This window comes from Tessaracoccus sp. SD287, from assembly GCF_017355265.1.
GTDB lineage: Bacteria > Actinomycetota > Actinomycetes > Propionibacteriales > Propionibacteriaceae > Aestuariimicrobium.
Window position 1 is genome coordinate 57,121 of record NZ_JADIJQ010000009.1, and the last position, 51,476, is coordinate 108,596.

44 protein-coding genes (1 of these 44 running past the window's edge) are annotated in these 51,476 nt (G+C 70.0%); 6 read left to right on the top strand and 38 right to left on the bottom strand.

Going from position 1 to position 51,476, the window contains the following annotated elements:
- Window positions 1–228, top strand: the 3' end of a protein-coding gene (locus tag IPV09_RS05495; RefSeq protein ID WP_207474224.1) for a MerR family transcriptional regulator. The gene continues 624 nt to the left of window position 1, outside the view; the window shows 228 of its 852 coding nt (coding positions 625–852); the start codon falls outside the window, past its left edge; the stop codon is at window positions 226–228.
- A gap of 10 nt (window positions 229–238) precedes the next feature.
- Here the strand turns inward: IPV09_RS05495 and IPV09_RS05500 are convergent, their stop codons facing one another.
- From IPV09_RS05500 to IPV09_RS05515, 4 genes are all read right to left on the bottom strand, one after another.
- Window positions 239–1,420 carry a TIGR04053 family radical SAM/SPASM domain-containing protein gene (locus IPV09_RS05500; protein WP_207474225.1) on the bottom strand — a complete coding sequence of 394 codons (1,182 nt, stop codon included), beginning with the start codon at window positions 1,418–1,420 and terminating at the stop codon, window positions 239–241.
- Window positions 1,417–2,769: a protoporphyrinogen oxidase gene (hemG, locus tag IPV09_RS05505; RefSeq protein WP_207474226.1), complete on the bottom strand. Its 1,353-nt coding sequence runs from the start codon at window positions 2,767–2,769 to the stop codon at window positions 1,417–1,419. Before hemG ends, IPV09_RS05500 begins: the two co-directional genes overlap by 4 nt.
- Window positions 2,770–2,880: 111 nt before the next feature.
- A complete protein-coding gene (locus IPV09_RS05510; RefSeq protein WP_207474227.1) occupies window positions 2,881–3,621 on the bottom strand; it encodes an alpha/beta fold hydrolase in 741 nt (246 codons plus the stop codon).
- The gene (locus tag IPV09_RS05515; protein WP_207474228.1) at window positions 3,621–4,976 is read right to left on the bottom strand and encodes a M20/M25/M40 family metallo-hydrolase; all 1,356 of its coding nucleotides are present in this window, start codon (window positions 4,974–4,976) and stop codon (window positions 3,621–3,623) included. The genes IPV09_RS05510 and IPV09_RS05515 overlap by 1 nt, the downstream gene beginning before the upstream one ends.
- 406 nt (window positions 4,977–5,382) lie before the next feature.
- Here IPV09_RS05515 and IPV09_RS05520 point away from each other — a divergent pair, with 406 nt between their 5' ends.
- Window positions 5,383–6,879 carry a S8 family serine peptidase gene (locus tag IPV09_RS05520; RefSeq protein WP_207474229.1) on the top strand — a complete coding sequence of 499 codons (1,497 nt, stop codon included), beginning with the start codon at window positions 5,383–5,385 and terminating at the stop codon, window positions 6,877–6,879.
- Between the two features lie 195 nt (window positions 6,880–7,074).
- Here IPV09_RS05520 and purL read toward each other — a convergent pair whose 3' ends face one another.
- From purL to IPV09_RS05535, 3 genes are all read right to left on the bottom strand, one after another.
- Window positions 7,075–9,336, bottom strand: coding sequence for a phosphoribosylformylglycinamidine synthase subunit PurL (gene purL, locus IPV09_RS05525; protein ID WP_207474230.1), 2,262 nt, complete (start codon window positions 9,334–9,336; stop codon window positions 7,075–7,077).
- Window positions 9,337–9,483: 147 nt separating this feature from the next.
- Window positions 9,484–11,433 (bottom strand): cation-translocating P-type ATPase, encoded by a 1,950-nt coding sequence (locus IPV09_RS05530; RefSeq protein ID WP_207474231.1) that lies wholly within the window; start codon window positions 11,431–11,433, stop codon window positions 9,484–9,486.
- A gap of 47 nt (window positions 11,434–11,480) precedes the next feature.
- Window positions 11,481–11,711 carry a heavy-metal-associated domain-containing protein gene (locus IPV09_RS05535; protein WP_207474232.1) on the bottom strand — a complete coding sequence of 77 codons (231 nt, stop codon included), beginning with the start codon at window positions 11,709–11,711 and terminating at the stop codon, window positions 11,481–11,483.
- 189 nt (window positions 11,712–11,900) lie between these two features.
- Here IPV09_RS05535 and IPV09_RS05540 point away from each other — a divergent pair, with 189 nt between their 5' ends.
- Window positions 11,901–12,578 (top strand): Crp/Fnr family transcriptional regulator, encoded by a 678-nt coding sequence (locus IPV09_RS05540; protein WP_207474233.1) that lies wholly within the window; start codon window positions 11,901–11,903, stop codon window positions 12,576–12,578.
- Between the two features lie 37 nt (window positions 12,579–12,615).
- Here the strand turns inward: IPV09_RS05540 and IPV09_RS05545 are convergent, their stop codons facing one another.
- The 7 genes from IPV09_RS05545 to IPV09_RS05575 all read right to left on the bottom strand — a co-directional run bounded on the left by IPV09_RS05545 (window position 12,616) and on the right by IPV09_RS05575 (window position 24,099).
- A complete protein-coding gene (locus tag IPV09_RS05545; RefSeq protein ID WP_207474234.1) occupies window positions 12,616–13,743 on the bottom strand; it encodes an ABC transporter ATP-binding protein in 1,128 nt (375 codons plus the stop codon).
- A gap of 42 nt (window positions 13,744–13,785) precedes the next feature.
- Window positions 13,786–15,075, bottom strand: a complete 1,290-nt coding sequence (locus IPV09_RS05550; RefSeq protein WP_207474235.1) for an ABC transporter substrate-binding protein — start codon at window positions 15,073–15,075, stop codon at window positions 13,786–13,788.
- Between the two features lie 71 nt (window positions 15,076–15,146).
- The gene (locus tag IPV09_RS05555; protein WP_207474236.1) at window positions 15,147–16,052 is read right to left on the bottom strand and encodes a carbohydrate ABC transporter permease; all 906 of its coding nucleotides are present in this window, start codon (window positions 16,050–16,052) and stop codon (window positions 15,147–15,149) included.
- Window positions 16,052–16,993: a carbohydrate ABC transporter permease gene (locus tag IPV09_RS05560; protein ID WP_207474237.1), complete on the bottom strand. Its 942-nt coding sequence runs from the start codon at window positions 16,991–16,993 to the stop codon at window positions 16,052–16,054. The genes IPV09_RS05555 and IPV09_RS05560 overlap by 1 nt, the downstream gene beginning before the upstream one ends.
- A gap of 142 nt (window positions 16,994–17,135) precedes the next feature.
- On the bottom strand, window positions 17,136–20,555 hold the full coding sequence (locus IPV09_RS05565) for a bifunctional proline dehydrogenase/L-glutamate gamma-semialdehyde dehydrogenase (protein ID WP_207474238.1): 3,420 nt from the start codon (window positions 20,553–20,555) through the stop codon (window positions 17,136–17,138).
- Between the two features lie 3 nt (window positions 20,556–20,558).
- Window positions 20,559–23,093, bottom strand: a complete 2,535-nt coding sequence (gene pepN / locus IPV09_RS05570; RefSeq protein ID WP_207474239.1) for an aminopeptidase N — start codon at window positions 23,091–23,093, stop codon at window positions 20,559–20,561.
- Between the two features lie 25 nt (window positions 23,094–23,118).
- A complete protein-coding gene (locus IPV09_RS05575) occupies window positions 23,119–24,099 on the bottom strand; it encodes a LacI family DNA-binding transcriptional regulator (RefSeq protein ID WP_207474240.1) in 981 nt (326 codons plus the stop codon).
- Between the two features lie 176 nt (window positions 24,100–24,275).
- On the opposite strand from IPV09_RS05575, the gene IPV09_RS05580 reads away from it, so the two are divergent.
- Together IPV09_RS05580 and IPV09_RS05585 are read left to right on the top strand one after the other, a co-directional pair.
- On the top strand, window positions 24,276–25,391 hold the full coding sequence (locus IPV09_RS05580) for a YihY/virulence factor BrkB family protein (protein ID WP_207474241.1): 1,116 nt from the start codon (window positions 24,276–24,278) through the stop codon (window positions 25,389–25,391).
- Window positions 25,391–26,452, top strand: a complete 1,062-nt coding sequence (locus tag IPV09_RS05585) for an alcohol dehydrogenase catalytic domain-containing protein (RefSeq protein WP_207474242.1) — start codon at window positions 25,391–25,393, stop codon at window positions 26,450–26,452. The genes IPV09_RS05580 and IPV09_RS05585 overlap by 1 nt, the downstream gene beginning before the upstream one ends.
- Here IPV09_RS05585 and dhaL read toward each other — a convergent pair.
- The 10 genes from dhaL to IPV09_RS05635 all read right to left on the bottom strand — a co-directional run bounded on the left by dhaL (window position 26,449) and on the right by IPV09_RS05635 (window position 36,883).
- Window positions 26,449–27,081, bottom strand: coding sequence for a dihydroxyacetone kinase subunit DhaL (gene dhaL, locus IPV09_RS05590; RefSeq protein WP_207474243.1), 633 nt, complete (start codon window positions 27,079–27,081; stop codon window positions 26,449–26,451). The genes IPV09_RS05585 and dhaL overlap by 4 nt on opposite strands.
- 3 nt (window positions 27,082–27,084) lie before the next feature.
- Window positions 27,085–28,059, bottom strand: coding sequence for a dihydroxyacetone kinase subunit DhaK (locus tag IPV09_RS05595; RefSeq protein WP_207474244.1), 975 nt, complete (start codon window positions 28,057–28,059; stop codon window positions 27,085–27,087).
- A gap of 129 nt (window positions 28,060–28,188) precedes the next feature.
- Window positions 28,189–29,442 carry an alkaline ceramidase gene (locus IPV09_RS05600; RefSeq protein WP_207474245.1) on the bottom strand — a complete coding sequence of 418 codons (1,254 nt, stop codon included), beginning with the start codon at window positions 29,440–29,442 and terminating at the stop codon, window positions 28,189–28,191.
- Complete coding sequence (locus IPV09_RS05605) at window positions 29,439–30,584, bottom strand: amidohydrolase family protein (RefSeq protein ID WP_207474246.1); 1,146 nt, start codon at window positions 30,582–30,584, stop codon at window positions 29,439–29,441. Before IPV09_RS05605 ends, IPV09_RS05600 begins: the two co-directional genes overlap by 4 nt.
- A complete protein-coding gene (locus tag IPV09_RS05610) occupies window positions 30,575–31,351 on the bottom strand; it encodes a sugar isomerase domain-containing protein (protein WP_207474247.1) in 777 nt (258 codons plus the stop codon). The genes IPV09_RS05605 and IPV09_RS05610 overlap by 10 nt, the downstream gene beginning before the upstream one ends.
- Window positions 31,344–32,099, bottom strand: coding sequence for a 6-phosphogluconolactonase (locus IPV09_RS05615; RefSeq protein WP_207474248.1), 756 nt, complete (start codon window positions 32,097–32,099; stop codon window positions 31,344–31,346). Before IPV09_RS05615 ends, IPV09_RS05610 begins: the two co-directional genes overlap by 8 nt.
- On the bottom strand, window positions 32,096–33,391 hold the full coding sequence (locus IPV09_RS05620; RefSeq protein ID WP_207474249.1) for an AGE family epimerase/isomerase: 1,296 nt from the start codon (window positions 33,389–33,391) through the stop codon (window positions 32,096–32,098). The genes IPV09_RS05615 and IPV09_RS05620 overlap by 4 nt, the downstream gene beginning before the upstream one ends.
- Window positions 33,375–34,901 (bottom strand): sodium:solute symporter family protein, encoded by a 1,527-nt coding sequence (locus tag IPV09_RS05625; RefSeq protein ID WP_207474250.1) that lies wholly within the window; start codon window positions 34,899–34,901, stop codon window positions 33,375–33,377. The genes IPV09_RS05620 and IPV09_RS05625 overlap by 17 nt, the downstream gene beginning before the upstream one ends.
- Before the next feature lie 135 nt (window positions 34,902–35,036).
- Window positions 35,037–35,708, bottom strand: coding sequence for a phosphoribosylformylglycinamidine synthase subunit PurQ (purQ, locus tag IPV09_RS05630; RefSeq protein WP_207474251.1), 672 nt, complete (start codon window positions 35,706–35,708; stop codon window positions 35,037–35,039).
- Window positions 35,705–36,883: a phosphoribosylaminoimidazolesuccinocarboxamide synthase gene (locus IPV09_RS05635; protein WP_207474252.1), complete on the bottom strand. Its 1,179-nt coding sequence runs from the start codon at window positions 36,881–36,883 to the stop codon at window positions 35,705–35,707. The genes purQ and IPV09_RS05635 overlap by 4 nt, the downstream gene beginning before the upstream one ends.
- A 67-nt stretch (window positions 36,884–36,950) precedes the next feature.
- Here IPV09_RS05635 and IPV09_RS05640 point away from each other — a divergent pair, with 67 nt between their 5' ends.
- Window positions 36,951–37,967 (top strand): aldo/keto reductase family protein, encoded by a 1,017-nt coding sequence (locus tag IPV09_RS05640; RefSeq protein ID WP_207474253.1) that lies wholly within the window; start codon window positions 36,951–36,953, stop codon window positions 37,965–37,967.
- A gap of 16 nt (window positions 37,968–37,983) precedes the next feature.
- Here the strand turns inward: IPV09_RS05640 and mnhG are convergent, their stop codons facing one another.
- From mnhG to eutM, 14 genes are all read right to left on the bottom strand, one after another.
- The gene (gene mnhG / locus IPV09_RS05645) at window positions 37,984–38,631 is read right to left on the bottom strand and encodes a monovalent cation/H(+) antiporter subunit G (RefSeq protein ID WP_207474254.1); all 648 of its coding nucleotides are present in this window, start codon (window positions 38,629–38,631) and stop codon (window positions 37,984–37,986) included.
- Complete coding sequence (locus IPV09_RS05650; RefSeq protein WP_207474255.1) at window positions 38,628–38,984, bottom strand: monovalent cation/H+ antiporter complex subunit F; 357 nt, start codon at window positions 38,982–38,984, stop codon at window positions 38,628–38,630. The genes mnhG and IPV09_RS05650 overlap by 4 nt, the downstream gene beginning before the upstream one ends.
- Complete coding sequence (locus IPV09_RS05655) at window positions 38,981–39,571, bottom strand: Na+/H+ antiporter subunit E (RefSeq protein ID WP_207474256.1); 591 nt, start codon at window positions 39,569–39,571, stop codon at window positions 38,981–38,983. The genes IPV09_RS05650 and IPV09_RS05655 overlap by 4 nt, the downstream gene beginning before the upstream one ends.
- Window positions 39,568–41,082, bottom strand: coding sequence for a Na+/H+ antiporter subunit D (locus tag IPV09_RS05660; RefSeq protein WP_207474257.1), 1,515 nt, complete (start codon window positions 41,080–41,082; stop codon window positions 39,568–39,570). Before IPV09_RS05660 ends, IPV09_RS05655 begins: the two co-directional genes overlap by 4 nt.
- On the bottom strand, window positions 41,079–41,507 hold the full coding sequence (locus IPV09_RS05665; protein WP_207474258.1) for a Na(+)/H(+) antiporter subunit C: 429 nt from the start codon (window positions 41,505–41,507) through the stop codon (window positions 41,079–41,081). Before IPV09_RS05665 ends, IPV09_RS05660 begins: the two co-directional genes overlap by 4 nt.
- Window positions 41,504–44,422 carry a Na+/H+ antiporter subunit A gene (locus tag IPV09_RS05670; protein WP_207474259.1) on the bottom strand — a complete coding sequence of 973 codons (2,919 nt, stop codon included), beginning with the start codon at window positions 44,420–44,422 and terminating at the stop codon, window positions 41,504–41,506. The genes IPV09_RS05665 and IPV09_RS05670 overlap by 4 nt, the downstream gene beginning before the upstream one ends.
- Window positions 44,423–44,538: 116 nt before the next feature.
- Window positions 44,539–45,684, bottom strand: coding sequence for a sorbosone dehydrogenase family protein (locus tag IPV09_RS05675; RefSeq protein ID WP_207474260.1), 1,146 nt, complete (start codon window positions 45,682–45,684; stop codon window positions 44,539–44,541).
- A 254-nt stretch (window positions 45,685–45,938) separates the two neighbouring features.
- Window positions 45,939–47,369 carry an adenylosuccinate lyase gene (gene purB / locus IPV09_RS05680; protein ID WP_207474261.1) on the bottom strand — a complete coding sequence of 477 codons (1,431 nt, stop codon included), beginning with the start codon at window positions 47,367–47,369 and terminating at the stop codon, window positions 45,939–45,941.
- Window positions 47,366–48,649 (bottom strand): phosphoribosylamine--glycine ligase, encoded by a 1,284-nt coding sequence (gene purD, locus IPV09_RS05685; RefSeq protein WP_370590232.1) that lies wholly within the window; start codon window positions 48,647–48,649, stop codon window positions 47,366–47,368. Before purD ends, purB begins: the two co-directional genes overlap by 4 nt.
- Before the next feature lie 53 nt (window positions 48,650–48,702).
- Window positions 48,703–48,978 (bottom strand): hypothetical protein, encoded by a 276-nt coding sequence (locus tag IPV09_RS05690; RefSeq protein WP_207474262.1) that lies wholly within the window; start codon window positions 48,976–48,978, stop codon window positions 48,703–48,705.
- A gap of 10 nt (window positions 48,979–48,988) precedes the next feature.
- A complete protein-coding gene (locus tag IPV09_RS05695; RefSeq protein WP_207474263.1) occupies window positions 48,989–49,612 on the bottom strand; it encodes a hypothetical protein in 624 nt (207 codons plus the stop codon).
- Window positions 49,609–50,454: an ethanolamine utilization protein EutJ gene (gene eutJ, locus IPV09_RS05700; RefSeq protein ID WP_207474264.1), complete on the bottom strand. Its 846-nt coding sequence runs from the start codon at window positions 50,452–50,454 to the stop codon at window positions 49,609–49,611. The genes IPV09_RS05695 and eutJ overlap by 4 nt, the downstream gene beginning before the upstream one ends.
- Complete coding sequence (locus IPV09_RS05705; RefSeq protein ID WP_207474265.1) at window positions 50,451–51,056, bottom strand: cupin domain-containing protein; 606 nt, start codon at window positions 51,054–51,056, stop codon at window positions 50,451–50,453. Before IPV09_RS05705 ends, eutJ begins: the two co-directional genes overlap by 4 nt.
- Before the next feature lie 31 nt (window positions 51,057–51,087).
- Entirely contained in the window at window positions 51,088–51,384 is a 297-nt protein-coding gene (gene eutM / locus IPV09_RS05710) for an ethanolamine utilization microcompartment protein EutM (RefSeq protein ID WP_207474266.1), read from the bottom strand.
- Between the last annotated feature and the right edge of the window lie 92 nt (window positions 51,385–51,476).

The window sequence follows — 51,476 nt, forward strand, 5'->3', positions numbered from 1 at the left end:
GTGGTGCTGCACCGGTTCCGTCCGCCGGCGGCCGTGGTGGGCGTGACAACCCGCGCCGACGTCGGCGCCGCCCAGGCCGCGGTGCGCTCCTGCGTCGGGGCCGGGACCCCGCACGTGTTCGTCGGCGGCCGCGCCGCCGGCGAGGTCAGCGGCGCGGTGGTGCTGCCCGGCACGCTGTCGGGGGCAGCCGCGGTGGTGGCCGCCGCCGTCGGCGCCGGCCGACGATGACCCCGCGTGCTCAGCCCTGGGACCACCCGGCCGGGACGTGCGGACAGGTGGGGTCGGAGGCCAACGGGTCACCGGTCAGCGCATAGGCGTGGGACCGGGACCCGCCGCACACGGTGTTGAACTCACACGACCCGCACTTCCCGCCGAACTGGTCGGGGCGCCGCAGCTTCTTCATGAGGTCGGCGTCGCGGTAGATCTGCCGGAAGGATTCGCGGGTCACGTTGCCGCACACGAAGGGCAGGAACCCGCTGGGATAGACGTCACCGATGTGGTCGATGAAGGCGAACCCATTGCCGGAGTTCACCGCCATGGGTGCCCGCGGCACCCTGGGCCGCTGCGCGGCGGCGCCGAGCAGCCCGGTGGTCTGCTCGGTCAGCCAGTGCCACAGCTCGCCGCGCTCGGGCAGCGGCTCACCGGCCTGCCGCAGGGCGTCACGCTGCAGGGCCACCCGGCGGTACTGGGGTGCCTCGGTGGTCTTGATGGCGATCCGGTCGGAGACGTCGTGCAACCAGTGCAGGACGTCCTCCTTGTCGTGGGGCGACAGCGACTGCAACTGGGCCCCGCGGCCGGTCGGGACCAGGAAGAACAGGTACCACATCTTGGCGCCCATGCCGATGACGTCTGCCAGCAGCAGTGGCAGTTCGCGCACGTTGCCGCGGGTGATGGTGGTGTTGACCTGCAGCCGGAACCCCTCGTCAGTGATCATCCGCGCCGCATTGACGGTGCTGGCGAAGGTGCCCTCGATGCCGCGGAAGGCGTCGTGGGTGGTGGCGACCGCGCCGTCAAGGGAGACCGACATGGCCTTGCCCCCGGCCTCGTGCAGGGCGGCGACCCGGTCACGGGTGAGTCGGGGGGTCACCGACGGCGACAGCGACATGGCCAGCCCCGCCCGGCTGCCGTGGCGGACCAGGTCGTCCAGGTCGGACCGTTCGAACGGGTCCCCTCCGGTGAGGACGACGATGGGCTGGGGCCGCCCGAAGGCGGCGATCTCGTCCAGCAGGGCCTTGCCCTGGGCCGTGGTCAGCTGGTCGGGGTGCGCACGGTGCTGGGCGTCGGCCCGGCAGTGCCGGCAGACCAGGGCGCAGGCGCGGGTGACCTCCCAGATCACGATGAACGGCCGGTCATGGGGGTCGTGGTGACCCATCCGGACGACAGGTCCGCGGTGGGCGGCGGTGGCATGGCTGGTAGTCATCTTTCCTCGTCCATGGTGTTGAGTTCGTGGGCTCGGGCCTCGGCGGAGGCAATGGTCGAGCCCACGCCGATTCCGTCGTAGGGGGCCCCGACCAGCACCACCGGGGGCAGCCCGGCCAGGCCGGCGCGCACCCGGCCGATGCGTTCGCCGTGGCCAACCTCCAGTTGCGGCATGGCCCCGGGCCAGCGCACCACGCGGCTGTCGGTCACCCCCGCGGGCAGTCCGGCCAGCTCGTGCAGTTCAGCGACCACCTGGCGCACGACCTCGGCGTCGGTGAGCCGGGCCAGCTCGTCGTGACCGGCGCGCCCCACCGACGCCCGGACGAGGTGGAGGTCGGGGTGACCCACCTGGGGCCACTTGCGTGACAGGTTGGTGAACGCCTTGGTCAGGTGGCCGGATCGGGAATGCAGCAGCAACCCGTTGTGTGACTGGAGCACTCCGCCGACCGGCTTCGGGTAGGCCAGCACGACGGTGGCGACGTCGGCGGTGCGTCCGGCAGCCAACTGCTCGCCGATCCCGGCACGCAGCGGCTCCAGCAGCGCCCCGGCAACCCCGGCCGGACAGGCCAGCGCCACCGCGTCGACCCTGTCAACGCCTGCCCGGGTGCGCACCAGCCAGCCGTCGGCCTCGGGGGCCAGTGCCAGCACCGGGGAGTCCAGGCGCAGGTCCAGACCGAGGACGAGCGCGGCAATGAACTCCTCGAGCCCACAGGGCAACGACCCAAACTGGGCGCCGGCGACCCGGTGGGGTCGTCTGGTCAGCGGGTTGGGCAGCAGTGAGCGTCCATCCCGGGCCCGGGGCACCAGTTGGCGGGCGGTCGAGCGCAGGGACAGGGAGTCGATGTCGCCCGAGTGCAGGTTGCCGAGCAGCGGGTCGACGAACTGGTCGGCCACCTCGTCGCCGAACCGGCTGCGGATGAAGGCACCCACGGAGATGTCCTGGTCCACCCGGCGGCGGGCGAGGATCGGCTCCAGACCGGCGCGGGCCAGCCCACGGACACTCAGGATTCCCGACGAGAGGACGGGGCCGATCCGGGTGGGCCCGACGGGCCCGACCCCCGCGGGCAGCGGCTGCAGTCCCCTGCGGGTGACCAGCAACGACGCCCCCGGCGAGGCGTGGACGAGGCGCCCGGTGAGTCCGAGGTCGTCCAGCAGGCGACTGACCGACGGTGTGCCCAGGTGCAGCGCCTCGGCGCCCACGTCGACGGGGCATCCCCACAGCGACAGGGTGCGGACCTGCCCGCCCGGCCGGGACGACGACTCCCACACGGTGGTCGCGTGTCCGTCGGCCTGCAGCCTTCGGGCCAGCACCAGACCGGCGATGCCGGCACCCACCACCCCCACGCGCACGACGCCCTCCACTGTTCACCGGCCACGGGCGTGCCGGCTAGGAGACGAGCGTAGGACTGCTGCTGGTCGATGATTTCGGGGGGCAGACCGCTCAGGTCTCGACGCGATGCGCTAGCAGGTGACGGCGACGGAGCGCTCGGCATCCTCGATGACCCGCAACAGATCGGCGGTGAACCGGGAGGGCTGGGTCAGGTTCACCAGATGGGTGCCGTAGGGCAGGGTCACGACCCGTCCGCGGGGGGCGGCACGGGCGAATGACCTGGTCTGCAGTCGCAACTGGTCGAAGCGCCCGTTCAGCAGGGTCACCGGCGCGGGAATCCGGGCCAGGTCGGCGCGCAGGTCGAGGCCGGCCACCGCCCGCATGGCGGGTTCGACGACTTGGACCCCGGCCCGCCCGCCCCCCAGGTAGGCCGCGGCACCTTCGGCACCCAGCAGGTGGTCGAACATCCGGCGGGTGCGGGTGGGGGTGGCACCGGGAAGGTGGTCGACCAGCACCATGGCCCGGCCGTAGAGCCGGGCGGTGGTGGCGGTGGGCTGCACCGACCCGCCGCAGACCACCAGGGAGGCCAGCAGATCGGGATGCTCGGCCGCGGCGCGGATCGACAGCATGGCGCCCAGCGACGAGCCGACCAGGTGCGCTCTGCCCTCACCCATCGCCGCGGCACGGGCCAAGGCGTCGGCGATCGTGCGCAGCGCCCCGGCCAGGGTGAACGGCTCGTCGCGTCGGGTGCCGTGCCCGGGCAGGTCGGGGGTGACCCAACCGCGCCCGGCCGCCTGCAGCAGCGGCAGTTGCTGGTTCCACTGGCTGTGCGAGGTGCGGGTGCCGTGCACCAGGACGAGCGGCACGGCCATCAGCGGGCCAGGTTCACCAGCAGCAGCGCCTCGGCGAGCGCGGCACGTCCCACTTCGGCCAGGTCGACCGACTCGTCGGTGCCATGCATGGCCGAGTCGGGATCGGTGACGGCGCTGACCAGCACGGTCGCCTCGGGGAAGGCCCGCTGGAAGTCGGCGACCATGGGAATGGACCCGCCAATGCCGACCAGCACCGGGGCGGTGCCCCATGCCTCGGTCCAGGCCCGGCGCGCGACCTCGGCGACGGGCCCCTCGAAGGCCACCACCCCCGGCTGACCAGTGGTCTCTGCCCCGAAACTCACCTGGGCACCGTAGGGGGCGTGGCTGCTCAGGTGGGCCTTGAGTGCCGCCAGCGCGGAGGCGGCGTCGTCCCCGGGAGCGACCCGCAGGCTGACCTTGGCCCGAGCCGTGGGCAGCAGCACGTTGGATGCCTGCGACACCGACGGGGCGTCGATGGCGAGCACGGTGACCGCGGGCTGGGTCCACATCCGGTCGACCAGCGGCCCGGTGCCGACGAAGTCCACCCCGTCGAGCATCCCCGCCTCGGCGCGCAGGCGGTCCTCGGGGTAGCTGAGGTCGCCGGCGCTGCCGCGGTGCAATCCCGTGACGGCGCAGCTTCCGTCCTGGTCGGTGAGCGAGTCGAGCATCCGGATGAGCGCCCCCAGCGCATCGGGCACGGTGCCGCCGAACTGGCCCGAGTGCAGCGGCTGCCGGGCGGTCGAGACCTCGACGACAACGTCGGCGATGCCACGCAGCGTGGTGCTGAAGGCGGGTTGGCCGACGGCCCAGTTCACCGAGTCGGCGATCACGTAGACGTCGGCCCGCAGCAGGTCGGCGTGGCGTTCCAGCATGGCGGCCAGGGTCGGCGAACCGATCTCCTCCTCACCCTCGATGAACAGGGTGACGCCCACCGGCGGGGCGCCGTCCAGGGCGCGCAGCGCAGCCAGGTGGGCAGCGAAACCGCCCTTGTCGTCGGCGCTGCCCCGGGCGTACATCCGGTGGTCGCGCACCTGCGGCTGGAAGGGGTCGCTGGCCCAGGCCTCGGCGTTGCCGGGGGGCTGCACGTCGTGGTGCGCGTACAGGCAGACCGTCGGCTGCCCGGGGGGCGCCGGGTAGCGGGCGATGACCGCCGGCGCGCCGCCCTCGGCGACGATCCGCACATCGGGACAGTGCGCCTCACGCAGCAGCTGGGCGACCGCCTCGGCGCTGGCAAGCACCTGGTCGGCATGGTCGGGCCAGGCGCTCACCGACGGGATCCTCACCAGCCGGGCCAGGTCCTCGACGGTCTGCGGACGCACGGCGTCCACCCGCTCACGCAGGTCAGCAACCGAGGGGATGTTCACGACGTTGTCCATGGCTCCCACCCTAGACGTGGAGCGGTAGCCTCACCGGAATGACCCCAGCGTCCCCTGCCGTCGCGATGTCACCGCGGCCTCGCCCAGCGGGCCCTGGATTCGCGACACAATTCGGGCGGCGCTCATCCCCGTGAGGAGTGGTCGGTTGGAGGCCCGGGCGGGTTAGGCTGACGCCGACGATCGGAGCACCGCCATGAACTTTCCCCTGATTCACAACTGGTTGGTGCTCCCGAGCGTCCTGGCGATCCTGGCGCCCGTCTGGGGTTCAGTCCCGATCGGTCTGCCGCCCTCGCCAGTGCCTCCGGTGGTGGCTGCAACACCGTCGGTGACCGCTGGTCCCACGCAGCCGGCGAGCCCACCTGTTCCAGCGAGGCCGAACCCGGCCACCAGCCCGGCCGCGTCGCCGGTGCCGCAGCCATCGTCGGCCGCGTCCACCGCTGGGACGCCCACGGCGTCCGCGCCGCGGGCCGCGGTGATCGTCCGCTTCACCTCGCACGACGCCGCCGTGCGTCTGCAGGTGCTGGGCGAGGCTGCTGCGGTCGCGGGGGTGACCGATCCGCGGGTGGTGCGGGAACTGGCCACCGGCGCGCTGCTGGTCCATGCCACGGGTGGAACCCAGGCGTACCTGGCCGCCCTGCGCGCCCAACCGGGCGTGGTGGCCGCCAGCCCGAACAGCACCGTGACCCGGGCCGCGACCGCCACGGACCCGTACTTCAGCAGCCAATGGGCCCTGCAGCCCAGCGGCGGCGGGGCCGGCTTCACCAGCGTCTGGGATCGCACCCGCGGGACCGGTGCCCGGGTCGCGGTGATCGACACCGGCAAGACCAATCATCCGGACCTGACCGGCCAATGGCTGGGTGGCTACGACTTCGTCAGTGATCCGACGGCTGGCGGTGACGGCAACGGCCGCGACGGGGATGCCAGCGACACCGGCGACTACTGCGACCCCGACCTCTCGTCGTGGCACGGCACCCACGTGGCCGGCATCATTGCCGCCAGGCGCAACAATGGCCGCGGCATCGCCGGCGCGGCACCGGACGCCAAGGTCGTGCCGGTGCGGGTGCTGGCCCGTTGCGGTGGCGAGATGGCCGACCTCATCGACGCCATCGTCTGGTCGGCCGGCGGCAAGGTGCCGGGCATGGCCGCCAATCCGTACCCGGTGCGGGTGATCAACATGTCGCTGAGCTCGAGGGAATCGTGTTCCCGCGAACTGCAGACCGCCCTGTCGATGGCCCGCCGCCTGGGTGCCGTCTCGGTGGTCGCCGCCGGAAATGACTACGGCCAGCCTGCTTCGGAGTATGCCCCCGGCAACTGCTCCGGGGTGGTGACCGTGGCCGCCAGCACGGCGGCGCGCACCCTGGCGTCCTACTCGAACTCCGGTGCCGGGGTGAACCTGGCGGCCCCCGGCGGGGACGGCACCGCGGGCACCGCCATCCTCAGCACCCTGCTGACCGACTCGGCGACCAACGCCGGCGGGTACTCCTACGGCTGGATGGCGGGCACGTCAATGGCGGCCCCGCACGTGGCTGCCACGGCCGCACTGCTGCTGTCGCTGAAGCCGACCCTGACCGTGCGCCAGGTCGAGCAAATCCTGACCAGCACCGCCGTCAGTTCCAGCGGCTGCGCCGGGTGCGGGGCCGGCATCCTGGATGCCGCCGCGGCGATCGCCCAAGTGCCTGTCCTGGATGCTGCCTCCGTCAGCGGACGCCAGCTCACGGTGACCGGTTCAGGCTTCAGCCGGGCCACCCGTGTGGGGGTGGGCACCCACACCCTGACCTTCACCCGCAGCGGCGACGGCACCATCACCGCGACGATCCCATCGGGCGTGGCGGTCGGCACCCACGCGGTCACGGTCTTCACCGATGACATCAGTTCAGCCAGCAGGCTCGTCACCGTGCGCTGATGGGGTCCCGCGGAGCATGCCCCGACCCTCCCCCGCCCTCCGCAGCTGCAGTAGTTAGCAGCTGATGCACGGCTTAAACCGCGGCAACAGCATCCAACTGCCGCAGCTGGCGAAGACTTCGGGCGCGTCGGGGCCCCACCACCTCAGATGGCGGACCCGTCGGCTGACGGCGCCACATCGGGGCGGGCGCGGTGATCAGCCCAGCACGTTCGGCAGGACGCCGGACCACACCTCGCGGACCCGGGCCAGCGGCAGGCTGAACATTGACTGGATCTCGATCTGGTCGTCGCCGGTGACCTCGCCGATGCGCTGCAGCGGCACCCCGTGCTCGGCGCACAGGGCCTCGAAGTCGGCCAGCGAACCGCCGGGCAGGGTGACCAGCGCCCGGGCCGCGGACTCACTGAACAGGGCCAGCGTCGGGTCGACGTCGTCCAGGTCGAGGGTGAGCGAGACGCCCATGTCGTGGCGCAGGCTGGCCTCCACCAGTCCCATCAGCAGGCCGCCGTCGGCCAGGTCGTGGGCTGAACTGACCAGTCCCCGCTTCGAGGCGGCGATCATCACCCGCGCCAGGGCCTGCTCGGCGGGCAGGTCGACCTGCGGCGGCATGCCACCCAGGTGACCGTCGTGGACGGCATCGGCCCACACCGAGCCGCCCAGGTCGGCACCGGTGGTTCCGAGCAGCACCAGCGCGTCCCCGGGGTGCTTGAAGCCCATCGGGATGCGCTGGGTGACGTCGTCGATCACGCCCAGCATGCCCACCGTCGGGGTCGGCAGGATCGGGGTCTCGCCGGTCTGGTTGTAGAAGCTGACATTGCCGCCGGTGACCGGGGTGCCGAGTTCGCGGCAGCCGTCGACCAGCCCCTTGATGGCCTCCAGGAACTGCCACATCACCTCCGGGTCCTCCGGGCTGCCGAAGTTGAGGCAGTCGGTGATGGCGACCGGTTCGGCGCCGGTGACCGCGACGTTCCGGTAGCTCTCGGCCAGCGCCAACTGGGCACCCAGGTAGGGGTTCAGGAAGGCGTAGCGGCCGTTGCCGTCCAGGCTCAGGGCAATGCCGAGCCCGGTCTGCTCGTCGATGCGCAGCATGCCCGAGTCCTCGGGCTGGGCGAGCACCGAGTTGCCGCGCACGTAGCGGTCGTACTGGTTGGTGACCCACGACTTGTCGGCCGACAGCGGCGAGCCGATCACCGTCCACGCCTGCTGCTCCAGGGCGGCGACCTCAGCGGAGCGCGGCAGGTCGTTGGCGGCGTCAGCGGTGACCCTGTCGATCCATTCCGGACGCGCGATCGGGCGCTCGTAGACGGGTCCCTCGTGGGCGACGGTCTTCGGGTCGACGTCGACGATGGTCTGGCCATGCCAGTCAATGATCAGCCGGTCGCCCTCGGTGACCTCACCGACGACGGTGGCCAGGACGTCCCACTTGGCGCAGATCTGCATGAACCGCTCGACCTTCGCCGGTTCGACCACGGCCATCATGCGTTCCTGCGACTCGCTCATCAGGATCTCTTCGGGTGCCAGGCTGGGGTCTCGCAGCGGGACGACGTCCAGGTCGACGTGCATGCCGCCGTCACCGGCGCTGGCCAGTTCGGAGGTGGCGCAGGAGATGCCGGCGGCACCGAAGTCCTGGATGCCGCTGATCAGGTTCTCGGCGAACAGTTCCAGGGTGCACTCGATCAGCAGCTTCTCCATGAACGGGTCGCCGACCTGCACGCTGGGCCGCTTGCTGGGCTTGGTGTCGTCGAAGGACTCCGAGGCCAGGATGGACGCGCCACCAATGCCGTCGCCGCCGGTGGCCGCGCCATACAGGATGACCTTGTTGCCGGTGCCCGAGGCGAACGCGCGGTGCAGGTCCTCGTGCCTCAGCAGCCCCACGCACAGGGCGTTGACCAGCGGGTTGCCGTAGTAGGAGTCGTGGAAACCGACCTCACCGCCAATGTTCGGCAGGCCCAGGCAGTTGCCGTAGCCGCCCACACCGGACACGATGCCCGGCAGCACCCGGGCGGTGTCGGGGGCGTCCAGCGGGCCGAAACGCAACGAGTCCATCACGCCGATCGGGCGGGCACCCATGGCCAGGATGTCGCGGACGATGCCACCGACGCCGGTGGCCGCGCCCTGGTAGGGCTCGACGTAGGACGGATGGTTGTGGGACTCGGCCTTGAAGGTCACCGCGTAGCCCTGGCCGATGTCGACGACCCCGGCGTTCTCACCGATTCCGGCCAGCAACGGCCCACGCGGGGTCGTCTGGTCGAGGGCGCCGAAGCGCTTCAGGTGCACCTTGGAGCTCTTGTAGGAGCAGTGCTCCGACCACATCACCGAGTACATCGCCAGTTCGGCGCCGGTGGGGCGCCGTCCGAGGATGTCGAGGATGCGCTGGTACTCGTCCTGCTTCAGGCCGAGCTCTGCCCAGGGCAGCTCGACGTCCGGCGTGTTGCGGGCATTGTCAACGGTATCGACCACGACACCAATCTAGCGGGAAGGGGCGGGGGTGGCTCCTCCCGGGACGCCGCCGCGGACGGGGACGCCGACGTGCGGTGGGGGACGTGCAGTCGACAGTGGCGAATCGTCCACCGCAGTCGGGTGGGCGATTCGCCACGGTCGCTCGGGTCAGCCGACGAATTGCACGCTCTCCCGTTCCACGGCGCTGGCCGCGACGTCAGGCAGCCGCGGCGTGGCGGCCACCTCATGGTGGGCGCGCAGGCGCAACAGCCGCATGGCGTTGCCAATGACCAGCAGCACCGAGGCCTCGTGCACCAGCATGCCAATGCTCATCGTCACTCCCCCGGCGAAGACGCCGGCCAGCAGCAGCGCGACGGTGACCAACGCCACGCCAATGTTCTGGCGCATCACCGACACGGTCGAGCGCGCCAGGACCACGGCGTGGGCGACGCGGTCGAGACGGTCGGTCATCAGGGCGATGTCGGCGGTCTCGACGGCCAGGCCGCTGCCGGCGGCGCCCATCGCGATGCCCGTGTCCGCGGTGGCCAGGGCCGGTGCGTCGTTGACGCCGTCACCGACCATGGCGACGGTGGCCCCACCCGACTGCAGGTCGGCGATCGCCTGCAGTTTGTCCTCGGGCAGCAGTCCCGCACGGACGTCGGTGATGCCGACCTGGGCGGCGACGGCCCGGGCGACCGCATCACGGTCACCGGTCAGCATGACGACCTGCGTGACACCGGCGGCCCTCAGCGCGGCGACGGCTTCTGCAGCGCCGGGACGCAGCGTGTCGGCGACCGCGACGAGTCCCAGCACGTGTCCGTCGGCGGCCACCACCATGGCGGTGCGTCCCTGCCGACCCAGGTCGTCGACGCCACGTCGGGCGTCCTCGACGTCGATGCCGGGGAAGGTCTGGGCGGCCAGTTCCGGCTTGCCGACCACGACCCGGCGCCCGGACACGGTGGCCACGATGCCGTGGCCGACGACCGGGGTGAACTCGTCGTCCGCCCCGTCCAGGTCCAGGCCGAGGGCGCGGGCGGCCTCCACGATGGGGCGGGCCAAGGGATGCTGGCTGCCGAGTTCTGCCCTGGCGGCCAGTCCCAGCAGCTCGTCGCGACCCAGGCCGGGGTCCAGGACCACCACGTCGGTCAGCACAGGACGTCCCTGGGTGAGGGTGCCGGTCTTGTCGAAGGCGACGGTGTCGATCCTGGCGGCACGCTCCAGGTGCTCGCCGCCCTTGATCAGCACCCCGTCGCGGGCGCCACGACCGATGCCGGCGACGATCGAGACCGGAATGGAGATGACCAGGGCACCGGGGCAGCCGATCACCAGCAGGGTCAGCGCGAGTTCGAGGTTCCCGCTGACCAGCCCCGAGACGATGGCCAGCACGATGATGGCCGGGGTGTACCACTTCGAGAACCGGTCCATGAAGGCCTGGGTGCGGGCCTTCGCGTCCTGGGCGTCCTCGACGCGGCGGATGATGCGGGCCAGGGTGGTTTCCGAGCCGATGGCCGAGGTGCGCACCCGCAGGTAGCCGTCGGTGGCGACGGTGCCGGCGTAGACCGCGTCACCGGGCCCCTTGGCGGCGGGAATCGACTCACCGGTAATGCTTGCCTCGTTGATGGCGGCCTCGCCGCGATCAACCTGGCCGTCGACGGGGACCACGGCGCCGGCCTTGACGACGACGATCTCACCGACGGTGACCTGGCTGGCGGCCACCTCGGTCTCGACGCCGTCGCGCAGGACGATCGCGACGTCGGGGGCGGTCTCGACCAGGTCGGACAGGGCGGCGCGGGTGCGGGCCAGGGTGACCTGCTCCAGGGCGTGGCCGATGGCGAACAGGGTGGTGACGGCGGCGGCCTCCCAGTAGTTGCCCAGGAAGATCGCGCCAATGGCAGCCACGCTGACGAGCAGGTCGATGCCAATGGTGCGCACCCTCAGCGCGCCGACGGCGCTGATCAGGATGCGGGCACCGGCGACGATGGCTGCTGCCAGCATGAAGGCATTGCCGATGCCCGACCCGCCGCGCCCCCCGGTCGCCCAGGAGGCGACGATCAGGGCGCCGGCAAGCAGCGGCACCGTCCACTTCGACGTACGGAGGCGACCGGGCAGGGTGGTCATGGTTCCACTTCTCTCGTGTCAGTTCTCGTGTGAGGGATGGGTGCGGGTCAGAAGGCCGACGGCGCGGAGGCGTACCCGGCCCTGGCAACGGCGGCGACCAGGTCGTCGACGCTGGAGACGGCTGCGTCGTGGTCGACCTCGACCCTGGAACTGGCGAACTTGACCTCGACCCGGGAGACGCCGGGCAGCGCGCCGACCTGCTTTTCGATCTTGGCCACGCAGGAGGGGCAGGAGAATCCCTGGGCGCGAAGGACGGTGTGGGTGGTGGTGGCAGTCATGGGAGTTGCCTCTCGTGTCGTGGTCCCAGCACGTGTTGCCGGGGCCGATGACACGAAGCTACGGGGACTGCCACCAGGGCGCCTTGACCCACGTCAAGGAATGAAAGGCCTAGTCATCGCCGGGTCAGGGAATTGACGCAGATCAAGCCGGTGGGGGTGTTCGGGGCGTTGCCGGGGCAGAATGGACCCATGTCGACCGTGCCTGACTCCTGCGTCACCCGGGTGCCCATCTTCGCGACCCTGGACGACGGGGCCCAACTCGAGGTGGCCCGTTTCGCCACCCCGCGGCGGCTGGCCAAGGGCGAGGTGTTGTACCGCCAGGGCGAGTCGGTGGCGCAGCTGTTCGTGATGCACACGGGCTCGGCGAAACTGATCCACCTGCGGGCCGACGGCCAGGAGCAGGTGGTGCGCACCGTGGGTCCGGGCGGGGTCGTCGGTGAGCATGCCTTCCTGACCGGGTCACGGCCCGACCACACCGTGGTGGCGCTGGAGGCGCTGGAGGCCTGCGTCTTCGACCATCGCGACCTGGCCCGGCTCACGGCGACCCACCCCGAGATCGCCGTCCAACTGCTGCGCCGGATGAGCCACCTGCTGGCCGAGACCGAGGAGCGGCTGCGGGCGGTCAGCGCCACCGACGTGACGGCGCGGCTGGCCGACTACCTGGTGAACCTTCCCACCACCGTGCCCGGCCAGTTCGTGGTGGTGCTGCCCATGGCCAAGCGCGACGTCGCGTCCTACCTGGGCACCACGCCGGAGTCCTTGAGCCGGGCGTTCGCCCGGTTGGAGGCCGACCACCTGGTCGAGGTCGACGGACGACGGATTCGGCTGCTGGACGTGTCGGCGCTGGATGAGGCCGCTGCCGGTTGAGCAGTCCCCCACCGTCCCCCACGTGCCCGGGCCGTCCTCAGACCAGGTACTCCAGGTTGACCTCGGAGGCCGGGTCGAAGAAGTACGACTCGCCGTGCCGGGGACGAGCCCGCAGCACCTCCCCGATCTCGACCTTGTGGCGCTTGTCGGCGCGCAGGACGACCCGGCCGCCGCGAATCGAGACCGTGCTCTCGGGGGTCAGCTGCGGCTCGCAGTACAGGTAGGCCTCCGAACCCAGGTGTTCGACCAGCATCACCTTGAGCGGCACGGTGTCCACGCGGTCCTCGGCGCTGACGATCTCCCAGGCCTCGGGACGGATGCCGGCGATCACCCGACCACCTTCGGCGCGGGCCGCCTGCTCGGGCAGGATGCCCAGGTCGACGGTATGACCCTCGCCCATCACGGCGCGGCCGTCCTCGATGGCGACGCCCTCCATCAGACTGATGGCCGGCGAGCCGATGAAGCCGGCCACGAAGGTGTTGGCAGGGTGCTCGTAGAGGTGGGTGGGGTCGTCCACCTGCTGCACGACGCCGTCCTTGAGGACGCAGACCCGGTCACCCATGGTCATGGCCTCGGTCTGGTCGTGGGTGACGTAGACGGTGGTGACGCCGAGTTCCCGCTGCAGCGCCGAGATCTGCGCCCGGGTCGCCACCCGCAGCTTGGCGTCCAGGTTGGACAGCGGCTCGTCCATGCAGAAGACCTTGGGGTCGCGCACGATGGCCCGACCCATGGCGACGCGTTGGCGCTGGCCACCCGACATGGAGCCCGGCTTGATGTCGAGCAGCGGCTCCAGTTCGAGCATCCGGGCGGCGCGGGCCACCTTCTGGGCGATCTCGGGCTTGGACATCTTGACGTTCTCGAGGGCGAAGGCCATGTTCTGGCGCGCCGTCATGTTCGGGTACAGGGCGTAGCTCTGGAACACCATGGCCGTGTCGCGGTGACGCGCAGGCACCTCGCTGACGTCGGCGCCGTCAATGAAGATCTGGCCCTCATCGACGGGTTCGAGGCCGGCCAGCATCCGCAGGGTGGTGGACTTGCCACACCCGGAGGGGCCGACCAGCACCAGGAACTCCCCATCCTCGATGGTGAGATTGATGCGGTTGACCGCCGGCGGACGGCTCGCGTCATAGATGCGCGATGCCTGGCGAAACTCGACACTGGCCATGGTGTTCCTTTCAGGGATTCAACAAAGAGTGGACGCGGCAGCTCAGAGCAGCGGCTTGATGTCGCGCTCGTAGACCTTGGTGGTCTCTTCGGCGAGCTCGCCGAACACCTTGGTCACGTCCTCCTTGCCGATGGTGATGCGGTCGAGCCCGGCACCGATGCGGTTGCCGCCACCGGGCACCAGGACGCGGGCGAAGTCCTGCGGCGCGGTGTTCTCGTTGAGCTGCTTGATCGCGGTCATCGCGTTGGGGTTCTTCTCCAGGAACGCCTTCTCGGCCGGGTCGTTGACGGCCTCCTTGCGCACGGGCATGTAGCCGGTGGCCTGGGTGAAGGTGATCGTGTTCTCCACGTTGGTCATGAAGTCGATGAACTTCACGGCGTTCGTCTTGCGCTCGTCGGAGATGCCGTTGGGAATGGCCAAGCCGGCACCGCCGGTGGCTGCGCCGGGGGCGGGCCCGGGCAGGTAGGTGGTGACGAACTTGAACTTGGCGCTCTTGGTCAGGCCGCCGAGCACACCGGTCGACTGCAGCAGGCCGGCGGCGTCGCCGATGCCGAAGGTGTTCGAGGCGTCCTTGGTGATGCCGATGTGGCCCAGGTTGAACTGTTCCTGCAGGAACTTGCCCGCCTCGATCGACTCGGCCTTGGTGAAGGTCGGTTCCCACTCCTCGGAGTAGGCGCCACCAAAGGTCCAGATCATGCCCTGGAAGTACCAGTCCAGGTAGTTGGTGCCGTCGGGGACGATCAGCGCCGGCTTGCCGCCCATGGCCGTCTTGAGCTTGGGAGCCATCTCGGCGAACTCAGCCCAGGTCTTGGGACCGGCGGCGGGGTCGAAGCCGGCCTTCTCGAGCACCTCGCTGTTGAAGTACATGAGCGTGGTCGAGCGGGCGTAGGGCATCCCGTAGTGCTTGCCCTCAAAGGCGTAGTCCTCGCGCAGGGTGTCGACGTAGGTGCCGGCGTCGATGCTGTTGGACGACCACAGGTCGTCCAGCGGGGTGGTGGCCTCGTTGAGGGCGAAGTTGAACCAGGTCACGTCGGAGGCGACGATGACGTCGGGCAGGTCGCCGCCGGCCAGGGCCGCGTTGAACTTCTGGCCGAGTTCCTCGTAGTTGGCGCCACCGTCGACCAGGTTGGCCGGGGTGTCAGGGTTGGCGGCATTCCACGCGTCGATGATCTTCTGCTCGACCTCCTTGGAGGTTCCGGGGTGGTTCGACCAGAACTGGATCGTGCCGCTGCCCTCCTGGCCGGAGTCACTGCCACAGCCGGCCAGGCCGCCGAGCGCCATGGCGGCGGCTCCTGCGCCAGCGGCGCCGAGCACCTTGCGACGATTGATCATTTCTTGCCTTTCTTCGTGGCCCGAGCCGGGCCGGTGTGTCGTCCGGGCATCCGGACACAGCGGGTGGGCGGTCAGCCCTTGACGGCCCCAGCGGTGAGGCCCTTGATCATCTGCTTCTGGAGGACGATGAAGACGATCAGGATCGGGATGGTGGTCAGGACGGTGCCTGCCATGACGGGACCCCAGTTGGTCAGGCCCTCGTTCTGCTGCAACTGGGTCAGGCCGATGGGCAGCGGCGCCACCGAGGCGTCACTGGCGATCAGGAAGGGCCACAGGTACTGGTTCCACTCGGTCACGATGGTGATCAGCGCGAAGGCCACGACCGTTGGCCACGACATCGGCAGCACCACCCGGAACAGGGTGCGAATGAAGCTGGTGCCGTCCAGTCGGGCGGCCTCCATGATCTCGCTGGGAAGCCCCATGAAGTGGTTGCGCATCAGGAACGTGCCGAAGGCGACACCGGCCAGCGGGATGATGATGCCCTGGAAGGTGTTGCGCCAGCCCAGACCGGCGACCAGGGCGTAGTTGCTGATGATGGTGATCTGGTTGGGCACCATCAGGGCCGCGATCACCAGGATGAACAGGGCGTTGCGTCCCGGGAAGCGGAGGAAGGCGAACGCGTAGGCGCTCAGCACCCCCAGCGTCACCTCGACCACGGTCAGGATGCTGGTGATGATCAGCGAGTTGCGCAGGTACTGGCCGAAGCTCATCGCGTCCATCACGTAGGCGTAGTTGCCCGGCTCCCACGGGTTGGGCCACCACGAGATGGGGTTGGAGTAGATGTCGCCGTGCTGCTTGAACGAGGTGATGGCGATGAAGTACAGCGGCACCGCGATCAGCGCCACTGTCAGCGCGATGGCGCCGTAGCCGACGACCTTCGCGCCAGTGCTGGACTCGCCGGGGTCGCGGCGGCGTCCGGTGGGGGCGTCAAGCTCGTCGCCGCCGAGGGTCACCTCGGCGGGTGGCAGTGCAGTCATCAGTGGGCTCCCTTGTCCTGGATCCGCACCTGGATCACGGTGATGATGAGCACGACGGTGAACATGATGGTGGCCACCGCGGCGCCGTAGCCGGCCCGGTTGTTGACGAAGGTCTCCTGGTAGATCTGGAAGATCATCGTGGTGGTGCCGTTGCCGAGCGGACCGCCACCGGTCATCACGTTGATGATGTCGAAGACCTGGAAGGAGCTCAACAGCACCGTGATCAGCAGGAAGAAGGTGGTCGAGCGCAGCTGGGGCAGGGTCACCCGCCACAGCCGACGCCAGGCAGACGTGCCGTCGATCTCGGCGGCCTCGTCCAGGTCCTTGCGGCGGCCCTGGAGTGCGGCCAGGTAGATGACGAAGACGTAGCCGAGGTTCTTCCAGACGTAGGTGGCGGTGATCATGAACAGCGCCCACCCGGGCACCTGGTAGAACTGCGGGCTGTCCACCCCCATGCGGCGCAACAGGTCCTGGACCAGACCGAAGCCCGGGTCGAAGACGAACTGGAAGGCCACCCCGATGGCGGCGCCGCTGATCACGTAGGGGGCGAAGACCAGCGAGCGGACGAACCCGCGGCCCCGCAGTTTCTGGTCGAGCAGCAGGGCCAGGGCCAGGCCGAGGACCATCGACCCGGCGACGGCGACGACGGTGAACACCACGGTGTTCCACACGATGGTGCCGGTGTCGCGGGCGGTGAACCACTCGACGTAGTTGTCGAAGCCGATGAAGCGTTTGCGGGGCGAGGAGATGTTCCAGTGGTAGAAGGACAACCGGATGTTGTCGACCAGGGGCCGGTAGGTGAAGATGCCCAGCAGGACCAGGTTCGGCAGGATCAGCGCAGCTGCCAGCCCTACCTCTTTCCATGAGGTCTTGCGTTTGTGCTTGGGTGGTTCGACCGACGGATCGGCCACCACGACGCCAGGGATTCCGGTGCTCGTCACCCGCTGCACGCTATAGACCCCCGGTTGACTAAGCACGCACAACGCGCAAACTTTGCACAGTTGTTGTCTGACCATTCGCTGACATCGTGGCGTCCGGGACCCGATTCGCCCCCGGGGATGCCTCGCTCCCCAGCTCAGTACCTCACGCGTGCTGCGCGGTTCCCACGGCGGTACCCATCTGGTTGGCGACGCCGAAGCGGTGGTTGGTCACGCTGACGGCCTGCTCTGCGACGAAGGCCAGGGGTTCGAGCCGACCCGACTCGGTCACCGGCTGGGCATGGAGGGCGACGTCGCGGCGTGCACCCAGTGCGCGGGCGAGGGCGTCGCGGCCGGTGCCCAGCAGGCGGATGCGCGGGGCCGTCAGCCGGTCCAGCCAGTCGCCGTCCCCGACGCGGACCACCAGGCCGAGGCCGGCCAGCGCGGTGACGACCCCGCTGCCCGGGTCGGTGGCGCAGGAGATCTCGGGTCGGGCCCCCACCGACAGGGCTGCACCCACGACCCGCAGCAGGTCGACGACCCGCGCGTCGGCCTCGACCCTGACCAAGGTTTGGACAGGGCGGTAGCGCAGCAGGTTCGTCTCGGCCAGCAGTCCGCTCGGGTCGTGCCACCCGGTGAACTCGGCCCGGGCGAGGGCGTCGCTGTGCAGGGATCGCTCCAAGAAGGACAGGTCGCCGACGCCCAGACCGGCCGTCCGGGCCGCCGCGAGCAGCGCCCCAGCCTCGGGTGACAGGTGTTCGTCGCTGCCGGCAGGCCCATCGGCGGCAGGCCCATCGGCGGCGGGGGCGCTGGTCCAGTCGCTGAGCGCGATCAGGTAGTTCGGTCCCCCGGCCTTGGCGCCGGCCCCCACCGCCGACCGCTTCCAGCCGCCAAAGGGTTGGCGCCCGACGATGGCCCCGGTGATGCCCCGGTTGACGTACAGGTTGCCGGCCTGGACCTGGTCGACCCACCGGCGGACCTCGTCACGGTCGAGGCTGTGCAGCCCGGCGGTCAGTCCGTACTGGGGCTGGTTCTGCCAGGCGATGGCCTGGTCCAGGTCATCGGCCACCATCACCCCGAGCACCGGGCCGAAGTACTCGACTAGGTGGAACTGGTCACCCGGACGCACCCCGCCGCGCACCCCGGGGCTCCACAGCCGTCCGGACCGATCGAGCCGACGGGGCTCGACCCACCACTGCTGTCCGGGTTCGAGGCGGGTCAGAGCGTCGAGGAGTTTGCCCTGGGCCGGGCCGATCAGGGGTCCCATCTGGGTGCCGGGGTCCTCGGGCCAGCCGACCCGCAGCGACTCGACGGCGTCGACGAGCTGGGAACGGAAGCGTCGGGAGCGTCCCACCGCGCCGACCAGGATGACCAGGGAGGCTGCCGAGCACTTCTGCCCGGCGTGCCCGAAGGCCGAGGCCACCACGTCCCGGACGGCCAGGTCAATGTCGGCGCTGGGCGTCACGATGATGGCGTTCTTGCCGCTGGTCTCGGCCAGCAATCCCACTTCCGGGCGCCAGCCGGCGAACATCTCGGCGGTCTCGTAGGCCCCGGTGAGGATCACCCGGTCGACGCGCGGGTCGGTGACCAGCGCCCGGCCCACCTCCCCCTCGTCGGTGAGGGCGACCTGCAGCACCTGCCGGGGAACACCTGCGGCCCACAGCGCCTCGGCCACTGCCAGCCCGCAGCGCTCGGCCTGGGGTGCAGGCTTCAGCACCACCGCGGCACCGGCGGCCAGCGCCGCCAGTGTTGACCCGGCCGGGATCGCCACCGGGAAGTTCCAGGGCGGGGTGACCACGACCAGGTGCGGCGGCCGCTGCACGGCGCCGTCGATGCGCTCGAGGTCCTCGGCACGGTCGGCGTAGTAGGCGGCGAAGTCGACGGCCTCGCTGACCTCGGGGTCGGCCTCGGCGATGGTCTTGCCGCATTCACCGGCCATCACCACGAGCAGGTCGGCCCGCCGGCGCTGCAGTTCGGTCGCGGCCGCACGCAGCACCCGGGCGCGACCGGCGGCCCCCCGCTGCTGCCATCCGGGCGCGGCCGCGGTGGCGGTGGCCAGCACCTGCTCCAGGGCGTCCGCATCGGAGACGCGCGGCCAGTCCAGCGGCGCCACCTCGCCGCCCGGGGCGACCCGGTCGAGCAGTTCGGCTGCCCAGGCCAGGTTGGCGGGCAGCGCCGGGTCGGTGTCGGCGGTGTTCACGAAGGCCCCGGGGACCGGCGGGGCCAGCGTCCCGGCATGCTCCACCCTCCGGTCCTGGGTTCTGCGGGGCCGCGGCACCGCCTCGTCCAGTGCCTCCAGCGACGCGTGGAAGCGGGCGGCCTCGCGGTCGAACATGGCCGGGTCGTCGGCCAGGTCGAACAGGGCCGACATGAAGTTCTGCGGCGCCGCACCCTCCTCCAGACGCCGGATCAGGTAGGCGATAGCCACGTCGAAGTGGGCCGGGTGCACGACCGGGGTGTACAGCACCAGCGAGCCGACGGTGCGGCGCACCGCCTCGGCCTGGGCCGGCGCCATGCCCAACAGCATCTCGACGTCGACCGCCTCAGCGACGCCCCGCTGTTCGGCCAGCTGCCAGGCCCAGGCAATGTCGAACAGGTTGTGCCCCGCCACCCCCAGGCGGATGGCGTCGGCACGTTCGGGTCTCAGCGCCCAGTCCAGGACACGTTTGTAGTTGGTGTCGGTCTGCTGCTTGGTCGGCCAGGTGGCCGGCGGCCAGCCGCGCAGTTCGGCCTCGACCGACTCCATTGGCAGGTTCGCGCCCTTGACCAGCCGCACCTTGACGGCAGCCCCTCCCCGCGCCCGCCGCGCGGCGGCCCACCGCTGCAGCGACTGCATGGCTGCCAGCGCATCGGGCAGGTAGGCCTGCAGCACGATGCCGGCGTCCATGGCGGCGAACTCGGGCGCGTCCAGCAGTCCCGTGAACACGGCCATGGTCAGTGCCAGGTCGCGGTACTCCTCCATGTCCAGGTTGAGGAACGTGCCGGTACTCTGCGCCGCCCGGTACAGCGGCACCAGCCGGCTGATGGTCTGCGCGACGGTCTGGTCGAAGGCCCACGGGGAATGCGGTCCGATCACCGCCGACACCTTGACCGAGACGTAGTCGACGTCGTCGCGGCCCACCAGGGCGATCAGGTCGGCCAGCCTCCGGTTGGCCTCGGCGCGGCCCAGCACCGCCTCACCCAGCAGGTTGATGTTGAGCCTGGTGCCGGGGCGACGGAGCCGGGCGAGGTTGCGGCCCAGTGCCCGGTCGCTGGCGTCGACGACCAGATGGCCGACCAGTGACCGCAGCGCCCGGCCGACGATGGGCGTCACCACCCCCGGGGCGATGCCGGACCCGAAGGCCGCCAGCCGCAGCCCCGCCCGCAGATGGGGCGGGATGGAGCGCGGGACGTCACCGGCGAGCGCCCGCAGGGTGGCGGCGGCGACGTGCGGATCCTCCGGCCGGACCACCCCGTCGACGAACCCGACGGCGAAGTCCAGCCCGGCCGGGTCCCGCAACAAGCGGGCCAGCTGCTGGGGGCCACCGCCGACCGGCACGCCGCGGGCATCGTCCAGCCACTCACGCACCAGGTCCGCGGCGTCCATCGCTCAGCCGTTCGCGGCCTGGGCGCGCAGCGCGCGTTCGGCACGGTCGGTCTGCTCGACGACCAGCCGGCGCAGCGCCGTCGGGGCGTCGGGGTGGCCCTCGAGCCAGGCCTGGGCGGCGGCCACCACGGACGCGCTGGGCTCGGGGTAGAGACCGGTGACCAGTCGCTGGGCCATCTCGATGGAGTGGTCGCGCCACAGGCCGGGCAGACGCTCGAAGTACCGGGCGTCCTGGTCGGCCAGCAGGTGGCGCGACAGGGGCAGGACCAGACCCACCAGGACGGCGTCGACCTGGGCGTTGGAGTAGCCGCCCGGGGTCAGCGCCTCGTCCAGCAGCTGTGGTTTCAGGGACGCGTCGGGCAGTGCGGCCCGGGCCGACAGCAGTTCCAGTCGCCCGTCCATGGTGTCGTCGGCGGCGAGCGCGGCCTGCAGGTCATCGGCGTCCAGCGCGCCGGTCGCGGCACCGGCACGCACCACCGACCAGCGCAGGTCGGGCCCGATCTCGAGTCCTGCGGGCGGGGTGTTCGTCAACCGGTCGACCAGGTCGTGGGAGTCGGGGACGACGGCCGCCTGCTGGGCCACGGCCCGGGCCAGGAGGAGTTGCGCGTCGGAGCCGGCGTCGGCTTCGGCGAGCAGGCGGTCCAGGGCAGCCAGCTGCCGCTGCCGGACGGCGGGACGAGCAGACTCGGGCAGGTAGGCCTCGATGGCGGCGTGCGCATTGCCCAGCAGGGTGGTCAGGGTGGCGGCGTCGGTCTCGGCGGGGGCGTGGCGTTGGACGGCTGCGACGTAGTCCTCGACCCGCAGCCGGGCGTCGCGGACCATCATCCACAGCTGGCTCCACAGCAGCGCCCGGGCCAGCGGGTCGGCCAGCCCGGACAGGTGCGCCAGGGTGGTGGCCAGCGAGCGGGGGTCCAGGACGACCTTGGCGTAGGTCCAGTCGGCGTCGTTGACCAGCAGCAGGTCGGGTGCGAGCTGCCCGGCCAGGTCGAGGTCGGCGCCGGCGCCGGTCAGGTCGCTGGTGATCTGCTGACGCAGCGTCAGCAGGTCACCAGTGAGGTCGTAGAGGCCCACCGCCAGGGTGTGCGGGCGCCCGACGGGCTCGCCGGTGAGGGCGTCGACCGAATGCTGCTCGACCGCGGCCCGGGTGATGGTGCCCTTCTCGTCGACCTCCAGCACACCGGTCAGGGTGTCGGGTCCCGAGGTCTCCAACCAGGCGTGGGTCCAGGCGGACAGGTCGCGTCCCGAGGCCGCCTCCAGTGCGCCGAGCAGGTCGGCGAACTGGGTCGACCCGAAGGCGTGGGTGCGGAAGTACTGTCGGGAGCCCTCGAAGAAGGCCTCGACGCCGACGTGGTGCACCAATTGCTTGAGCACCGAGGCGCCCTTGGCGTAGGTGATCCCGTCGAAGTTCTGCTTGGCGGCCTCGATGTCGGGGATGTCGGCGGCAATCGGATGGGTGGTGGGCAGTTCGTCCTGGGCGTAGGCCCACGCCTTGCGTCGCCCCGCGAACCCGACCCAGGCCTCGGGGAAGCCGGCCGCCTCGACATTGGCGTGGCTGCCCATGAACTCGGCGAAGGACTCCTTCAACCACAACTCGTCCCACCAGCGCGGGGTGACCAGGCCGCCGAACCACATGTGCGACATCTCGTGCTGGATGGTGTTGGAGCGACCGGCGTACTGGGCGCGGGTCGCCGCCGACCGGAACAGGTACTGCTCTGTGAAGGTCACGCAGCCCGGGTTCTCCATGGCGCCGAGGTTGTACTCGGGGACGAAGACCTGGTCGTACTTCCCCCACGGGTAGGGGTAGGCGAAGTTCTCGTCGAAGAAGTCCAGGCCTGCCTTGGTGACCCGGAACAGTTCGTCGGCGTCGAGGGTCTCGGCCCGCGAGGCGCGGCACCACACGCCGAGCGGGATGCTCCGCGACCCGTCGGCGCTGGTCCAGGTGTCGGTGACCCCGTGGTAGGGGCCGGCGACAATGACGGTGATGTAGGTCGACAGCGGCGGCGTCTCGGCGAAGTCATGGTGGGTGCCGGTGACGGTCGCCGGCTGGTTGGACAGCACCGTCCAGCCCTCGGGGGCGGCGACGTGGAAGGTGTGCCGGGCCTTCAGGTCGGGCTGGTCGAACTGGGCGTAGACCCGACGGGAGTCGGTGGGCTCGTACTGGGTGTAGCAGAACGTCTGCCCGTCAGCCGGGTCGGTGAACCGGTGCAGGCCCTGGCCCGAGCGGGAGTAGCGGGCGCGTCCCTCGACGGTGACCTCGTTGGGCTGGCCGTCGGTACGCAGCCCGCTGACGGTGACGGTGGCGCCGTCGTAGCCCACGGCCTGGGTCTGGCCGTTGACGGTGACCCGGTCGACGTCCCCGTCGAGGAAGTCAATGCCGATCGTCTCGACACTCGAGGTGAAGCGCAGCGTCGAGCGGCTGCCGAACAGCTGCTGGTCGGGGTCGACGGCGTCGGTGATGTCGAGCCATACCTCGATGGTCTCCAGGCCGATCGTCTGGCTGCGGTGGCGCGCCGTCTCGCGGGTCAGGTTGGCCGTCATGGGTGCCACCCTATGACCGACGGGCTCACCCGGGCAGCGGTGGGGTGGTCTGCCGCAGCACCAGATCGCCCTCGACCACGATGCGCTGCGGCGCGGGGCGGTCGTCCCGGTCGAGCAGCACCTGCACTGCCCGCGAGATCGCCTCACTGATCCGCAACGAGATGGTGGACAACCGAGGATGGGTCTGGATCGGCAGCGCGTCGTCGCAGCCGAGCAGGCTGACGTCACTCGGCACCCGGATGCCGAGCAGCAGCAGTCCGTCGAGCACCCCGTGGGCGATGATGTCGTCGAAGGCCACCACGGCGTCGGCGCCGGTGGCGGCCACACCGGCGGCCAGTTCGCGTGCCTCCGCATAGGTGCCGGAATCACCGTGCAGGAAGCTGGCCTGCATGCCCAGTTCTGCGCAGACCCGTTCGACGGTGCCCCGGCGTTCGGACTGGGCCCAGGACCGGCGCGGACCGCCCACGTAGCAGACCCGTTGGGTGCCGCACGCGGCCAGGTGCTCCAGTCCCTGGCGCAGCGCCCGGGCCGAACTGGTCAGCACCCGGTCGACCCCGTCGGTGTCGGTGTTGACCAGCACCACCCGTCCGTTATGGGCGACGTGGCGGATCTCGTCGGCGGTCAACCGGCTGGAGGCAATCACCAGGCCCTCGGTCTGCGGGGTCATGGTGGCGATCTGGCGGCGCTCCTGGGCAGGGTCGGAGTGGGTCTCGGCGACGAACATGCTCAGGTCGTGGTCCTGGGCCGCGCGCTGGGCGGCGCGCACCAGTTTCGGGAAGAACGGGTTGATGATGTCGGGCAGCACCAGTCCGATGGCCCCGGTGCGTCCGGTGGTCAGGGCCTGGGCGTGTCGGTTGGGGATGTAGCCGAGTTCCTCGGCAGCGTCCTTGACGCGCTGGACGGTGTCGGGCAGCAGCCGCTGGGGATGGTTGAAGGCCCGCGAGACGGTGGACGGGGCCACGCCGAGGTAGCGGGCGACGTCGACCAGCGAGGCTCGTCCTGCCATGTCTCAACTGCCCGTCGGGCAGGGCGGAGTGGGCATGCCCGGACTGTACCGCGCCGCCGGGGTCTGGCGGCGCAAAAGGGCGGGTCGTCGGCTGTGCCCCGCCACAAGTCCATCCGGCACCCTTGGACGCGGCGTAGAGTCGGCCGCCCGTGCCCATCCACACCGGAGGTGCCCTCGTGTCCACCGATCCACGCCACCACAAGGAAGACCCCTCGGCTGCCCCCGACCCCGAGGACGAGCGCAAGCCGGATTCCCCCAGCGACATCACGGGCCCGTCGTGGCGCTACGCGCTGCGGACGACGCTGCGGCAGTTCTCGGCGGACGGCTGCACGGACCTGGCGGCGGGGCTGACCTACCGCAGCGTGCTGTCCCTGTTCCCCACCCTCATTGCCCTGGTGTCCATCCTCAGCATCTTCGGCCAGAGCGGCCAGACCCTGCAGACCGTCCTGGACCAGGTCCGCGGCATCGTCCCGGCCACCACCTGGGACACCATCAGCCCGGTCCTGGAATCCCTGTTGACCACGCCCGCTCCCGGGATTGGGCTCGTCGTGGGACTCGCGGCGGCCATGTGGGCGGCGTCGGGCTACGTCAAGGCCTTCGGACGGGCCATGAACACGATCTATGACGTCCCCGAGGGTCGCGGCCTGGTCAAGCTGACCGCCCAGATGGTGGGGCTGACCGCGCTCATCCTGGTGTTCGGTGCCGCAGCCATCATGATCGTCGTCCTGTCGGGCCCCGTCGCCGAAGCGGTGGGCCGGGCGATCGGGCTGGGGTCGGTCGCCATCGCCGTCTGGGGCATCGCGAAGTGGTTCCTGCTGGGCCTGATCGTGGTGGTGGTCGTGGCACTCCTCTACTACGCGACCCCCAATGTGAAGCAGCCCACGTTCCGCTGGGTCAGCCTGGGCGCGTTCATCGCCATCGTGGTCTCGGTGCTGGCCTCCCTGGGCTTCTTCTTCTACGTGTCGAACTTCGGCAACTACGACGCCACCTACGGGGCGCTGGCCGGCGTCATCGTCCTGCTGCTGTGGATGTACATCATCAACGCCATCCTGCTCTTCGGCGCCGAGGTGGACAGCGAACTCGAACGCGCCCGACAACTGCAAGGTGGGATCAAGGCCGAGCAGGAACTGCAGCTGCCCGCCCGTGACACCAAGGCAAGCGACAAAAAGGCCAAGAAGTTCCAGGAGGACGTCGAGCAGGGCAGGAACCTGCGACTCACCGAAGGGGAGAGCCTCGAGGGCCCCCCGGCTCACCCAGATGACCGCAGCGACGTGGACGCGGGGAAGCGCTGATGTTGGCCTACGAGTACCAGAGCGACGGCGTGCTGCGCCTGGTCGAACGCGCCGACCCGGTGGCGGCCGCGGGCGAGGTGGTGGTCCAGGTGGCGGCCTCGGGCATCTGCGGCACCGACCTGAAGATCGCCCGCGGCCAGCACCGCCTGTACCCCGCCGGAACGGTGCGGATCCCGGGACACGAGGCGGTCGGGGTCATCACCCAGAACCGCAGCGGACAGGACCTGTTCGCCCCGGGCACCCGGGTGGCCATTGCCCCCAACATTGCCTGCACCAGGTGTCGGCCGTGCCGTCGCGGACTCGGCAACCTCTGCGAGAACTACCAGTCGGTGGGGCTCACCTTCGACGGCGGCTTTGCCGAGCAGGTACTCATCCCGGCCGCGGGCGTGGCCGCCGGCAATGTCATGGTCGTGCCCGACGGCCTGGACATGGCCGTGGCGTCCCTGGTCGAGCCGATCGCCGCGGTGGTGCGTGGGCTGCGCCCCCTGACCCTGGGCAGCGATGACACCCTGCTGGTCTGCGGTGCCGGCCCCATCGGGCTGATTGCGCTGCTGGTCGCCCGGCACCGCGGCGTCGGCAGGGTGATCGTCAGCCAGACCTCGCCGCACCGCAGAGGCATCGCCGAACACCTGGGGGCCGATGCCACCCTTGACCCGCGCGAGGGTGACCTGGCGCACCAGGTGAGGGACCTCACCGACGGCGCCGGGGCCGACGCCATCGTCGTGGCCACCCCCGTGGCCCAGGTCTTCGCCGACGCGGTCCGTTCGGCCGCGAAGGGTGGCCGGATCAACTTCTTCGCGGGGTTGCCCACCGGCCAGGGGGTGGTGGGGCTGGACGCCAACCTGGTGCATTACGGCGAGCTGGTGCTCACCGGCTCGACGGCGAACACCAACGCCGACTGCCGCGAGGCCCTGGACCTGCTGACCGAGGTGCCCGAGGTGTTCGCGCCGCTGATCTCGGCGCGCTTCCCGTTGGAGCAGGCCGACCAGGCCTTCGCAGCCGCGACGTCCGGGGACAACCTGAAGGTGCTGGTCACACCCCGGACGCCGCTGCCGGCCTAGGCCCGCTCGATGCCGTCGGCGATTGTCTGCAGCAGGATGACCACCGACATGGAGCCGGGGTCACGGTGACCCCGGGCCCGCTCCCCCAGCGACTTCGCCCGACCGAAGGCGGCGACCATGTCGATCGTCGACTCCGATCCCTTCTCGGCGGCCTCTGCTGCCGCACGGGCAGCAGCAGCCAGACCATCGCCGGCCGCGGCCCGGGCGGCCTCGGCGGCCGGCACCAGGGCATCCAGCATCGTCTTGTCACCCACCTTGGCCTTGCCGCGGGTCCCGATCTGCTCGGCGGCGGCCGCCAGGGCGGCCGCGTAGCCCTCGGCATCCAGGACGTCGCCGGTCAGCACCTTGGCCGGGGCCCGGAACATGGTGCCGAAGATGACACCCGAGGCACCACCACTGGTGGCCAGCACCGCGCTGCCCACGGTCTTGAAGGCGGCACCCACGCTCGGCAACTCGGCCGTCTCGAGGGCAGTCATGCCGGCCCCGAAACCGTTCGACATGCCCTGCCCGTGGTCGCCGTCGCCAATGGCCCGGTCCGCCTCGCCCAGTTCCTCCTTGGCGTCGATGATGGCCTGGCAGGCCGCCAGCAGGATCGTGCGGACCTGTTCTGCATCCAGTGTTGATGCCATGGCTCAGGCCTGGGTGAAGGGGACCGACTCGCACGGCGCGTCGAGCAGTTCGACGATCTCGTCGGTCAGCTTCAGCAGGGTCAGCGAGAAACCGGCCATGTCCTGGGAGGTGAAGGGTGCGCCGATGTCGGTGCGCTCGACGGTGATGCCCTTCTCCTCCAGCAGCTGGGCGAGCCTGCGGTAGACGATGAGCAGTTCCATCTGGGTGGTGGCGCCCAGGTTGTTCAGCAGCACCGCGACCCGGTCACCGGACTCGAAGGGCAGGTCGACCAGAATGCGGTTCAGCATCTTCTCGGCGATCTCGTCGGCGGGCACCAGCTTGGTGCGCTCGACCCCGACCTCACCGTGGACACCCAGGCCGATCTCGATCTCGTCGTCGCCCAGTTCGAAGGTCCGCTTGCCAGTGTCGGGCAGCACACCGGCGCGCAGCGCGATGCCAATGGTGCGGGTGTTGAACTCGACGCGTTCGGTGACCGCGGCGGCCTCCTCCAGCGACAGACCCTTGGCGCACGCGGCGCCGGCGGCCTTGACGACGTAGAAGGCGCCACCGATGCCGCGGCGTCCCTCACGGTCCTCGGTGGCCACGTCGTCACGCACCAGGACGGTCTTGGAGACCACGCCGTTGTCGGCGGCGTCCTCGGCGCCCAGGTCGAAGTTCAGGATGTCCCCGGCGTAGTTGCCGTAGACGACCAGGACACCGGCACCGGCGTCGGCCGCCTCGATGGCCTCCTGGACGTGCTGGGGTGCGGGTGCGGCGAAGATGTTGCCCGAGACGCTGGCGTTGGCCAGGCCCGGGCCGACGAAGGCGCCGTACATGGGCTCGTGGCCCGACCCGCCGCCCACCACCAGGCCCACCTTGCCCTGCTCGATCCGGGTACTGCGGACCACCCGTGAACCCGGGTCGCGGGCCAGCAGGCCACGCGAGATGGCCACCAGCCCGTCCAGGGTTTCGTCCACCAGGTCCTCGGGAGCGTTCATGATTTTCTTGACTTGAGCCATGACTACCTCATCGTTGTCAGGAGCGCCGTCGACGGGCGGCACTGTCGTGCACGCATCCTTGCGTGTCCCGCCCACGCTACCGCCCCCGGTGGCAGCCCGGTAGGGGGCTCAGGGGTCCAGCAGGCCAGCGGCCACGTCCACCAGAGCTTCCAGCGAACCCCTGCTGAACCCGGCCGGCATCCCGTAGTAGCGGTGCGCGTCGACGACCTCGTAGCCACCCAGGGGGTACTCGTGGGCCGACGGCAGGTAGCCGGGCACCCCGTCGCAGTAGCCCAGCACCAGCACTGGCCCGTCGTGTCGGGCGGACAGGGTCTCGGCGGCGGCCAGGAAGGGTTCACCGGGCAGGGTGACCAGCGACAGACTCCCCCAGGACACCGTGCACGTGCGCCCTGCCCAGCTGGTGGCGGGGTCGGCGGGAAGGTTCTCGGCCCAGGCGAGCCAGGCCTGCAGCAGCGCGGCCCGCGGGGAGTCGTGGGCGACTTCGTGGCGCCATTCGGCGGCCTGCCGGGCGACCAGGTCACGGTCAAGGGGGTCAAGGGCCAGGTGCACACCGGCGCTGCGGACGCTGGCCGGTCCGGCGCCAGTCACCGGCGCCAGGTCGGCGGCGATGGCGGCGTCAGCCAGCAGTCCCCCGACCCGTGCCGCCTCGGCGAAGGTGCGCTGACCGGCCCCGGCGACGGTGTAGGAGGCTTCGGCGCTGTGTCCGGTGTTCACGTCGCCGGCGGCGCCGGTCAGGAACACGCAGGTGCCACCGTGGCGGGCCTCGACCAGGTCGCGCAGCGGGCCGATGTAGTCGGCGCTGACCAGCGTGTTCGACCCGTCCAGCACCACCGGATGGCACGGGTAGCTGAGCATGGTCGCCACCCGATGGCCGTCGGCGTCGTCGAAGGCGACCACGTGCAGCGGCGGGTCGATGACCGACTCGAGGTGGCGCCGGTTCCTGGCGATTCCCAGGCCGCGCACCTCGGCGTGGCCGGTGGTGCAGGCGACCGCTGCCGCGGCTGCCCGGGACAGTGCCCCGACCGCGGCCGCCATCGCGGCTCGGCGCAGTGAGGGCACGTCGCCGCCCACCCGGTCCAGTCCGATGCACGGCCCGGCGTGGGTGTGGGTGGCCGCCACCACCACCTCGTCCAGGGGTGCGGCGGCCAGTGCCCGCGCCCGGATCTCGGCGCAGGTGTCCTCGTGCAGGACGCAGCAGTCGATCGACACCAGGGCGGTGCGGTCGACGACCAGCGCGCGCACCGTCATAGGGTCGTGGGTGCCGGTGGCCGGTGTGGTGCGGGCGGCGAAACCGGCCAGGGGGGTGCCCACCGGCACCAGCACCTCGGCGGTGGCGGCGCCGACCCTCGGCTGCCAGGTCATGGGGCGCGGCGTCCGCCGGCGACCACGTCGACGACGGCGCCGCGGTCGTCCAGCAGGCACAGGTCGGCGCGTCCGCCGGGCTGCAACCGTCCCGGACGGATGGTGCCGCCAGTCAGGTCGGCCACGACCCGGCCCGGGGTGGTGGCGGCCAGGTCGATCACCTCGGCCAGCGAGAACGGGGTGTTGGCCAGCGCCCAGACCACGCAGTCCGCCAGGCTCACGGCCGCACCGGCCAGCAGGTCAGTGCCGACGTAGGACAGCCGCCCGTCGGGGCTCAGTTCGACCTCACCGCCGACCGGTGTCCGGTACCGGCCGGGGGCCGAGCCGGCCAGTTCGACGGCGTCGGAGACCAGGAAGGCGCGCCCCGGACCCAGCGCCCGCACCATGGCGGTGAAGGTTTCGGCGGGCAGGTGGTGGCCGTCGCCGATCAGTCCGCAGGTCAGCCGGTCGTCGGCGAGTTGGGTCCAGATCGGGTTGGGGTGCCGGGCCAGGGTGGCGAAGATGCCATTGCCCAGGTGGGTCGACAGGGTGGCGCCGGCGTCGACGGCGCCCTGCAGTTGCTGGGTGGTGGCGTGGGTGTGGCCGAGTGCGACAGCGATCCCGCCGCGGACGATGGCCGCCACCTGGTCGCTCGCCGAGGCAGTGTGGGGAGAGACGGTGAGGTAGCCGACGGGGCCGTGCTGTGCCCACCGCTGCACCTCGGCGGCGTCGATCGGGCGAATGTGGGCGCGGTCGTGGACGCCGCGCGGGCCGTCCTGGTCGGAGATGAAGGGTCCCTCGACGTGGGCGAACGGGATCGCGGCTGCGGTGTCGGGGTCGCGGCGGGCCTCGGCGATCGCCGACAGCCGGGCCGTGATCTGGTCCTCCGATCCGGTGATGACCGTCGGCACCCAGGTGGTCACCCCCCGCTCACGCAGGGCCGCGGTGATCCGATGGAGGTGGTCGGCGCTGGGCTGCTCGGCGTTGACGTCCAGCCCGGCGAAGCCGTTGACCTGCAGGTCGACCAGTCCGGGCACCAGCCAGGGCAGGTCGGCGTGGCTGCGTCCGGGGCGTTCGATGCGTTCGACCAGGTCGCCGGCCACGTGGACCCGCAGGACGTCCCCGGTGCTGGGGTCGCGCCCCTCGACCACGGTCACAGCCACTTCACCCGCCCCCGGAAGCGGTCAATGAAGCGAGCATTGGCCTCGTCACCACCGGGCGCGTTGCCCGAGCGCCACATCGGCACCTCCACGTCGTCCGCGGCGAGCAATTCCAGGGTCTGCAACACCAGCCAGTTCAGCGCGAAGGCGTTGGCGAAGGTCGAGGTGGCCCCCGACTTCTCCACTGCTCCGGGCACCTGGACCACGGCGTCGCCGATCGGCACCCGGGTGTCGATGTGCACGTCGACCAGGTCGTGCAGGTTGGCCCTGCTGGGATGGCGCGCCGGATGCTCCGGTGCGGTGTCCTCGGCGTGCTGGCGCGAGGAGACGCCGACCAGGGTGGCGCCAAGTTCCCGGGCCCGCAGCGCGGCATCGACCAGGGCGGCGTTGATGCCGTAGGCGTTGACCAGCACCAGCAGGTCGCCGGCCCCGACCCCGGCATTGTCGATGACGATGCGTCCGTAGCCGGGGGTGCGTTCGATGGCCATCGATCGCAGCGCGCCACCGGACAGCAGGGTGCCCTCGTCCAGGATGGCCGAGACGTGCATCAGCCCACCGGCGCGGAAGAAGATCTCCTGACTGGCCAGGTTGGAGTGGCCGCCGGGTCCGTAGACGTGCACCAGCCGGTCCTGCCTGATCTGCTCGGCCATCAATCGGGCGGCCGCCAGCACGGCCTGGCCCTGGCTGTCGCGGATGCCGGCCATCAGGGTGGTGACGGCCTCGAAGTAGTTGGCGCCAATGCTCGAAACCTGGCTCGGGTCCTCACTCATCGTCGGTCTCCGGTGCGGACTCGGCGTCGACGAACAGGTGCACGTCGGGGTGCGTCTTGAGCGCCGTGCCCGGGTGCATCGGGTCGAGGGCGCCGACCACGGTCTGGGTCACGGCGTCACGCTTCTCGGCGCCGGGCACCGAGCAGATGACGTGGCGGGCGTTGAGCAGCCGGGGAATGGTGACGGTGACCGCGTGGCTCGGGACGGCGTCGAGGTCGGGGAAGTGCCCCTCGTCGACCTGCTGCTGGCGTGAGACCTGGTCGAGTTCGACCACTCGTGCCCCGCTGGGGTCGTCGAATCGGGCGGGCGGGTCGTTGAAGGCGAGGTGGCCGTTGACGCCCAGCCCGCACAGGGTGACGTCGAAGGGTTCGGTGCCCATCAGGTCGTCGTAGCGCTGGGCCGCGGCCTGGTGGTCACCGCCCTGGACCTCCATCCGGTGAAAGGTGCCGGGGGCGTCGAGCAGGTCGATGAAGTGGGTCTGCAGCCAGTTGCCGAAGCCCTGGGGGGCGTCGGGCGACAGGCCCAGGTAGTCGTCCATGTGGAAGAACTCGACGCGGCTGAAGTCCAGTCCGGACGCGGCCAGCACCGTCAGGGTCGCCTGCTGGGACGGTGCCGCGGCCAGCATGACGCGGGCGCTGCCGCGTTCGGCCAGGGCCTCACCCAGCAGGTCGGCTGCCCGGCGACCCGCGTGATCACCCAGGTCGGCGCGGTCGGCGCAGCGGTGCAGGTGCAAGTCGTACAGCGTCATGGGTGGGGGCTCCTTGCCGGTTCGGTGGTGGCGTGCAGTCGGTTGAGCAGCAGCAGTGTGCGGATGATGTGGAAGGGGTCCTTGACGGGCAGTGCGACCACCTCGTCCAGGGGTGACCCGTCGCGGCGACGGATCTGCAACCACTCCCGACCGCCGGGGTCGGGGAAGGTGGTCATGGTGTAGTCCTCGATGACCTGCGCCCACTCGGCCAGGCGGGGGTCGCCGGTGCGCTGGGCCAACAGGTGGGTGGCGTACATGGCCTCGGCATGCACCCACCACAGTTTGGTGTCCCAGGTCGAGGCCACCAGTGTCTCGTAGGGTGAGGCGGTCTCGGCGACGGTGGGACCCACGGGTTGGCCGCCGTGGCGCTCGACGTAGCGCAGGATCCCGCCGTAGGTTTCGTCCCAGCCGACCTGGCACGCCGCCAGCGCCAGACCGGTCAGGGTGGCCGGGTCCAGGTCGCCGCCCACCTCGAGACGGTCGGCCTGCTGGTCGGCGCTGTGCACGAGCATCCACAGCAGTTCCAGCAGGTGCCCGGGGGTGCGGTGGCTGGCCAGCATGGTGTCGGTGGCGGCCGCGGTGAGCGGCTGGAACTCCCACCAGGTCTGCTGGTCGGGCGCCAGGAATCCGTCCCTGCCGAGCAGTCGCTCACGCGCCCGGTCACGGACCCCGCGGACGGCCGCGCTGTCGTGGGCACGCAGCAGTTCGGAGGCAACGTGCACCAGGGTCATCGGGCCGGCCAGGTCGGCGTAGCCCGCAGGGACCGGGTAGGGCTCGCTGGGGGCGGTGCGGGCGGCGATGGCGCCGTCAGCGGCCAGCAGCACCCGGACGGCCTGCCGGTGCCAGGCGTCACGACGGTCGTCGTCAGCGTCCATCACCCGCAGCGCGCCGGCGATGCCGAGCACGACGAACAGGTCGGCGAAGACGCTGGTGGACAGCTCGCCGTCCGGTCCGCTGGCGATCGGGTCGCCGGCGTCCGAGAGCCGGAAGCTGGTGGTGGCGTCGTCCAGCACGGCCCGCTCGATCAGCAACGCGGCGGTGCTGGTCGAGCGCTGGTCCCAGACGTCCGGGTCGAGATCGAGTCGCCCGGCGCGGGCCTCGTCGGCCAGTTCGGCGGCCAACCAGGCCCAGCGTCCCTGCGACCAGGTGTACAGCTCGGTGCTGGTGCGGCGCCCGTCGTTGCTGTAGCAGGTGTGGACGCCGCCCTCGGCGCGCACGGCCTGCTCCCACCAGGGCAGGACCACCTGTTCCAGGTGGTCCTGCCAGCGTCGCGGGTCAGGATGCGACGACATGCGCCTCGCGCTCCTCGACGGTCATGTCGGTGTTCAACGAGTCGACCAGGGCGTCGGTCTCGGGGGTGTTCTCGGGCTTGATGAAGCCGATCACGATGAACGAGACCAGGGAGGCCAGCACCGGGGTGGCGACGGTCCAGGCCGACGCCGTGTCGCCCAGTCCCTTGACCCAGTCGGACCACACCCACCGGTTGAGGCTGAACATGATCAGGCCCAGGGCGGTCGAGATGAGCGCAGCCGACGGCCCGGAGCGACGGAACGGCGACAGCATGCCCAGCAGCATCGGCACGGCCACCGGGCCGACCAGTGCCCCGAACCAGAGGATGAGCAGGCCCAGCACGCCGCCGAAGGAGTCGCTGGTCAGGGCGATGGCCATTGACCCGGCAATGAACAGGAAGGTCACGAAACGACCCATCCACAGTTCGGTCTTCTCGGGCAGGAAGCCGCGACCCTTGCGGAACACGGGGATGATGTCGCGCACCACGACCGAGGCGATGGCGTTGGAGTCCGAGGAGGTCATCGCCATGGTGTGGCTGAACATGCCGGCCAGCACCAGGCCGATCAGACCGGCGGGCAGCAGGTTCTGGGTCATCAGCGCGTAGGACTGGCTGGGGTTGGCCAGGTCCGGAACGATCAGCGGGGCCGCCCACATCGGGAAGAACAGCACCAGCGGCCAGAACAGGTACAGGGCGCCGGAGAAGAGCATCGAGCGCTTCGCCTCCTTGCCGTTGGGGGTGGCGATCATGCGCATCGCCAGGTTCCAGGTGCCGCCGTTGTAGGACAGGGTGGCGATGATGACGTAGGCCAGGAAGAAGGGGACGGTGAGGGTGCCGGCGAACGGGTCGGAATGCCCCTCGGGCAACTTGTCCCACATCGTCCAGATGGTCGAGAAGCCGTCGAGCCTGCCCATCACGGCGATGGCCAGCGCCACGGCGGCCACCAACTGGATGACGAACTGGCCGAAGTCGGTCAGCACGTCGGCCCAGACCCCGCCGATGGTCGAGTACACCATGGTGACGCCACCGACCAGCAGGATGCCCCACCCGATCGGGACGCCCGCGAAGACCTGCAGCAGGATGGCCGAGGCACTCCACTTGGCGGCCACGTCGAAGACCTTCAGCAGGGCGCCGGACCATGCCAGCACCTGTTCGGTGGCGACGTTGAAGCGCTTGGCGACGTATTCCAGCGGCGAGATGATGCCCAGCCGCTGCCGCAGCCGCGGCCAGCGGGGGGCAAACAGGAACATGCCGATGGCGCAGGCGATGGTGATGCTCAGCGCCCACCAGACGTAGACGGCGAACCCGACGGTGTAAGCCAGGGCGGCGTAGCCGACGAAGACGGCGGCCGAGTACCCGGACATGTGGTGCGAGATGCCGGTCAGCCACCACGGAATCTTGCCGCCGGCCACGAAGAAGTCGGCGGCATCCTTGATCTTGGACTTGGCATAGAACCCGATGCCGACCATGACGAAGAAGTACAGGACGATGACGATCCAGTCGAGAACACCCATCGCGAACCTCCCAGGGGTTGTGCTGCTGCGTTGCAGCCGTGGCCCGGGCCACGCTGACCCGGATGCGGCCAGACCCTTGCATGCAAACGTTTGCACACCACCCCTACCGGGGTTCTGTTACCTATTCGTGACCTTTCAGACCCGTGCCAGGAAGTGCTGCACCGAGCTGAAGAACGCCAGCCCGTCCACGCTGGGGCTGGTCAGTTCTTCGACGTTGTGCTCGGGGTGGGGCATCAGGCCGACGACATTGCCCCGCTCATTGGTGATGCCGGCGATGTCGTTGGCCGACCCGTTGGGGTTGCCGAGGTAGCGGAAGACGACCTGGTTGTTGTCCTCCAGACGCTTGAGGGTCTCGGGGTCGGCCACGTAGTTGCCCTCACCGTTCTTCAGGACGATGGTGATCTCCTGGTCCTGCTCGAAGTCGCATGTCCAGGTGGTGTCGATCGATTCGACCCGCAGGCGCTGGTCACGGCAGATGAACTGCTGGGACGCGTTGCGGATCATGGCGCCGGGCAGCAGGTGCGACTCGCACAGCACTTGGAAGCCGTTGCAGATGCCCAGCACCGGCATGCCGCGGTGGGCGGCGTCGATGACCGAGTCCATGACGGGACTGAACCGGCTGATCGCTCCGCAGCGCAGGTAGTCGCCGTAGGAGAACCCACCGGGCAGGATGACGGCGTCGACCCCGCCCAGGTCGTCGGAGGCGTGCCACAACGGCACCGCCTCGGCGCCTGACAGCTGCACGGCGCGCAGGGCGTCGTGGTCGTCCAGCGAGCCGGGGAAGGTGACCACACCGACGCGGGTCACTGCTGCTGCTCCTCGACGCGGACGACGAACTGCTCGATGACGGTGTTCGCCAACAACTTCTCGGCCGCCTCAGCGACCTGGGCGAGCACCTGCTCGGTGACCTCGCCGTCGACCTGCACCTCGAACCGCTTGCCCTGGCGGACGGTCAGGCCCTCGAACCCCAACCGGGCCAGGGCGCTGGTGACGGCCTTGCCCTGGGGGTCGAGGATCTCGGGCTTGGGCATGACATCGACGACGACACGGTGCTGGGGGGTGGCCATGGGGGTGATCCTATCGGTGTGCTGCGTGGCGGTGAACGGTTCGCCGACCAGTCGGGCGTAGGCGTCCAGGTAGCGGTCGCGGGTGGCTGCCACGACGTGGCCCGGCAGCGGCGGCGGCGGCACGTCGGAGTCCTTGTCCCAACCCGATTCGCGGACCAGCCAGTCGCGCAGGAACTGCTTGTCGAAACTGTCCAGCCGCTGCCCGGGTTGCCAGGTCGCGGCGTCCCAGAAACGCGACGAGTCGGGGGTGAGCACCTCGTCGGCCAGCACGATGGTGCCGTCGGGGCGGCGTCCGAACTCGACCTTGGTGTCGGCCAGGATGATGCCGCGCTCACGGGCCACCTGCTCGGCGCGGCGATAAATCGCCAGCGTCAGGTCACGCAATTGCTCGCCGAGCTCGACCCCGGTGGTCTGCAGCATCTGCTCGTAGCTGATGTTCTCGTCGTGCTCCCCCTGCGCGGCCTTGGTGGCGGGGGTGAAGATGGGCTCGGGCAGTCGGTCGCCATCGACCAGTCCGTCGGGCAGCGGGATGCCGCAGACGGTACGGGTCTGCTGGTATTCGGCCCAGCCCGACCCGGTCAGGTAGCCGCGGGCGACGCACTCGACCGGCACCATGGCCAGCTTCTCCACCACGACCGCGCGGCCTGTCAGCGAGGACGGGATGCCGTCGGGCAGCTCGGTGGACAGGACGTGGTGGGGCACGACGTCGACGAGCTGGTCGAACCACCATTGCGACAGCTGGGTCAGGATCGCGCCCTTGTCGTCAATGCCGGGGCTCAGCACGAAGTCGTAGGCCGAGACGGCGTCGGTGGCGACCATGAGCATGCGCTCGGCACCGGTGTCAGGGTCGGCGGGAAGCTCGTAGAGCTCACGCACCTTGCCGGCATGGATCAGGGGCAGGTCAAGCAGGGGCACGGACCAAGATTAGTCGTTCGTGGCCGCGGCACCCCCGCCGTCCGCGTCAGCGGTGTTGACTGGTGGCATGGAATATCGCTTTCTCGGTTCATCCGGCATGCAGGTCACCGAAATCACCTACGGCAACTGGCTCACCCACGGCTCCCAGGTCGAGAACGACACGGCGACGGCCTGCGTCCACGCGGCCCTGGACGCTGGCATCACCAGCTTCGACACCGCCGACGTCTACGCCAACACCGTCGCCGAGACCGTGCTCGGTGAGGCCCTGAAGGGCCAGCGCCGCGAGTCGCTGGAGATCTTCACCAAGGTCCACGGGGCCATCGGACCCAAGGGACCCAACGACCGGGGGCTCAGCCGCAAGCACATCAGCGAGGCCATCAATGGTTCCCTGACCCGTCTGCAGACCGACTACGTCGACCTCTACCAGGCCCATCGCTACGACCACTCGACGCCGCTGGAGGAGACGATCCAGGCATTCGCCGACGTGGTGCGTCAGGGCAAGGCCATCTACATCGGCGTCAGCGAATGGACCGCGGAGCAGTTGCGTGCCGGCCAGGAACTGGCCAAGCAGGCCGGGTTCGCCATCGTCTCGAACCAGCCCGAGTACAACATGATCCAGCGCATCATCGAGACCGAGGTCGTCCCGGCGTCGAAGGAACTCGGCATCGGCCAGATCGTGTGGTCACCCATCGCCCAGGGCACGCTGACCGGCAAGTACCTGCCGGGCCAGCCCGCGCCGCAGGGCTCGCGGGCGACCGACGAGAAGGGCGGCAACCGGATGGTCGAGTCGTGGTTGAAGAATGAGGCGCTGCTGGTGGCGGTGCAGAACCTGAAGCCGATCGCCGAGGAGCTGGGCCTGACGATGGCGCAGCTGGCCATTGCCTGGGTGCTGAACAACAAGAACGTCTCCAGCGCCCTGGTCGGGGCCAGCCGACCCGAGCAGATCACCGACAATGCGTTGGCCTCGGGCGTGCAGATCCCCGACGAGTTGCTGACCCGCATCGACGAGGTGCTGGCCGATCACATCATCACCGACGCCTCACTGACCGCGCCCCGCAGCCCCGAGAGTCTGCGCAAGTGGTGAGCTGACCGCTCACGGGTCAGCGCTCGTTCTTGCCCTCGTCGTCCTCGTCGTCCTCGTCGTCCCAGCCCTGGCCCTCGGTGGTGCTGGTGCTGGAGTCGGCGTGGTCGGCGGCGGCGCGCAGTTCCTCACCGATGTCCTGATGGCTGTCGACCGGTGCCCCCGGTTCCGGGGCATCCTTCTCGGTCGCGTCCTGCGTGGCCGCAAGCTCTGTCGCCGCCTCGGTGGGCCGTGGCCGGGTCGGTGGCACCCAGCCCTGGGCTGGCTTCCAGCGAACGGCCTGGCGGGCCCCAATGCCCTCCTCCTCGTCCTGGGGATGGGTGAAGCCCGCCTCTTCCAGGTCGTCACCGAGTTCGTCGACCAACGCCCGGTCGGCGTCCCACAGGCCCAGGCGGTAGGCGGTGCGCGAGACCATGTGCGCCGACACCGGCGCTGTCAGAATCTGGAAGGCGACGATCAGCGTGGCCAGCAGGGTCGTCTTCCAGTCCCACATGCGCAGGGCCACCCCGGTCAGGATCAGGATCAGACCGAAGACCTGCGGTTTGGTGGCGGCATGCAGTCGGGTGATCACGTCGGGGAAGCGAACGATGCCGACCGCGGCGGACAGGCAGAAGAAGGTGCCGCACAGCACCAGGAAGGCCGACGCCAGGTGAATGAGGTCAGTCACTTCTTGTCCTCGGCTTCCCAGGCGTCGGCCTCGTCGTGCACGGGGTCGTCATGATGACGTTGCTCGCGCAGGGTACGGACGTGGTCGGACCGGTTCGAGATCAATCGCGCCATGCCGACCGCCGCGGTGAACCCCAACATCGACAGCACCAGCAGCACCGGAATGCCCATCTCGTTGCCCGACGTGACGGTGTACAGACCGGTACCGGCGATCAGGATGGCGATCATCACGTCGGAGGCGACGGATCGGTCCAGGCTGGTGGGCCCCACCGCCATCCGGTACAGCACGAAACCGGCGGCGGCCAGCAGCAGCACGACCGACGCCCCGTGCAGGAGGTCAATGGCAAGGTTCATTCGGCACTCATCTCGGGGGCCGGGCCGGCCTCTCGCCTCTCGGCGGCGGCGCGGCGCTCGATTTTGGAGCCGAAGGCGCCCAGGATCAGTCGCTCCTCGCGCAGCGCATGGCGCTTGTCGAGCTCGATGTGGTCAGGGCTGGTGTCGAACAGGTGCAGGTACAAGGTGCGGGTCTTGCGGCGCGCATCGACCACCACCGATCCGGGCACGATGGACAGGATGCTGCCGGTGCCCACCTGGTAGAGGTCGCTGTTGGAATTGAGCCGGACGGCAATGATGGCGCTGTGCACGGTGGGCCGCCTACTGAAGGCGTAGCGCGACAGCTTCACCGAGGCGCTGGCCAGTTCCCACAGCACGATGCCCACCAGTCGCAGGAATCCGAACGGGTTGATCCGTCCTCCCCACTCGATGCTGGGCAGGGGGAAGACGATGGAGATCAGCAGCGCGATCAGCACGCCGGTGGCCACCGTCAGCAGCGACGCCTCGCCGTTGAGCATCACCCAGACCAGGGTCAACAGCGCCAGGCTGGTCCACTGGCCGCGGATGCGGAACCGGCGGCGAACCTCGGGGGTCTTCTCGGGACTCATCGGCCCTCCAGAACAGCTCGGGCATAGTCGCCGTCGGTGAGCGCGATGGCGGCTTGTTGGCAGTAGTCGTACAACGGACCGGCGGCCAGGGTCAGCAGCACGGTGAGCGCGATCATGCCGATGGCGGCTCCGACCATGACCGGTGGCAACCTGCCGGGCACCAGGTCGTCACCGTCCTGCTCCGGGGTGACCAGCTCTGGTTCACCCCAGAAGGCACGGTTCCAGGCCTTGGCGATGGCATACAGGGTCAGCAGGCTGGTCAGCATCGCCACCGCGACGAGCGTCCAACCCCACACTCCCCCGTACTCCAGGGACGCCTGCACCAGCCCGATCTTGCCGATGAAACCGCTGAACGGGGGAATGCCGGACAGGTTCATGGCGGGGATGAAGAACAACGTCGCCAGCAGGGGTGAAACCGCCACCAGACCGGAGACCCGCTCCAGTGACGTCGAACCGGCCACCCGGCCGACCAGCGCCACCACCAGGAACAGGGTGGTCTGGATGGTGATGTGGTGGCTGGTGTAGTAGATCGTGGCGGCCAGTCCGTCGACGCTGCCCAGGGCGATGCCCAACAGCATGTAGCCAATATGGCTGACCAGGGTGAACGACAGCATACGTTTCATCTCGGACTGGGCGATGGCACCAAAGATGCCGACGAGCATGCTGAGCGCCGCCAGCACCAGCAGCACCTCGGTCAACGGACGGTGCGGGAACAGCAGCGTCTGGGTGCGCAGGATCGCGTAGATGCCGACCTTGGTCAGCAGCCCCGCGAACACGGCCGTGACCGGGGCCGGGGCGGTCGGGTAGGAGTCGGGCAGCCAGGCCTGCAGCGGGAAGATGGCGGCCTTGAGCCCGAAGATGGTCAGCATCAACGCCTGCAGCATCACCTGGGTGTCGTCCGGCAGGTCCGGGATGCGCTGGCTGAGCTGGGCCAGGTTCACGGTGCCGGTCGCCGAGTAGACGGTCGCCAGCAGGATCAGGAACAGCGCCGAGGAGACCAGGTTGACCACCACGTAGATCGACGCCGCCCGGATGCGGGGTCGGGTGGCACCCATGGTGAGCAGCACGTAGGACGCGAACAGCAGGATCTCGAAGCCGACGAACAGGTTGAACAGGTCACCGGCCAGGAACGCGTTGGACACCCCCGAGCACAGCAGCAGGAACGTCGGGTGGAAGATCGATACCGGGGTCTCCTGGCGGATCTCCTCCTCGTCCTGGCCCCCGGAGAAGATCAGCACCCCGAGGGTGACCAGGGCCGCGACCAGCAGCATCAGCGCCGAGAGCCGATCGGCGACCAGAGCAATCCCCACGGTCCCCTGCCAGGCGCCGAACCACAGCGTCTGGGCACCTTCGCGGTGGGCCGTCAGCGCCAGTCCGGCGACGACCACCACCACCGCCACCAGCACCGTGATCGAGATCAGGCGCTGCAGCCGAGGACGTCGACCAACAATGAGGGTGAGCGCGGCCCCGAACATGGGCAGCAGCACCGGCAGCGGCAGCAGGTTGTTCATTCGCTCACCATGTCTTCGCCGGTGTCCTGGAAGCGGGCTTCCTCGAAGGTCGTGGAGACCTGGTCCTTTTCGGCCAGCGCGCGAATGCGTGCGTCCTCTCGGTCGTCCTGCACCTCGTCGTGGCCGAAGAGCTGGAAGCTGCGGTAGGCCATCGTCATGACGAAGGCGGCGACGGCCATGTTGATGACGATGGCGGTCAACACCATGGCCTGGGGAAGCGGGTCGATCTGGTCCTCGGGGTTGCCGCGGCCCACGAACGACGGGTTGCCGGCGGGGCCGGCGGCCACCAGGAAGAGCATGTTGACGCCGTTGCCCATCACGATGACACCCATCAGGATGCGCGACAATGAGCGTTCAGTGAGCAGGTAGACGCCGCAGGCCACCAGCATGCCGGCGACCAGGCACAGGGCCAGGTTCGGGCTCATCGCAGCTCACCTGCCCTCAGCGTGACGGTCGAACGAGGACGAGGGACCGGGGCGCGATGCTCGCTGGCCTGGACGTCGATGCCGGAACCGAGGCTGCGGGCGTAGTCGAGCAGGACGCCCACCACGATCAGGAACACGCCGATGTCGAAGACGACCGACGAGACCAGGTGGATCTCGCCCATGAACGGGATCGTGCCCAGCGGGGTGGTCAGCACCTCGGGGCCTAGGTTGAGGTACATGTCATAGGACTGCAGCACGCTGCCGCCGAAGAAGACGGGCGCCATCGCCGAGATGGTCGAGACGGCCAGGCCACCGCCGAGCAGGTACCCCGCCTCGAACGGAGCCGCCTCGGCCAGTTCCTCGCGCCCCCCGGCCAGGTAGCGCAGCACCAGCGCCATACCGACGACCAGACCACCCGCGAAACCGCCGCCGGGCTGGTTGTGGCCGCGCAGCAGCACCCACACCCCGACCATGACGGCAACGCCGAAGACGAGCCGGGTGACCACCTCGAAGATGAGGCTGCGGGCGGCCGGATCCAAACTGGTGGACCCACGCAGCCAGGACCGCTCGTGGGAGGCACCGGTGGGGCGCGCCCGTCGGCGGATGCTCTGGGCGCGGGACTGCAGGAAGATCAGGCTGGCGACGCCGGTGGCGGCAATGACCAGCACCGACACCTCGCCCAGGGTGTCCCAGGCCCGGGTGTCGACCAGGATCACGTTGACGATGTTGGAGCCGTAGCCGTACTCCTTGGCCAGGGTCCGCAGCGGTTCGGAGGAGGGCACGTCGGTGCGTACGCCGGCGGCGGCCAGAGCCAGCATCACGGTGACGGTGCCGACGGCCAGGGCCAGCAGCACCCGCCACCAGCGGCTGGCGGCCAGCGGCCGGTTGGTGAAGTAGCGCGGCATCCGTCGCAGCAGCAGCAGGAACACCAGCACGGTCACCGTCTCGACCAGCACCTGGGTCAGGGCCAGGTCGGGGGCCCCGTGCAGCATGAACATCAGCGAGGTGCCGTAGCCGGTGACCCCGACCAGCAGCACCGCACGGATGCGTCCACGCGACATGGTGGCCAGCAGGGCGGCGACCACCATCACCGCACCCACGGCCACCTGGCCGTAGTTGTCGAACAGGATGATCGCGTCGGGCCAGGTCGAGGTGAGCAACAGCGGGGTGCCGACACCCAGCACGAAGACCACGAAGATGCTGGAGAGGTAGACGATCAGTGAACCCTGCTGGGCACGCGAGGTGACCTCGACGCCGGCCTGGTCGACCAGGCGCATGATCTGCAGGTAGCGGTCGTGGGCGGTGGTCGTGGTGGGGAAGGTCTCCTGAAGCCTGGCCACCCGGTCACGCTGCCAGAACAGGATGGCGCCGCCGGCGATGGCGAGCGCCGACAGCCCCAGGGGCAGCGTGAAACCATGCCACAGCGCCAGTCCGTGGGGGTGCAGGCCGACTGCCATCGACTCGGCGTAGGGGGTGAAGAGCCGGGTCAGCAGTGGGCCGCAGAAGCCGCCGACCAGCGAGGCCAGGCCCAGCAGGGCCGGGGCAATGGTCATCCCCCACGACTGCTTGCGCACCTCGCAGACGGGGATGCCCTTCTTCTGGCCGAAGGCGCCCCAGATGAAGCGCAGCGAGTAGGCCAGGGTGAGCATGGAGCCGACGACCACCGCGACGGTCAGCATGACCGACAGCCCCGGCGACATGCTGGTCCCGTCGCCGGCGCGCGTCAAGTTGACCAGGCCCTCGAGGGCGGCCTCCTTGGCGGTGAATCCGAGCATCGGGGGCAGGCCCGCCATGGAGGCGGCGGCGATGCTGGCGAAGATGGCCAGCCACGGCAGTTGTCGTCCGACCCCGGACAGGATGGTCAGGTCACGGGTGCCGGTGGACTTGTCGACGATGCCGACGGTCAGGAACAGGGTGGCCTTGAACAGGGCGTGGGTGACGACCATGGCCAGCCCGGCCAGGGCCATCGACTGGGTGCCCATGCCGGTCAGCAGCACCAGGAAGCCGAGCTGGCTGACGGTGCCGTAGGCGAGCAGCAGCTTGATGTCGTCCTGGCGCAGGGCCCGCCAACCGCCGAGAAGCATGGTGACGGCCCCGAGGATCGAGATGGTGACGCGCCACCCGGGGATGTCGGCGAAGGCGGGTGCGAAGACCGCGATCAGGTAGACGCCGGCCTTGACCATGGCGGCGGCGTGCAGATAGGCCGAGATGGGGGTGGCGGCGGCCATCGCTCCCGGCAGCCAGAAATGGAACGGGAACAGGGCCGACTTGCTCAGGGCGCCGACCAGAACCAGCAGCACCCCGGCGACGGCGATGGGGCCGCTCGGCTGCCGCTCGAGGATGACGGCCAGGCTGAAGGTGTCGGCGGTCACGCCCAGCGCGACGATGCCCGACAGCATCGCCAGGCCACCGAAGGTGGTGACGATCAGGGCGGTCAGGGCGGCGCCACGATTGGCCTTGCGGGTGAAGTCGTTGCCGATCAGCAGGTAGCTGAAGATGGTGGTGACTTCCCAGAAGGTGTACAGCAGGATCAGGTTGTCGCTGCTGACCAGGCCCAGCATGGCACCCGCGAAGGCGGTCAGCAGGCCCAGGCATCGGGTGGCGGTGCCGGAGGCGCCGAAGTACCAGCGGCAGTAGAACAGCACCAGGGCACCGATGCCGGTGACCACCAGACCCAGCACCCACTGCACCAGCCCCATCTGGAAGGTGATGTCGATGTCGAGCACACCGATCCAGCGGTAGCTCTCGCGGATGACATTGCCGGCGGTGATCGTCGGGGTCTGCCACAGCAGCCAGCCGAAGGAGACCAGCGGTACCAGCGCGGCGACGTAGAAGGCGCGTCGACCCAGCCAGCGGCTGAGCAAGGGCGCAACTGCCCCCATGGCGAAGTGGGCCATGATGAGGGCAATCAGCACAGGAGTCGTCCTATCGTCCGAGAACTCGGTATCGGTGGGGCGGTTGCTTTACCCTACCGGACGGCTCGGTGACGCAACTTCCGGTGCCGCATCACAGACGGCCACCGCGGTGCCCCTTACCGCAACGGCAGGTACACCAGTCGGTCGTCGCCGGCGCGTGCCGAGGACCGTCCGTCAGTGTTCGAGGTGCCGAAGACGATGCCGTCACGGTGGGCCACCACCGCCCGCAGCCGTCCGTACTGGTCGGCGAAGTGGGCCACCGGGGTGCCTGCCTCGGTGCCGTTGATCGGCACCTGGAACAGGGTCGAACCGATCAGGGAGGCCACCCAGACATTGCCCTGGGCGAAGGCCAGGCTGGACGGTGAACTGCTGGCGGTCGGTTCCCAGGTGGCCTTGGGCGCGAGGAACGGGGCCCGCTGGCCCTGGTTGCCCTCGACCTCGGGCCAGCCGTAGTTGCCGCCCTTGGTGATCAGGTTGAGCTCGTCGGCCGACTTGTCGCCGAACTCGGCCGACCACAGGGCGCCGTCGGGGGCGAAGGTCAGCCCCTGGACGTTGCGGTGGCCCAGGCTCCAGACCGGGTTGCCGAACGGATTGTCGCTGGGCACCGACCCGTCGACGGCGATCCGCAGCACCTTCCCGGCCAGGGAGTTGCGGTCCTGGGCCGACTGGCGCCTGGAGGCGTCGCCGGTGGAGATGTAGAGGTGCCCGTCCGGCCCCATCACCAGCTGGCCGCCGTTGTGGAAACCGGCGGCGGGAATGCCCTTGAGCAGCACCCTGGGGTCGCTGAAGGACGAGCCGGTGAAGTCGTAGCGCAGCACCCGGTTGTCCTGCGAGGTGGACAGGTAGACGAACAGCGCCCTCTTGTCGGTGCTCAGTTCGATGCCGAGCAGACCGGCCTCGCCGCTGGCCCGGACGCCTTGGACTTCGCCGATCTGGGTGGCCAAGCCGTCGCGGACCACCTTGATGGCCCCGGTGTCACGCTCACTCACCAGCAGGGTGTCCTCGTCGATGGCCCGCAGGCCCCAGGGGGTGGTGAGCCCGGTGACGAGGTCGGTGGGCGTCCCGATGGAGAGGGCGGTCGGGCCCGGACTGGACGCGATGGTGGTGGACGGCGTGGTGCTGGCCGGCGCCGAGGTGGCGGGGCTGCCGCCGGGTGTCTGGGAGGTCGGGGCGGAGGCGGTCTCGCTCGACCCCTGACTGGTGCAGGCGGCCAGTCCCGCCAGGGACAGTCCGCCGAGCAGGACGGTGCGTCGAGTGGTCATGGTGGCTCCCTCCGGTGGTCACCAACCTACGCGGCGATGACCATTGGCACCGGCGTCTGGCCGCAGAGGTGTACCTGCACCTGCGGTTCCTCTTGCACCTGCACCCAACGCATGCCCTTGCCCCTGCTTCGAAGCAGGGGCAAGTGCGGCTATTGGGGGCAAGTGGCGCCAACTTGGGTATGGCGTCGGTGACAGGCAGGCGTGACCATCACAGGCAGCTGCGTCAGTGCCAGGAAGTAGCAAGTGGCGGCGGCTCAGAGCACCGCGCCCGGACGATATGCCGCCGCCTCGGGCTGGGCGGCCGCCAACTCCCCCACCCTGGCGGCCAGGCGCGCCACCTGGCTGCGGGCCGATCCGGACAACTCCAGCGGCTCACTCACCAGGGCGTCCAACTCGTCGCGGGACAGGCCGAGGCGTGGGTCACCGGCCAGGCGCTCGACCAGGTCGTTCGCGGCGCCCGACTCGCGCATGGCCAGCGCCACCGCCACGGCGTGCTCCTTGATGGCCTCGTGGGCGACCTCTCGTCCGACGCCCTTGCGCACCGCGGCCATCAGCACCTTGGTGGTGGTCAGGAACGGCAGGTAGCGGGCCAGTTCGGCCTCGATCACGGCCGGGAAGGCCCCGAAGTCGCCGAGCACCGTCAGGAACGTCTCGAACAACCCGTCAATGGCGAAGAAGGCGTCGGGCAGCGCCACCCGACGCACCACTGAGCACGAGACGTCGCCCTCGTTCCACTGGTCGCCGGCGAGTTCACCGACCATCGACACGTAGCCGCGCACGATCACCGCCAGCCCGTTGACCCGCTCGCAGGATCGGGTGTTCATCTTGTGCGGCATTGCCGACGAGCCGACCTGACCCGGCTTGAAGCCCTCGGTGACCAGTTCGTGGCCGGCCATGAGCCGAATCGAGGTGGCCACATTGGACGGCGCTGCCGCGACCTGGGCCAATGCGCTGACCACGTCGTAGTCGAGGGAGCGCGGGTAGACCTGCCCGGTCGAGGTGAGGACCTGGGCGAACCCCAGATGGGCGGCGATCCGGTCCTCGAGGTCGGTCAGGCGGTCCTCGTCACCGCCGAGCAGGTCGAGCATGTCCTGGCTGGTGCCCACCGGACCCTTGATGCCGCGGGCCGGGTAGCGGTTGATCAGTTCGTCGATCCGCTGGTGGGCGACCAGCAGTTCGTCGGCGGCGGTGGCGAAACGCTTGCCAAGGGTGGTGATCTGGGCCGCCACGTTGTGCGAGCGGCCGGCGATCGGCTGGTCGCTGTACCGCACGGCGATCTCCGACAGCATCACCAGCGCCGCGACAATCCGGTCGCGCACCAGTCGCAGCGAGCTCAGCACCTGCAACTGCTCGACGTTCTCGGTCAGGTCACGGCTGGTCATGCCCTTGTGGACGTGCTCGTGGCCGGCCAGCGCATTGAACTCCTCGATGCGTGCCTTCACGTCGTGCCGGGTGACCCGCTCGCGGGCATTGATGGAGTCCAGGTCGACCTGGTCGATGACGGCTCGGTAGTCGGCCAGCACCTGGTCGGGGTCGTCGCCGCCGAAGTCCACGCCGAGGTCACGCTGGGCCTCGACGACGGCCAGCCACAGGTGGCGTTCGGCGACGATCTTGTTCTCGGGGCTCCAGATGCCGCGCATGCCCACCGAGGCGTAGCGGTTGGCCAGGACATTGGGGACGCTCATCGCGAACCCTCCTCGATCTGTTGGATGGCGGCGGCCTCGGCAATGTCGTAGCGGTGGAAGCCGGTGGGGAAGTCGATGCTGACCAGGTGTTCGTAGACCGCGCCGCGGGCCGAGCGCAGGTCGGGTCCGCGTCCGACCACGGCGAGCACGCGCCCGCCGGCGGCGACCAATGCCTCGCCCCGGGTCGCGGTGCCGGCCTGGATCGTCCAGGCGTTCTCGGTGTCGGGGGGCAGGGTGATGGATCCCCCGGTCTCGGGCTCGTCGGGGTAACCGTCGGCCGCCATCACCACGGTGACGGCGAAGTCGTCGCGCCACGTCAGCCCGCCGACCTCGGCCAGCGTGCCGGTGGCTGCCGCGTACAGCACCTGGCCCATCGGGGAATCGACGAGACCCATCAGCGCCTGGGTCTCGGGGTCGCCGAAGCGGGTGTTGAACTCGACCACCCGCAGTCCCTTCGAGGTCAGCGCCAGTCCGCAGTAGAGCAGCCCCTGGAACGGGGTGCCGCGGCGCGCCATCTCGGCGATCGTGGGCAGCGCGACCTGGTCGAGCACCTGCTGCTGCAGGTCTGCCGGGGCCCATGGCAGCGGTGAGTAGGAGCCCATGCCGCCGGTGTTGGGCCCGGTGTCGTCGTCGCCGACCCGTTTGAAGTCCTGGGCGGGTTGCATGGCCAGCGCCGTGGTGCCGTCGGTGATGACGAACAGGCTGACCTCGGGGCCGTCCAGGAATTCCTCGATGACCACGGCCTCGCAGGCTTCGGCGTGAGCCTGGGCCAGATCGAGGTCGTCGGTGACGATGACCCCCTTGCCGGCGGCCAGTCCGTCGTCCTTGACCACGTACGGGGCACCGAACTCCTCCAGTGCCGCGGCGGCCTGGTCGGCAGTGGTGCAGTAACGGCTGGCGGCGGTCGGAACCCCTGCCGCGGCCATGACCTGCTTGGCGAAGGCCTTGGACCCCTCGAGTTGGGCGGCGTCCTTGCTCGGGCCGAAGCAGGCGATGCCGGCGGCCCGGACGGCGTCGGCGACCCCGGCGACCAGTGGGGCCTCGGGGCCGACGACGACCAGGTTCACGTCGAGTTCTTCTGCCAGGGCGGCGACGGCGGCGGGGTCGTTGGCCGCGACCGGGTGGTTGGTGGCGACGGTGGCGGTGCCCGGGTTGCCGGGTGCGACGTGCACCTCGGTCACGGCAGGGTCGGCGGCAATGGCCCGGGCCAGGGCGTGTTCGCGCCCGCCGGAGCCGATGACGAGGACGCGCAGGGACGGAACAGTCGGGGGGTGGGTCACGGCTCCAGCCTAATGGTCCGGGGCGGCCTCACCGGTGGGCTGCCTGCCCGTGGTCAACCGCGCATGACCCTGGCGATCACCGCGTCCAGGTCGGGTGGTGCGCTACCACCCAGTGCCTTCACCACCGCGGCGCGCACCACCGACTCGACCGGTGCGCTCGGCGCCGGGCTCGGGGAACCGACGTCGCCGCGGACCAGCCGGACTCCCCTGCTCTCGGCCAGTTCGCGGGCGGCGTCGGTAATGATGGCGTCGGGGTCGACCCGCAGCTCGGTCTGGTTCTCGGCGAGCGTCTGGTGGATGGTGTCGCCGGTGATGATCTGTCGCGCCATGACCGGGCCCCTATCGTCCGCTGACCGACTCGATGGCCGCGATGGCCGCGTCCCGGGCCGCCCGCACCGAGGACTCCGAGCCCGACATCCACAGGCGCCCGAAGACGCCCACCGACGAGAAGTGGTTCAGGCTGACCGGTGCGGCCTTCTCGGCCTCGTTGGCCGCCAGGGTGATGTAGGCGGCTGGTTCGACCTCGAGCACCAGCAGCGTCTCGCCCGCCACCAGCATGGTCCCCCGGTTGAGCCGGTTCAGCAGCTGGGCCTGGTAGGGATCAACGTTGGTGATCACCTGTTCGGAGGCCACCTTCGGTCGCATCCTGTCGTCGACGGTGACGCCGAGTTCGGACAGGACGATCTCGCCGGCGCGCTGGACGTCGGCCTGCGACGCCGAGTGCACCTCGAACATGCCGAACTGACGCTCGACGATCTGGGTGCCGGGGCGCACGTCGGTGCTCTTCACGACCCGGTCGACCATCTTGAAGACCCAGTTGCCGGGTGCCATCTCGACGGCCAGGCTGGCCATCCCCTCGACGGGCGGGTCACCCTGGGTGATGGTGCCGATGAAGGCCGCGAACTGCGGTTGCATCCGGTCGATGTGGCAGAAGGCGCGCAGCTGGAAATCGTCGGTGCTCATGAGATCTTCCTCAGTTGGGTGTGCGGGTGCGCCCAGTGGGCGACCCCGAGTGGGGTGACGAGCATGGGTTCGGGCGCCAGGGCGCAGGGCAGGCCGGTGACCTCGTTCATGACCTCGCCGAACCCACGGAAGGCGCTCGTCCCGCCGACCAGATGGATCTGCTCGACGTGGTGGGGTTCGACCATGCGGGCCACGATGGTCGACATCTTCTGCATCACCGGCAGCACCAGACCGAAGAGCCGCTCATGGTTGGCCGGGTCGCGCTTCATCAGTTCCGCCTCTTCGAGGGGGATGCCGAGGGCCCCGGCGACCACCAGTGACAGGTGGGTGCCGCCGGTGGGTTCGTCGTAGCTGGCCACCACCTCGCCGTCGGTGATGATGGCCACCCCGGTGGTGCCGCCGCCCACGTCGACGACGGCGCCGTGGCGGACCCCGAGCACGGCGTTGGCGGCGGTGGGTTCGTCCACGACGTCGGTGCAGGTGATGCCGGCGCCCTCGAGGACGAAGCGGTGCGCCCGGTGGTCGGAGTTGTTGACCGCCGGCGGCACCGTGACAGTGCCGCTGCTGACCAGTCGTCCGGTGCGCTGGTGGAGTTCGTCACGCAGGCGGGCAATGACCGCCTGGGCGCCGCTGAAGTCCCAGACGATGCCGTCGCGGACCACGTCGGCGAACTCGGTGGCACCGGCCAGCGGACGGTCCTCGGCATCGGTGATCATGATCACCGAGAACGCAGTGCCCAGGTCGACGCCGACCTTGATGGCGACGTCGTCGGGGATCGTGGCCGAGGACTCCATGGCCTGGCGGGCCAGTTGCATGGTGCGTGCTGCGTCGATGGTGCTCACCCCTGCCAGTCTGCCGGGAAAGTGACGTAGGCGAAACGGGTCCACGAAGGTGTTCCAAAGGTGATGTGGGATCCCTTGGGGACATACAGGATGTCCCCGGGTCGTCCCACCTTGACCCCGTCGAGGGTGCCGATGTGCAGTTCGCCCTCGAGCACGATCTGGACCTCGTCGTAGTCCAGGCTCCAGGGGAACGTGCCGCAGGTCAGCGTCATGTAGCCGGCGGTCATGGGTGAACCGTCGGCGGAGGTCACCACGTCGGCGGTGCGCACGTCGGGGTCGGCCGACGCGCCGGGGCGGGCGAGCGGTTGGCCCCGCTCGTCGCCGGAGCGGACGTGCTTGACCGGCGGTGGTGGCTCAGCGCCGTGCCCGTCGGGAGTGGGGATGCCGACGGCGCCCCCACCCCCAGCCAGCACGGCGAGCGCCGCGGACAGCAGCTCCGGGGCGGGTTCCCCCGACGCCGCGCTGGGGGCAGGGACGAGCGTGACGCCTCGTTCTCGCGCGAAGTCGCGCGCCAACGGCGTGATGATCGCGCCCGCGGGCACGGCCAGCTCACCGCCGACGGCGTCCTCGACATCCCGAGCCGAAACGACAACGCGCTTCACACTGCCTCCTGTCCGTGGTGCTCAGCGACGGTCACACTGCCTGGCTGTTACCCGGCAGGATCACTTCCACGTCCCCATGGGGACGCGGGATGACGTGGACGCTGACCAGTTCACCGACGCGGCTGGCGGCAGCGGCGCCGGCGTCGGTCGCGGCCTTCACGGCGCCGACGTCTCCGCGCACCATGACGGTCACCAGGCCAGCGCCGATCTGTTCCTTGCCGATCAGCTTGACGTTGGCCGCCTTCACCATTGCGTCGGCGGCCTCGATGGCGCCGATCAGGCCCTTGGTCTCGACCATTCCGAGAGCGATCATCTGTACATCAGCCATGGAAGTACTCCTTCTGTTGGTGGGTGCTGGCTGTTCGGGAGTGGGGGCCGGGCTGGCCCCCCGGTCAGGAGTCGGCAAGGACGTGGTCTCGG

Excerpts from the sequence above, each read along its gene's own strand:
- IPV09_RS05550 (WP_207474235.1), bottom strand. The coding sequence starts at position 15,075 with ATGATCAATCGTCGCAAGGTGCTCGGCGCCGCTGGCGCAGGAGCCGCC.
- IPV09_RS05665 (WP_207474258.1), bottom strand. The coding sequence starts at position 41,507 with ATGAGCCCGAACCTGGCCCTGTGCCTGGTCGCCGGCATGCTGGTGGCC.
- IPV09_RS05625 (WP_207474250.1), bottom strand. The coding sequence starts at position 34,901 with ATGGGTGTTCTCGACTGGATCGTCATCGTCCTGTACTTCTTCGTCATG.
- IPV09_RS05555 (WP_207474236.1), bottom strand. The coding sequence starts at position 16,052 with ATGACTGCACTGCCACCCGCCGAGGTGACCCTCGGCGGCGACGAGCTT.
- IPV09_RS05530 (WP_207474231.1), bottom strand. The coding sequence starts at position 11,433 with ATGACCACCCTGCCCGGTCGCCTCCGTACGTCGAAGTGGACGGTGCCG.
- IPV09_RS05650 (WP_207474255.1), bottom strand. The coding sequence starts at position 38,984 with ATGAACCTTGCCATTGACCTCCTGCACGGGGCGTCGGTCGTGCTGCTG.
- IPV09_RS05515 (WP_207474228.1), bottom strand. The coding sequence starts at position 4,976 with ATGGACAACGTCGTGAACATCCCCTCGGTTGCTGACCTGCGTGAGCGG.
- IPV09_RS05565 (WP_207474238.1), bottom strand. The coding sequence starts at position 20,555 with ATGGACGCCGCGGACCTGGTGCGTGAGTGGCTGGACGATGCCCGCGGC.
- IPV09_RS05655 (WP_207474256.1), bottom strand. The coding sequence starts at position 39,571 with ATGAGTCCCGAGAAGACCCCCGAGGTTCGCCGCCGGTTCCGCATCCGC.
- pepN (WP_207474239.1), bottom strand. The coding sequence starts at position 23,093 with ATGACGGCCAACCTGACCCGCGAGACGGCGCGCCACCGCAGCCAGACG.
- IPV09_RS05600 (WP_207474245.1), bottom strand. The coding sequence starts at position 29,442 with ATGACCTGGCAGCCGAGGGTCGGCGCCGCCACCGCCGAGGTGCTGGTG.
- IPV09_RS05575 (WP_207474240.1), bottom strand. The coding sequence starts at position 24,099 with ATGGCAGGACGAGCCTCGCTGGTCGACGTCGCCCGCTACCTCGGCGTG.
- IPV09_RS05610 (WP_207474247.1), bottom strand. The coding sequence starts at position 31,351 with ATGAGTGAGGACCCGAGCCAGGTTTCGAGCATTGGCGCCAACTACTTC.
- IPV09_RS05510 (WP_207474227.1), bottom strand. The coding sequence starts at position 3,621 with ATGGCCGTGCCGCTCGTCCTGGTGCACGGCACCCGCACCTCGCACAGC.
- IPV09_RS05595 (WP_207474244.1), bottom strand. The coding sequence starts at position 28,059 with ATGAACGCTCCCGAGGACCTGGTGGACGAAACCCTGGACGGGCTGGTG.
- IPV09_RS05535 (WP_207474232.1), bottom strand. The coding sequence starts at position 11,711 with ATGACTGCCACCACCACCCACACCGTCCTTCGCGCCCAGGGATTCTCC.
- IPV09_RS05500 (WP_207474225.1), bottom strand. The coding sequence starts at position 1,420 with ATGACTACCAGCCATGCCACCGCCGCCCACCGCGGACCTGTCGTCCGG.
- dhaL (WP_207474243.1), bottom strand. The coding sequence starts at position 27,081 with ATGGCATCAACACTGGATGCAGAACAGGTCCGCACGATCCTGCTGGCG.
- IPV09_RS05695 (WP_207474263.1), bottom strand. The coding sequence starts at position 49,612 with ATGAGCACCGACGATTTCCAGCTGCGCGCCTTCTGCCACATCGACCGG.
- IPV09_RS05640 (WP_207474253.1), top strand. The coding sequence starts at position 36,951 with ATGGAATATCGCTTTCTCGGTTCATCCGGCATGCAGGTCACCGAAATC.
- IPV09_RS05690 (WP_207474262.1), bottom strand. The coding sequence starts at position 48,978 with ATGGCGCGACAGATCATCACCGGCGACACCATCCACCAGACGCTCGCC.
- IPV09_RS05545 (WP_207474234.1), bottom strand. The coding sequence starts at position 13,743 with ATGGCCAGTGTCGAGTTTCGCCAGGCATCGCGCATCTATGACGCGAGC.
- eutM (WP_207474266.1), bottom strand. The coding sequence starts at position 51,384 with ATGGCTGATGTACAGATGATCGCTCTCGGAATGGTCGAGACCAAGGGC.
- IPV09_RS05615 (WP_207474248.1), bottom strand. The coding sequence starts at position 32,099 with ATGACGCTGTACGACTTGCACCTGCACCGCTGCGCCGACCGCGCCGAC.
- IPV09_RS05585 (WP_207474242.1), top strand. The coding sequence starts at position 25,391 with ATGTTGGCCTACGAGTACCAGAGCGACGGCGTGCTGCGCCTGGTCGAA.
- purB (WP_207474261.1), bottom strand. The coding sequence starts at position 47,369 with ATGAGCGTCCCCAATGTCCTGGCCAACCGCTACGCCTCGGTGGGCATG.
- IPV09_RS05660 (WP_207474257.1), bottom strand. The coding sequence starts at position 41,082 with ATGAACAACCTGCTGCCGCTGCCGGTGCTGCTGCCCATGTTCGGGGCC.
- IPV09_RS05675 (WP_207474260.1), bottom strand. The coding sequence starts at position 45,684 with ATGACCACTCGACGCACCGTCCTGCTCGGCGGACTGTCCCTGGCGGGA.
- IPV09_RS05620 (WP_207474249.1), bottom strand. The coding sequence starts at position 33,391 with ATGTCGTCGCATCCTGACCCGCGACGCTGGCAGGACCACCTGGAACAG.
- IPV09_RS05540 (WP_207474233.1), top strand. The coding sequence starts at position 11,901 with ATGTCGACCGTGCCTGACTCCTGCGTCACCCGGGTGCCCATCTTCGCG.